Annotated in this window: 37 protein-coding genes and 1 pseudogene; 12 read left to right on the forward strand and 26 right to left on the reverse strand. The window is 72.3% G+C overall.

The annotated features are described in order from the left end of the window. Positions 1 to 610: 610 nt before the first annotated feature. The 3 genes from ACFXDJ_RS11140 to thyX all read right to left on the reverse strand — a co-directional run bounded on the left by ACFXDJ_RS11140 (position 611) and on the right by thyX (position 4,251). Positions 611 to 2,296: a ribonuclease J gene (locus ACFXDJ_RS11140; protein WP_384652784.1), complete on the reverse strand. Its 1,686-nt coding sequence runs from the start codon at positions 2,294 to 2,296 to the stop codon at positions 611 to 613. Positions 2,297 to 2,410: 114 nt separating this feature from the next. Beyond that, the gene (gene dapA, locus ACFXDJ_RS11145; RefSeq protein WP_371618185.1) at positions 2,411 to 3,310 is read right to left on the reverse strand and encodes a 4-hydroxy-tetrahydrodipicolinate synthase; all 900 of its coding nucleotides are present in this window, start codon (positions 3,308 to 3,310) and stop codon (positions 2,411 to 2,413) included. Positions 3,311 to 3,510: 200 nt separating this feature from the next. After that, entirely contained in the window at positions 3,511 to 4,251 is a 741-nt protein-coding gene (thyX, locus tag ACFXDJ_RS11150; RefSeq protein ID WP_384652786.1) for an FAD-dependent thymidylate synthase, read from the reverse strand. A 220-nt stretch (positions 4,252 to 4,471) separates the two neighbouring features. Between thyX and ACFXDJ_RS11155 the strand changes: the two genes are divergently transcribed. Beyond that, a complete protein-coding gene (locus tag ACFXDJ_RS11155; protein ID WP_384652788.1) occupies positions 4,472 to 4,708 on the forward strand; it encodes a hypothetical protein in 237 nt (78 codons plus the stop codon). Between the two features lie 48 nt (positions 4,709 to 4,756). Then, positions 4,757 to 5,317, forward strand: a complete 561-nt coding sequence (locus ACFXDJ_RS11160; RefSeq protein WP_384652790.1) for a PH domain-containing protein — start codon at positions 4,757 to 4,759, stop codon at positions 5,315 to 5,317. Positions 5,318 to 5,413: 96 nt separating this feature from the next. Here ACFXDJ_RS11160 and ACFXDJ_RS11165 read toward each other — a convergent pair whose 3' ends face one another. From ACFXDJ_RS11165 to eccD, 6 genes are all read right to left on the reverse strand, one after another. Continuing rightward, the gene (locus tag ACFXDJ_RS11165; protein WP_384652792.1) at positions 5,414 to 5,863 is read right to left on the reverse strand and encodes a hypothetical protein; all 450 of its coding nucleotides are present in this window, start codon (positions 5,861 to 5,863) and stop codon (positions 5,414 to 5,416) included. Positions 5,864 to 5,886: 23 nt separating this feature from the next. Further along, positions 5,887 to 6,639: a 4-hydroxy-tetrahydrodipicolinate reductase gene (gene dapB, locus ACFXDJ_RS11170; RefSeq protein WP_384652794.1), complete on the reverse strand. Its 753-nt coding sequence runs from the start codon at positions 6,637 to 6,639 to the stop codon at positions 5,887 to 5,889. A 60-nt stretch (positions 6,640 to 6,699) separates the two neighbouring features. After that, a complete protein-coding gene (locus ACFXDJ_RS11175) occupies positions 6,700 to 8,079 on the reverse strand; it encodes a M16 family metallopeptidase (RefSeq protein ID WP_384652797.1) in 1,380 nt (459 codons plus the stop codon). Next, a complete protein-coding gene (locus ACFXDJ_RS11180; RefSeq protein WP_384652822.1) occupies positions 8,076 to 10,298 on the reverse strand; it encodes a polyribonucleotide nucleotidyltransferase in 2,223 nt (740 codons plus the stop codon). The genes ACFXDJ_RS11175 and ACFXDJ_RS11180 overlap by 4 nt, the downstream gene beginning before the upstream one ends. A gap of 297 nt (positions 10,299 to 10,595) precedes the next feature. After that, positions 10,596 to 10,883: a 30S ribosomal protein S15 gene (gene rpsO, locus ACFXDJ_RS11185; protein WP_384652798.1), complete on the reverse strand. Its 288-nt coding sequence runs from the start codon at positions 10,881 to 10,883 to the stop codon at positions 10,596 to 10,598. Between the two features lie 172 nt (positions 10,884 to 11,055). Then, entirely contained in the window at positions 11,056 to 12,561 is a 1,506-nt protein-coding gene (gene eccD / locus ACFXDJ_RS11190; RefSeq protein WP_384652800.1) for a type VII secretion integral membrane protein EccD, read from the reverse strand. 267 nt (positions 12,562 to 12,828) lie between these two features. Here eccD and eccCa point away from each other — a divergent pair, with 267 nt between their 5' ends. Then, positions 12,829 to 16,809: a type VII secretion protein EccCa gene (gene eccCa, locus ACFXDJ_RS11195; protein WP_384652802.1), complete on the forward strand. Its 3,981-nt coding sequence runs from the start codon at positions 12,829 to 12,831 to the stop codon at positions 16,807 to 16,809. Positions 16,810 to 16,888: 79 nt separating this feature from the next. Beyond that, positions 16,889 to 17,137: a DUF397 domain-containing protein gene (locus tag ACFXDJ_RS11200; RefSeq protein ID WP_384652803.1), complete on the forward strand. Its 249-nt coding sequence runs from the start codon at positions 16,889 to 16,891 to the stop codon at positions 17,135 to 17,137. A gap of 91 nt (positions 17,138 to 17,228) precedes the next feature. Here the strand turns inward: ACFXDJ_RS11200 and ACFXDJ_RS11205 are convergent, their stop codons facing one another. From ACFXDJ_RS11205 to eccB, 4 genes are all read right to left on the reverse strand, one after another. Next, a complete protein-coding gene (locus ACFXDJ_RS11205; protein WP_384652805.1) occupies positions 17,229 to 17,537 on the reverse strand; it encodes a WXG100 family type VII secretion target in 309 nt (102 codons plus the stop codon). Between the two features lie 46 nt (positions 17,538 to 17,583). After that, entirely contained in the window at positions 17,584 to 17,928 is a 345-nt protein-coding gene (locus tag ACFXDJ_RS11210; protein WP_384652807.1) for a WXG100 family type VII secretion target, read from the reverse strand. 216 nt (positions 17,929 to 18,144) lie between these two features. Beyond that, a complete protein-coding gene (mycP, locus tag ACFXDJ_RS11215) occupies positions 18,145 to 19,401 on the reverse strand; it encodes a type VII secretion-associated serine protease mycosin (protein ID WP_384848891.1) in 1,257 nt (418 codons plus the stop codon). Then, complete coding sequence (gene eccB, locus ACFXDJ_RS11220; protein ID WP_384652811.1) at positions 19,401 to 21,029, reverse strand: type VII secretion protein EccB; 1,629 nt, start codon at positions 21,027 to 21,029, stop codon at positions 19,401 to 19,403. Before eccB ends, mycP begins: the two co-directional genes overlap by 1 nt. A gap of 261 nt (positions 21,030 to 21,290) precedes the next feature. Between eccB and eccE the strand changes: the two genes are divergently transcribed. The 3 genes and pseudogenes from eccE to ACFXDJ_RS11235 all read left to right on the forward strand — a co-directional run. Beyond that, positions 21,291 to 22,580: a type VII secretion protein EccE gene (gene eccE, locus ACFXDJ_RS11225; RefSeq protein ID WP_384848894.1), complete on the forward strand. Its 1,290-nt coding sequence runs from the start codon at positions 21,291 to 21,293 to the stop codon at positions 22,578 to 22,580. Further along, the gene (locus ACFXDJ_RS11230; RefSeq protein ID WP_384652815.1) at positions 22,577 to 23,392 is read left to right on the forward strand and encodes a hypothetical protein; all 816 of its coding nucleotides are present in this window, start codon (positions 22,577 to 22,579) and stop codon (positions 23,390 to 23,392) included. Before eccE ends, ACFXDJ_RS11230 begins: the two co-directional genes overlap by 4 nt. A 354-nt stretch (positions 23,393 to 23,746) precedes the next feature. Further along, positions 23,747 to 23,824 (forward strand): annotated as a pseudogene (locus ACFXDJ_RS11235) (hypothetical protein); the annotation flags it as partial. Positions 23,825 to 23,847: 23 nt separating this feature from the next. Here ACFXDJ_RS11235 and ACFXDJ_RS11240 read toward each other — a convergent pair. After that, positions 23,848 to 23,973, reverse strand: a complete 126-nt coding sequence (locus tag ACFXDJ_RS11240; RefSeq protein ID WP_384652827.1) for a hypothetical protein — start codon at positions 23,971 to 23,973, stop codon at positions 23,848 to 23,850. Positions 23,974 to 25,108: 1,135 nt separating this feature from the next. Between ACFXDJ_RS11240 and ACFXDJ_RS11245 the strand changes: the two genes are divergently transcribed. Beyond that, positions 25,109 to 26,902 (forward strand): MinD/ParA family protein, encoded by a 1,794-nt coding sequence (locus ACFXDJ_RS11245; protein ID WP_384848949.1) that lies wholly within the window; start codon positions 25,109 to 25,111, stop codon positions 26,900 to 26,902. 82 nt (positions 26,903 to 26,984) lie between these two features. On the opposite strand, the gene ACFXDJ_RS11250 is transcribed toward ACFXDJ_RS11245, so the two are convergent. The 9 genes from ACFXDJ_RS11250 to rimP form a co-directional block, all read right to left on the reverse strand. Beyond that, positions 26,985 to 27,941 carry a bifunctional riboflavin kinase/FAD synthetase gene (locus ACFXDJ_RS11250; protein WP_384652817.1) on the reverse strand — a complete coding sequence of 319 codons (957 nt, stop codon included), beginning with the start codon at positions 27,939 to 27,941 and terminating at the stop codon, positions 26,985 to 26,987. 56 nt (positions 27,942 to 27,997) lie between these two features. Further along, positions 27,998 to 31,546 carry a serine protease gene (locus ACFXDJ_RS11255; protein WP_384652820.1) on the reverse strand — a complete coding sequence of 1,183 codons (3,549 nt, stop codon included), beginning with the start codon at positions 31,544 to 31,546 and terminating at the stop codon, positions 27,998 to 28,000. A 271-nt stretch (positions 31,547 to 31,817) separates the two neighbouring features. Then, positions 31,818 to 32,726 carry a tRNA pseudouridine(55) synthase TruB gene (gene truB / locus ACFXDJ_RS11260; RefSeq protein ID WP_384663748.1) on the reverse strand — a complete coding sequence of 303 codons (909 nt, stop codon included), beginning with the start codon at positions 32,724 to 32,726 and terminating at the stop codon, positions 31,818 to 31,820. Continuing rightward, positions 32,723 to 33,178, reverse strand: coding sequence for a 30S ribosome-binding factor RbfA (rbfA, locus tag ACFXDJ_RS11265; protein WP_384663750.1), 456 nt, complete (start codon positions 33,176 to 33,178; stop codon positions 32,723 to 32,725). The genes truB and rbfA overlap by 4 nt, the downstream gene beginning before the upstream one ends. Before the next feature lie 28 nt (positions 33,179 to 33,206). Next, positions 33,207 to 33,500 carry a DUF503 domain-containing protein gene (locus ACFXDJ_RS11270; RefSeq protein ID WP_330298868.1) on the reverse strand — a complete coding sequence of 98 codons (294 nt, stop codon included), beginning with the start codon at positions 33,498 to 33,500 and terminating at the stop codon, positions 33,207 to 33,209. A gap of 159 nt (positions 33,501 to 33,659) precedes the next feature. After that, positions 33,660 to 36,821: a translation initiation factor IF-2 gene (gene infB, locus ACFXDJ_RS11275; protein ID WP_384848897.1), complete on the reverse strand. Its 3,162-nt coding sequence runs from the start codon at positions 36,819 to 36,821 to the stop codon at positions 33,660 to 33,662. A 154-nt stretch (positions 36,822 to 36,975) separates the two neighbouring features. After that, positions 36,976 to 37,263: a YlxR family protein gene (locus ACFXDJ_RS11280; RefSeq protein ID WP_384663186.1), complete on the reverse strand. Its 288-nt coding sequence runs from the start codon at positions 37,261 to 37,263 to the stop codon at positions 36,976 to 36,978. Between the two features lie 103 nt (positions 37,264 to 37,366). Next, on the reverse strand, positions 37,367 to 38,434 hold the full coding sequence (gene nusA / locus ACFXDJ_RS11285) for a transcription termination factor NusA (RefSeq protein ID WP_384663184.1): 1,068 nt from the start codon (positions 38,432 to 38,434) through the stop codon (positions 37,367 to 37,369). Positions 38,435 to 38,436: 2 nt separating this feature from the next. Beyond that, entirely contained in the window at positions 38,437 to 38,934 is a 498-nt protein-coding gene (rimP, locus tag ACFXDJ_RS11290) for a ribosome maturation factor RimP (RefSeq protein ID WP_384663182.1), read from the reverse strand. 166 nt (positions 38,935 to 39,100) lie between these two features. On the opposite strand from rimP, the gene ACFXDJ_RS11295 reads away from it, so the two are divergent. The 4 genes from ACFXDJ_RS11295 to ACFXDJ_RS11310 are packed head-to-tail and all read left to right on the forward strand — an operon-like array spanning position 39,101 to position 41,992. Further along, positions 39,101 to 39,661, forward strand: a complete 561-nt coding sequence (locus tag ACFXDJ_RS11295) for a hypothetical protein (protein ID WP_384663180.1) — start codon at positions 39,101 to 39,103, stop codon at positions 39,659 to 39,661. Next, entirely contained in the window at positions 39,658 to 40,113 is a 456-nt protein-coding gene (locus tag ACFXDJ_RS11300; RefSeq protein WP_384663178.1) for a ferritin-like domain-containing protein, read from the forward strand. The genes ACFXDJ_RS11295 and ACFXDJ_RS11300 overlap by 4 nt, the downstream gene beginning before the upstream one ends. A 52-nt stretch (positions 40,114 to 40,165) precedes the next feature. Further along, complete coding sequence (locus ACFXDJ_RS11305; RefSeq protein WP_384663176.1) at positions 40,166 to 41,068, forward strand: aminoglycoside phosphotransferase family protein; 903 nt, start codon at positions 40,166 to 40,168, stop codon at positions 41,066 to 41,068. A 42-nt stretch (positions 41,069 to 41,110) separates the two neighbouring features. Then, positions 41,111 to 41,992 (forward strand): slipin family protein, encoded by an 882-nt coding sequence (locus ACFXDJ_RS11310; RefSeq protein ID WP_384663174.1) that lies wholly within the window; start codon positions 41,111 to 41,113, stop codon positions 41,990 to 41,992. A 193-nt stretch (positions 41,993 to 42,185) separates the two neighbouring features. Here the strand turns inward: ACFXDJ_RS11310 and ACFXDJ_RS11315 are convergent, their stop codons facing one another. The 3 genes from ACFXDJ_RS11315 to ACFXDJ_RS11325 are packed head-to-tail and all read right to left on the reverse strand — an operon-like array spanning position 42,186 to position 45,382. Then, a complete protein-coding gene (locus ACFXDJ_RS11315; protein ID WP_384662018.1) occupies positions 42,186 to 43,880 on the reverse strand; it encodes a proline--tRNA ligase in 1,695 nt (564 codons plus the stop codon). A 42-nt stretch (positions 43,881 to 43,922) separates the two neighbouring features. Further along, positions 43,923 to 44,495 (reverse strand): GNAT family N-acetyltransferase, encoded by a 573-nt coding sequence (locus tag ACFXDJ_RS11320; protein WP_384662021.1) that lies wholly within the window; start codon positions 44,493 to 44,495, stop codon positions 43,923 to 43,925. 41 nt (positions 44,496 to 44,536) lie between these two features. Beyond that, complete coding sequence (locus ACFXDJ_RS11325; protein ID WP_384662024.1) at positions 44,537 to 45,382, reverse strand: GNAT family N-acetyltransferase; 846 nt, start codon at positions 45,380 to 45,382, stop codon at positions 44,537 to 44,539. Between the last annotated feature and the right edge of the window lie 187 nt (positions 45,383 to 45,569).

The raw sequence follows: 45,569 nt of genomic DNA on the forward strand, positions 1-45,569 counted from the left end.
TGCACACGCACTTAGAGCGGGACAGTCATGTCGGAATAAGACCGACCGTCCACTGCGTCCTCGCTGTGTAATTGCCTGCAAGCATCACAGCCGAAACTGCGACCTCACAGGTCTTTTTCAAAGGAACCTCATCCACCGAAGTGAACGGGGTATCAACTTTTGGCGTTGATTTTTGGCACGCTGTTGAGTTCTCAAGGAACGGACGCTTCCTTTGTACTCACCCTCGCGGGCTTTCCTCCGGGCGCTTCCTTCGTTCTTGTGTCTCCGACTCTATCAGACTCTTTCGTGTCCGATTCCCAGTCAGCGGGTTTCGCTTTCCAGTTCTTCGCTTTCGCGTTTCCCTTTCCGGCGATTCCAACTCTACCAGATCATTTCCGCGCCGCTATCGCGACTGGATTTGAATTGGACGGCCATTGGAGAGCCATTCCCTTTCGGGCGAGCCAGAGTTTATCAGGTTTCCCTGGTCCGGATTCCCACCCGCCCGCGTCGACATGGCCGGACACACGTGTGTGCCGGGGTGTCGTGCGGGGTGGAGACGTAAACGTACTGGAGCGGGGCCCCCGGATGCAAATCCGGTTGCCCCGCTCCAGTGACGTCGCTACGGCGAGGGTCAGACCTCGACGACGACCGGGAGGATCATCGGGCGGCGGCGGTAGCCGTCCGAGACCCACTTGCCCATCGTGCGGCGGATGAGCTGCTGGATCTGGTGCGGCTCGGCGACGCCGTCGGCCGCGGCGCGGGCGATGGCTTCCTCGATCTTCGGCAGGACCGCGTTGAAGGCGGAGTCCTCGATGCCGGAGCCGCGGGCCTGGATGTTCGGGCCGCTGACGACCTTGCCCGTGGTGCTGTCGACCACGACGTAGACCGAGATGATGCCCTCGTCGCCGAGGATCCTGCGGTCCTTGAGCGAGGCTTCGGTGACGTCGCCGACCGAGAGGCCGTCCACGTAGACGTAGCCGGCCTGGACCTTGCCGGAGATCCGCGCCTTGCCGTCGATGAGGTCGACGACGACGCCGTCCTCGGCGATGACGATGCGGTCCTTCGGTACGCCCGTCAGGGCGCCGAGCTCGGCGTTGGCGCGCAGGTGGCGCCATTCGCCGTGGACCGGCATGAGGTTCCGCGGCTTGCAGATGTTGTAGAAGTACAGCAGCTCGCCGGCGGAGGCGTGGCCGGAGACGTGCACCTTGGCGTTGCCCTTGTGCACGACGTTGGCGCCCCAGCGGGTCAGGCCGTTGATCACGCGGTAGACCGCGTTCTCGTTGCCCGGGATGAGGGACGACGCCAGGATGACCGTGTCGCCGGGGACGATCCGGATCTGGTGGTCGCGGTTCGCCATGCGGGACAGGGCCGCCATCGGCTCGCCCTGGGAACCCGTGCAGACCAGGACGACCTCGTGGGGCGGCAGGTCGTCGAGGGTCTTGACGTCCACGACGAGGCCGGCCGGGACCTTCAGGTAGCCCAGGTCACGGGCGATGCCCATGTTGCGGACCATCGAGCGGCCGACGAAGGCGACCCTGCGGCCGTACTCGTGGGCGGCGTCGAGGATCTGCTGGATCCGGTGCACGTGGCTGGCGAAGCTCGCCACGATGATCCGGTTGTTGGCGTTGGCGAAAACCGTGCGCAGGACGTTGGAGATCTCGCGCTCGGGCGGGACGAAGCCCGGGACCTCGGCGTTCGTGGAGTCCGAGAGGAGGAGGTCGATGCCCTCTTCGCTCAGGCGCGCGAAGGCGTGGAGGTCGGTGAGGCGGTTGTCCAGCGGCAGCTGGTCCATCTTGAAGTCGCCGGTGCAGACGACCATGCCCGCGCCGGTGCGGATGGCCACGGCCAGCGCGTCCGGGATGGAGTGGTTGACCGCGATGAACTCGCAGTCGAAGGGGCCCAGGTTCTCGCGCTCGCCCTCCTTCACCTCAAGGGTGTAGGGGCGGATGCGGTGCTCCTGGAGCTTCGCCTCGATGAGGGCCAGCGTCAGCTTGGAGCCGATCAGCGGGATGTCCGGCTTCTCCCGGAGGAGGTAGGGGACGGCGCCGATGTGGTCCTCGTGGCCGTGCGTGAGGACGATGCCCTCGATGTCGTCGAGGCGATCCCGGATGGACGAGAAGTCCGGCAGGATCAGGTCGATGCCCGGCTGCTCCTCTTCGGGGAAGAGGACGCCGCAGTCGACGATCAGCAGACGGCCGTCGAACTCGAAGACGGTCATGTTGCGGCCGATCTCACCGAGACCACCCAGAGGGGTGACCCGGAGGCCGCCCTTGGGGAGCTTCGGCGGCGGACCGAGTTCAGGATGCGGATGGCTCAAAAGGTTCTCCTTCACCACGCCCGCCACGTACCCCTCAGGGACGTGGCGAGCGTGTCATTCGTGCACTTGCTGTTGTCTTGTGTGGTGCCGCTTATTCAGTTGTGAAGTCTGATGTCAGAGCTGTACCCCGCCGGCGGCAAGATCGATCTTGAGCTGCGCCGTCTCTTCGGCGGTCAGCTCGACCAGCGGGAGCCTCAGCGGGCCCGCGGGCAGACCTTGCAGGTTCAGCGCGCCCTTGGTGGTGATCACACCCTGGGTGCGGAACATGCCGGTGAAAACGGGGAGCAGCTTCTGGTGGATCTCGGTGGCCTTCTGGACGTCGCCGCCCAGGTACGCCTCGAGCATCGTGCGGAGCTCGGGGCTGACCACGTGGCCGACCACGGAGACGAAGCCGACCGCGCCGACCGACAGGAGCGGCAGGTTCAGCATGTCGTCGCCCGAGTACCAGGCCAGGCCGCTCTGGGCGATGGCCCAGCTGGCGCGGCCGAGGTCGCCCTTGGCGTCCTTGTTGGCCACGATACGGGGATGCTCGGCCAGCCGGACCAGGGTCTCGGTGTTGATCGGGACACCGCTGCGGCCGGGGATGTCGTAGAGCATGACCGGCAGCTCGGTGGCGTCGGCGATCGCGGTGAAGTGCCGGAAGAGGCCCTCCTGCGGCGGCTTGCTGTAGTACGGGGTGACCGCGAGCAGGCCGTGTGCGCCGGTGCGCTCGGCCTGGCGGGCGAGCTCGAGCGTGTGGCGGGTGTCGTTCGTGCCGATGCCGGCGACCACGTGGGCCCGGTCACCGACCGCTTCGAGTACGGCTCGTACGAGGTCGTTTTTCTCCGCGTCGGTGGTGGTCGGAGACTCACCGGTGGTGCCGTTGATGATCAGGCCGTCGTTGCCTGCGTCCACCAAGTGGACGGCGAGACGCTGCGCGCCGTCGAGGTCAAGTGCGCCATCCGCCGTAAACGGCGTGATCATGGCGGTGAGGACCCGCCCGAAGGGGGTCTGCGGAGTCGAGATCGGAGCCATGGGTAACACGCTACTCGCTGCCACGCTCGCGGTGTCCCCTCGGGGGACGTGATGAGGGTGTTGGAGCCCGGCACTGCCTGCTCGGGGGTTCAAGCAGTGCCGGGTCCGTTTGATCAGCCTAGATGAACTTTACCAAACGCCGCAATACGGACACTTCGGACTTGATCCGCACATCTGTACGGACGGGGCCCGATCCGGCCTTACGGGGCAACGCGGCCGTTGGCGTTGAAGGCCGCGTACGTGAGCGGCATGAGGGCCGCCCAGTGCTGCTCCATCTTCTCGCCGACCATCTCGATCTCCCGCTGCGGGAAGGACGGGACCGCCGCCAGCTCGTGCTGGGTGCGCAGGCCGAGGAAGTGCATGAGCGAGCGCGCGTTGCAGGTGGCGTACATCGAGGAGAAGAGGCCGACCGGCAGGACCGCACGGGCGACCTCGCGGGCCACGCCCGCCGCCAGCATCTCCTGGTAGGCCTCGTAGGCCTGGACGTACGAGTCCTCCATGACCCGGCCCGTCAGCTCCTGCTGGGCCTGGGTGCCTTCGACGAAGACGTACTTGCCGGGACGGCCCTCCTGGACCAGCTTGCGCTCGGCGTCGGGAACGTAGAAGACCGGCTCCAGCTCCCTGTAGCGGCCCGATTCCTCGTTGTAGGACCAGCCCACGCGGTGCCGCATGAACTCGCGGAACACGAAGATCGGGGCGCTGATGAAGAAGGTCATCGAGTTGTGCTCGAAGGGGCTGCCGTGGCGGTCCCGCATCAGGTAGTTGATGAGGCCCTTGGAGCGCTCCGGGTCCTTCTGCAGCTCTTCCAGGGACTGCTCGCCCGCCGTGGAGACGCGGGCCGCCCACAGCACGTCGGAGTCGGCGGCGGAGTGCTTCACCAGCTCCACCGTCACATCGCTGCGGTAGCTGGGTTTCAGATCTGAAGCGGCGGTCTCGCTCACCGGGGGTCCTTCCGAACGGGTCTCACTTGGGGCCGCGACCACTCTACGGCGGTCCGCCGGACGTTCCGCGCAGAGCCGGGCGGCCCGGAGCTGCGGCTGCCCGATCTGACGCAGTGCCATAAAATTTGGTTAATGTCCCGAAATCCGGCACCGATCGGGGCTCTTGTGCGTCCTACGTAGGAGAACGCGCAAGCCATCCCCATCGTGAGGAGACCGCCCCATGTTCCGCCGGCGCGAACCCGTCCCGTTCGCCTTCGTCGCCGAGGCCGACCGATTCCGCAGCAACGTCACTCCGCCGCCGCGCGAGAGTCTGAGCAAGACCCAGCTCGCCGCTCGTAGTCTGGTCGGACTGACCGTGGTGGCAGGGCTCGTCGGTGCGCTGCTCTTCGGCATGCCCGCACTCCAGCCGGTCACCCCGGCGAAGTCGCAGCAGTCGGAGGCGGCCGAGGGGCGGTAGCCTCACGGGCACAGCCCAACCGAACGTGCATGTGAGTGAGGTCCTGCCGTGCCCCTGCCCTTCCTGACGGCCGACGGCGCATTCGACGCGCACGACAGCGGGGAGACGCTCCCCTACGAGGACCCCGACCGCTGGCACCGCCCCTACCGCCCGGGGCCCTGGCGGGTGGCCATCGCCGCGCTGCTGCTCCTGCTGGGATCGTTCATGCTGCTCGCCACGGTGATCATCGCCGCCGCGGGCACCTGGGGCGGCACCCTGGGCGCCCTGCTCGCCTCGCTCGCCGTGATCGGCTCCGCCCTGCGGCTGCTGCGCACGGGGGTCTGGGTCAGCCCCAAGGGGCTGCGCCGGGTGGGGTTCTTCGCGACCCGCTCGGTGCCGTGGAGCCAGGTCGGCGAAGTGCGCACGGTGCAGCAGCCCGTGCGGTGGCTGGGACTGCCGAGGACCGTCCAGGGCCAGGCCCTGACGGCGGCCCCGCGCGGTGGCGCGCCGCTGCCGGTGCTGCTTACCGACCACAGCGCCGACTTCCTGTCGCGCACCGAGGCCTTCGACCGGGCCGCCGGCTCGGTCGAGGCCTGGGCCGAGGAGTACCGAACGGCCGTACCCGCCTGAGCGGCGCCGGCCCGCGCGGCAGTGCCCGTACACAGGACTGTGCCCGTACAGGATTCGTTCCCGTACGGGCACAGTCGTGTTTTCACGGGCACCGCCCTATGAGCGCTGCCGTCCGTCGTGCAGGGCGATGGCCCGCTGCATGGCCTGGCGGGCCCGCGGGGTGTCGCGGGCGTCGCGGTAGGCCACGGCGAGGCGGAACCAGTTGCGCCAGTCCCCCGGCGCGTCCTCGGTCTCGGCCCTGCGGCGGGCGAAGACCTCGTCGGCCGAGTCCCGCTTGATCCGGCCGTACGTGTCCCGTTCCAGCTCGTCCACGGGGAGTCCGCCCTCGGCCTCCAGCTCGGTCGCGAGCCGGTTGGCCTTGGTGACGAACTGGGTGTTCTTCCAGAGGAACCAGACGCCGATGACCGGCAGGATCAGCACCGCCAGCCCGAAGGTGACGGTGAGCCAGGTCCCGTGCCGGATCAGCATCAGGCCCCGGCTGCCGGCCAGGACGAAGTACACGACCAGGACGGCGGCCGTGATGAAGTAAGCGATCTTCGCGCGCATGGTTCCGCTGTCTGCTCTGCTCGTCAGCCGAGTTCGAGGAAGTTTTCCAGGCCGAACGTGAGGCCCGGGGTCTGCGTCACGCGGCGCGCGCCGAGCAGGATGCCCGGCATGAAGCTGCTGTGGTGCAGGGAGTCGTGACGGATGGTCAGGGTCTCGCCCTCGCCGCCCAGGAGGACCTCCTGGTGGGCCAGCAGGCCCCGGAGCCGGATCGCGTGCACCGGGACGCCGTCGACGTCCGCGCCGCGCGCGCCGTCGAGGGCGGTGGCGGTGGCGTCGGGCTGCGCGCCGAGGCCGGCCTCGGCGCGGGCGGCCGCGATGAGCTGCGCCGTACGGGTCGCCGTGCCGGAGGGGGCGTCGACCTTGTTCGGGTGGTGCAGCTCGACGACCTCGACGGATTCGAAGTACCGGGCGGCCTGGGCGGCGAACTTCATCGTGAGGACGGCGCCGATGGAGAAGTTCGGTGCGATGAGCACACCGGTCGTCGGCGAACCGGCGAGCCAGGTGTTCAGCTGGGCGAGGCGGTCCTCGGTCCAGCCGGTGGTGCCGACCACTCCGTGGATGCCGTGGCGGATGAGGAAGTCGAGGTTCCCCATCACCGAGGCGGGGGTGGTCAGCTCGACGGCGACCTGGGCGCCGGCCTCGGCCAGCGTCTCCAGTTTGTCCCCGCGGCCGAGGGCGGCCACCAGCTCCATGTCTTCGGCGGCCTCGACGGCCTTGACCGCTTCGGAACCGATGCGCCCCTGGGCGCCGAGGACTGCCACGCGCAGCTTGCTCATGATTACTACGTCCCTCGATGAAATGCGGACTCGCGTCCTGATGGAACTCTGCCGGTGGAACTAGGCGACGGCCTCGTCGAGACGGGCCGCCTGCTTCTCCTTCAGCGGGCCGATCACCGCGAGCGACGGACGCTGGGCCAGTACGTCCCGGGCGACCGACCGCACGTCGTCCGGGGTGACCGCCGCGATCCGGGCCAGCATGTCGTCGACCGACATCTGGTCGCCCCAGCACAGCTCGCTCTTGCCGATGCGGTTCATGATCGCACCGGTGTCCTCCAGGCCGAGGACGGTGGAGCCGGACAGCTGGCCGATGGCCCGCCGGATCTCCTCGTCGGTGAGCCCGTCGGCGGCGACCTTGTCGAGCTCGTCCCGGCAGATCCGCAGTACGTCGTGGACCTGGCTGGGGCGGCAGCCCGCGTAGACGCCGAAGAGGCCGGTGTCGGCGAAGCCCGAGGTGTACGAGTACACGCTGTAGGCCAGGCCGCGCTTCTCGCGGACCTCCTGGAAGAGGCGGGAGGACATGCCTCCGCCGAGTGCGGTGTTCAGCACGCCCAGCGCCCAGCGGCGCTCGTCGGTGCGGGCCAGGCCCGGCATGCCGAGGACCACGTGGGCCTGCTCCGTCTTGCGGTTGACCAGCTCGACGCGGCCGGAGGTGCGGATCCGCTTGGTGCCGGAGCGCGGGCCGATCGGCTCGGCGTCGGTCCGGGTCAGGGATCCGGCCTTCTCGAAGGCCGCGCGGACCTGCCGTACGACCTTGTTGTGGTCCACGTTGCCCGCGGCGGCCACGACCAGGTGGGTGGGGTCGTAGTGCTTCTTGTAGAAGCGGCGGATCCGGTCGGCCGTGAGCGCGTTGATCGTGTCGACGCTGCCGAGGACGGGGCGCCCGAGCGGGGTGTCCCCGTACATCGTCTGGGCGAACAGGTCGTGGACCATGTCGCCCGGGTCGTCCTCGGTCATCGCGATCTCTTCGAGGATGACGCCGCGCTCGGCGTCGACATCGGATTCGAGGATCAGCGAGCCGGTGAGCATGTCGCACACGATGTCGATGGCCAGCGGCAGGTCTGTGTCGAGCACCCGCGCGTAATAGCAGGTGTACTCCTTCGCCGTGAAGGCGTTCATCTCGCCGCCGACCGCGTCGATCGCGGAGGAGATGTCGAGGGCGCTGCGCTTCTCGGTGCCCTTGAAGAGGAGGTGCTCCAGGTAGTGCGTGGCGCCGTTCAGCGAAGGCGTCTCGTCCCGGGAGCCGACGTGGGCCCAGATGCCGAAGGTGGCGGACCGGACGGACGGCAGGGTTTCCGTGACGACGCGCAGTCCGCCGGGGAGGACGGTGCGCCGGACGGTGCCGATGCCGTTGGTGCCCTTGAGCACTGTTTGGGTACGGGCGACGGCCCGCCCCTCGGAGGAGGGGCGGGCCGTCACACGGGAACTACGCGACGTCACTTGTCGGAGTCGTCCTTGTCGGCGTCGTCGCCGGCGGCTTCGCCGTCGATCACGGGGACCAGGGAGAGCTTGCCGCGGGAGTCGATCTCGGCGATCTCGACCTGCACCTTGGTGCCGACCGCGAGCACGTCCTCGACGTTCTCCACGCGCTTGCCACCGGCGAGCTTGCGGATCTGCGAGATGTGCAGCAGGCCGTCCTTGCCGGGCATGAGGGAGACGAAGGCACCGAAGGTGGTGGTCTTGACGACCGTACCCAGGTAGCGCTCGCCGACCTCCGGCATGGTCGGGTTGGCGATCTGGTTGATCGTGGCGCGGGCGGCCTCGGCGGCCGGGCCGTCGGAGGCACCGATGTAGATGGTGCCGTCGTCCTCGATCGTGATCTCGGCGCCGGTGTCCTCCTGGATCTGGTTGATCATCTTGCCCTTGGGGCCGATGACCTCACCGATCTTGTCCACCGGGATCTTGACGGTGATGATCCGGGGGGCGAAGGGGGACATCTCGTCCGGCGTGTCGATCGCTTCCATCATCACGTCGAGGATGTGGAGGCGGGCGTCGCGGGCCTGCTTGAGGGCGGCGGCCAGAACGGAGGCCGGGATGCCGTCGAGCTTGGTGTCCAGCTGGAGCGCGGTGACGAACTCCTTGGTGCCGGCGACCTTGAAGTCCATGTCGCCGAAGGCGTCCTCCGCACCGAGGATGTCGGTGAGGGCGACGTAGTGGGTCTTGCCGTCGATCTCCTGGGAGATCAGACCCATGGCGATGCCGGCGACGGGGGCCTTGAGGGGCACACCGGCGTTCAGCAGCGACATGGTGGAGGCGCAGACCGAGCCCATGGACGTCGAGCCGTTGGAGCCGAGAGCCTCGGACACCTGGCGGATCGCGTAGGGGAACTCCTCGCGCGTCGGCAGGACCGGCACGATCGCGCGCTCGGCGAGCGCGCCGTGGCCGATCTCGCGGCGCTTCGGCGAACCGACGCGGCCGGTCTCGCCGACCGAGTACGGCGGGAAGTTGTAGTTGTGCATGTAGCGCTTGCGGGTCACCGGGGAGAGGGTGTCCAGCTGCTGCTCCATGCGGAGCATGTTCAGGGTGGTGACGCCCAGGATCTGGGTCTCGCCACGCTCGAACAGCGCCGAACCGTGCACGCGCGGGATGGCCTCGACCTCGGCGGCGAGGGTACGGATGTCCGTGATCCCGCGGCCGTCGATGCGGACCTTGTCCTTGATGACGCGCTCGCGGACCAGGGCCTTGGTCAGGCTGCGGTACGCGGCGGAGATCTCCTTCTCGCGGCCTTCGAAGGCCGGGAGGAGCTTCTCGGCGGCGATCTCCTTGACGCGGTCCAGCTCGGCCTCGCGGTCCTGCTTGCCCGCGATGGTCAGCGCCTGGGAGAGCTCGCCCTTGACGGCGGCCGCGAGGGCCTCGTACACGTCGTCCTGGTAGTCCAGGAAGACCGGGAACTCGCCCTCGGGCTTGGCGGCCTTGGCGGCCAGGTCGGCCTGGGCCTTGCACAGGGCCTTGATGAACGGCTTCGCGGCTTCGAGGCCCGCGGCCACGACCTCTTCGGTCGGCGCCTCGGCGCCGCCCTTGACGAGGGCGATGGTCTTCTCAGTGGCCTCGGCCTCGACCATCATGATCGCGACGTCGCCGTCTTCGAGCGCACGGCCCGCGACGACCATGTCGAAGACGGCGTCCTCGAGCTCGGTGTGCGTCGGGAAGGCGACCCACTGGCCGCGGATCAGCGCGACGCGGACGCCGCCGATCGGGCCGGAGAAGGGCAGGCCGGCCAGCTGGGTGGACGCGGACGCGGCGTTGATCGCGATGACGTCGTACAGGTGGTCCGGGTTGAGCGCCATGATCGTGGCGACGACCTGGATCTCGTTGCGCAGGCCCTTCTTGAAGGACGGGCGCAGCGGGCGGTCGATCAGGCGGCAGGTGAGGATCGCGTCCTCGGAGGGGCGGCCCTCGCGGCGGAAGAAGGAGCCGGGGATCTTGCCGGCCGCGTACTGCCGCTCCTCGACGTCCACCGTCAGGGGGAAGAAGTCGAGCTGGTCCTTGGGCTTCTTCGACGCGGTGGTGGCGGAAAGCACCATCGTGTCGTCGTCCAGGTAGGCAACGGCGGAGCCGGCGGCCTGGCGGGCCAGACGGCCCGTCTCGAAGCGGATGGTGCGGGTGCCGAAGGAACCGTTGTCAATGACGGCCTCGGCGTAGTGGGTCTCGTTCTCCACTAGCGTTTTCTCCATTTTCGTCGTCTCCGTCCGCCACCCGTGTGGTGGCCGACGGTTGCGGAGAAGCGCTCCTGGCGTGCGGGCCGGTCTTCGATCGAAGCATCCGGGCTCAAGCCCCTGGGGCTTTCCGGATGCCACTACCGAGGACCGGCGGCGTAGGGAGGGCGCTCCTCCTCTTCAGTTGTGCGCGTCTGGGGACGTCACGCTTTCCAGACTACAAAGCGTCCGTCCGCGGCGCGCACGTACAGCAAAGGGAGCGGCCCCCTCAGCGCGGGTGCCGCTCCCTCCACAGCGTTCTTACTTGGCGCCGGCCGCACCGCGGCGGATGCCGAGGCGCTCGACCAGAACGCGGAAGCGCTGGATGTCCTTCTTGGCCAGGTACTGCAGCAGGCGGCGACGCTGGCCGACCAGGATCAGCAGACCACGACGGGAGTGGTGGTCGTGCTTGTGGGACTTCAGGTGCTCGGTCAGGTCCGAGATGCGGCGGGACAGCATGGCGACCTGGACCTCGGGGGAGCCGGTGTCGCCCTCCTTGGCACCAAACTCTGCGATGAGCTGCTTCTTTACTGCGGCGTCGAGCGGCACGCGTACTCCTCGTAATAGGTCTTCGTTGCCACCGAGTGCCCCAGGTCGAATTCTCTGGGGATCTTCCGTGACTCGGGAGGCGGGGTCCGCTGAGCGCAGCCTCCAGAGGGATCCGGGGGCGCGTACACAAACGGCCGTCACACAGCGTACCAGGCTGCCGCTCCGCCCCGTCTCAGCTGGTGAGAGACCGGACCCGGGCGTAGACGTCGAGCACGGCCAGGGTCAGCGGGACCAGGCTGAGCAGGACCGCCGCCTCGGTGAGGTCGAGCAGCCGCCCCCAGAAGGGTGACAGACCCTTGCGGGGAATGACCAGCGCAATTCCGGCGAGGAGGGCCGCGCCGGCGGTCACGGCCGCGGAGAGCCAGATCGTACGGAGTTCCAGGCCGCTGTGGTCTCCGTACAGCGCGAGCGCCTTCAGCAGGGCCTGCGGCGGGTGCATCGCGAGGCCCAGGACGAGCAGGCCGATGGCGGCGAAGCCGGCCACGAGGGTGCAGGCGACCTGGGAGGTGTAGCGGAAGAGGCGGGCGCGCAGCAGCATGGCCAGCCCGGTGGTCAGGGCCAGGAGCCGGGCCCAGGTGTTGTCGGAGAAGCCGAGGACGGCGGCGGAGCCCACGGCGACCGCGGAGCAGCCGCCGACGAGGCCGAGGAGCATCTCGTGGCCCCGGCGGGCCTGGGCGGCGATGGCCTCGGCGTCGAGGGGGGCCCCGGAGTCGTGCTGGTCGGGGCCGGTGCGCTCACCGTGGGGCTCGGTCTCGTAGCGGTCCGGGGTCTCGTACTCGGCCACGGCGCTCTGCGGGGCCGCGTAGCCGATGGGGAGCCGGGCGAAGCGGGCGGAGAGGCCGGGGAGGAAGGCGACGAGGCCGACGGCCACGGGGGCGCAGACGGCCGCGGCGGAGGTCGCGCCGGCGTCGGCGGTGATGGCGGCGAAGGTGGCCAGGGTCCCGGTGGCGGCGAGGAAGGTGGCCGCGACGAAGGGGGCGTCGCCGTCGGGGGTGAGCGCGACGAGGGCGACGGAGGCGACGAGCACGCACACGCAGCCGAGGAGGAACTGGAGCCGGCCGGGTCCCTGGCCGGCGGCGGGGGCGATGATGCCGACCCCGGCGATCAGCAGGTGGGGGACGGCCGCGAGGCCCAGCGCGACGGCGGAGCCGCGGTCCCGGTAGACCCGGGCCCGGACTCCGGCGGCCGCGGTCAGGAGCACGCCGACGGAGCCGGCGATGATGCCGGGCAGCCCGTGCATGTCGTGGCGGGCCGGCTCGGCGTACCAGAGGACGAAGCCGAGGAGCACGAAGAGCAGGGCGGCGCCGGCCAGGCCCGCGCCGCGCAGCATGTCGTCGCTCCAGCGGTGGCGATCGCGGACCACGGCGGAGGCGACGGCGTCGGAGACGTCGTCGAAGACGGCGGGCGGCAGGGACTCGGCGAAGGGGCGCAGGCTGAGCACCTCACCGTCGAGGACCTGCTGGGCCGCGAGGGTGCGGGCGCCGTCGAGGACGGTGCCGGAGCGCAGGACCAGGTGGAAGCCGGTGGGGGCGCCGACGGGCTGGGTCTGGCCGGTGAGGCGCAGCAGCTCGGGGTAGATGTCGGCGACGGCGATGTCCTCGGGGAGGGCTACGTCGATGCGGCTGTCGGGGGCCACGACGGTGACCCTGCGGAAGCCGGTCGCCTCGGCGGTGTTCACCTGGTGTCCCCCGGTTGCTGTGTGCGTCGGTGTCTGGTGGTGCCTGCTGCTGGTGCCTGCCGGTGTTGCATCGGCGTGGCGTTGCGTCGGCGTGCACCGGTGCGCGGCCGATTCGCGGATGCGCATGCTGCGCGCGCCACCCTACCGGGAGTGCGGATGACTGTCGGCAAGTAGGATCACCTCTCTGCGGAGGAGACCCCCTTCGCGCCCGGGACTTGAGGGCGCCGGTTGCGACGTCCCGTCTGTTTTCAAGGGATTGATGCTCCGGTGAGCCAGATCGTCGTCAAACGTCCGCCCCGGTCCCTGCCGCCCGAAGTTCCTTCGGACGAACTGCGGCTGGAGTCTCCGCCGGAGCTTCCGCGGGGGCAGCAGGAGGGCGTGCTGATGCAGCTCCTCCCGATGCTCGGGATGGGCTCGTCCGCCGTCTTCTTCTTCATGCCGGGCGCCGCTCCCGTGATGCGCATCATGGGCGTGCTGATGATGGTGTCGACGGTGGGCATGCTCGTCGCCCAGCTGGTGCGCCACCGGCGCGGTACGCAAGGGCAAATGGCCGATACGCGGCGGGACTACCTCAAATACCTGGCGCAGACCCGTCGTCAGGTCCGCAGGACCGCGCGGGCGCAGCGCGACGCGCAGTTGTATCTGCACCCGTCGCCCGAGCAGTTGTGGTCGGTGGTGGCCGAGGGTTCGCGCTTGTGGGAGCGGCGGGTCGGCGACGCGGACTTCGGGCAGGTGCGGCTGGGGCTGGGCGCGCAGCGCCTCGCGACCCCGCTGGTGGCGCCGGACACGGCTCCGGTGGACGAGCTGGAGCCGCTGACGGCGGGCGCGATGCAGCGTTTCCTGAAGGTGCACTCCTCGCTGGACGGGCTGCCGGTGGCGGTGTCGCTGCGGGCCTTCTACCACGTGACGGTGTCCGGGGAGCCGGAGTCGGCGCGGGGTACCGCGCGGGCGCTGGTGGCGCAGCTGGCGACGCTGCACTCCCCCGAGGACCTGGTGGTGGCGGTGGTGGCCGCGCCGGGCTCGGTTCCGGAGTGGGACTGGGTGAAGTGGCTGCCGCACACCCAGCTGCCGGGCCAGATCGACGGGGCCGGTACGAAGCGGCTGTTCTGCGACGACCTGGTGGAGCTGGAGGGGCTGCTGGGCTCCCGGCTGGAGGGGCGGCCCCGGTTCAGCCGGGAGGCGTCCCCGGTGATGGACCAGCCCCACGTGATCCTCGTACTGGACTCCGGTTCCCGGGGCGGTCTGGTGCCGCCGGACTCGGTGTTCGCGGCGGCCGAGGGGTTGCAGGGCGTCACCGTGGTCGAGGTGGTGGCGGGCGATCTGGACGAGGCGCGCGGCGGCCTGTCGGTCGTGGTGCGGCCGGGCCGGCTGCGGCTGGAGTCGGGCGCGGGCGTGGCCTACGAGGGTGTGCCCGACGTCCTGTCGCTGCCGGCGGCCGAGGCGCTGGCCCGGCAGCTGGCGCCGCTGCGCACGGGCGGCGGGGACGACGACGAACCGCTGCTGGCCAATCTGGACTTCACGGACCTGCTGAACCTGGGCGACGCCGCGGCCGTGGACGTGGCCCGGACCTGGCGGCCGCGTTCGGCCGGTGAGCGGCTGCGCGTGCCGATCGGGGTCGGCGAGGACGGCTCCCCGGTGATGCTGGACCTGAAGGAGGCCGCGCAGGAGGGCATGGGCCCGCACGGGCTGTGCGTGGGCGCGACCGGTTCGGGCAAGTCGGAGCTGCTGCGCACCCTGGTGCTGGGGCTGGCGGTCACGCACACCTCGGAGACGCTGAACTTCGTACTGGCGGACTTCAAGGGTGGTGCGACCTTCACCGGGATGGGGCAGATGCCGCACGTCGCGGCGGTCATCACCAACCTGGCGGACGACCTCACGCTCGTGGACCGCATGGGCGATTCGATCCGCGGCGAACTGCAGCGCCGCCAGGAGCTGCTGCGCTCGGCGGGCAACTACGCGAACATCCACGACTACGAGAAGGCCCGTGCGGCCGGCGCCCCCCTGGAGCCGCTGGCCTCGCTGGTGCTGGTCATCGACGAGTTCTCCGAACTGCTGACGGCCAAGCCGGACTTCATCGACATGTTCATCCAGATCGGCCGCATCGGCCGGTCGCTGGGCGTGCACCTGCTGCTGGCCTCGCAGCGGCTGGAGGAGGGCAAGCTGCGCGGTCTGGACACGTACCTGTCGTACCGGATCGGTCTGCGGACCTTCTCGGCGGCGGAGTCGCGGACCGCGATCGGGGTGCCGGACGCCTATCACCTGCCGTCGGTGCCCGGTTCGGGCTATCTGAAGTTCGGTACGGACGAGATGACGCGCTTCAAGGCGGCGTACGTCTCGGGCACCTACCGGGTGGGCGGGCCCGACCTGTCGGTCGGGATGTTCCCGGTGGAGCGGCGCCCGGTGCTGTTCACGGCGGCTCCGGTGCCGGTGGTGTACGCGGCCCCGGACCCGGCGTACCTGACGGCGCGGGCGGAGGAGGCCGCGCGGGGCGGGCAGGACGACGCGCTGGCGGACACGGTGCTGGACGTGATCGTGGGACGGCTGGAGGGGCAGGGGGTGCCGGCGCACCAGGTGTGGCTGCCGCCGCTCGACCAGGCTCCGCCGCTGGACCAGCTGCTGCCGGCGCTGGCGCCTTCGGCGGAGCGCGGGCTGCACGCGGAGGGGTACACCAGGCCGGGCGGGCTCGTCGTACCGCTCGGGCTCATCGACAAGCCGTTCGAGCAGCGGCGCGAGGTGCTGTACCGGGACTTCTCGGGTGCGGCGGGCCACATGATGGTGGTGGGCGGTCCGCAGTCGGGCAAGTCCACGCTGATGCGGACGCTGATCACCTCGTTCGCGCTGACGCACACCCCGCGCGAGGTGCAGTTCTACGGGCTGGACTTCGGCGGTGGCGGCCTGTCCTCCGTCGCGGACCTGCCGCACGTGGGCGGGATCGCCTCCCGGCTGGACCCGGAGCGGGTGCGGCGCACGGTCGCCGAGGTCAGCGGCGTGCTGCGGCGGCGCGAGGAGTTCTTCCGTGCGAACGGCATCGACTCCATCGGCACCTACCGGCGCCGGCGGGCGGCGGGCGAGCTGCCCGGCGAGGCCTGGGGCGACGTCTTCCTGGTGATCGACGGCTGGGGCGGCTTCCGCAATGAGTACGAGGCCCTGGACCAGATCGTCACGGACATCGCGGCCCGGGGTCTGGGATACGGCATCCACGTCGTGATCACGGTCTCGCGGTACATGGAGGTCCGGGCCGCGCTGAAGGACCAGATGCTCAGCCGGCTGGAGCTGCGCCTCGGTGACGTCATGGACTCGGAGTTCGACCGCAAGGTCGCGGCGAACGTCCCGACGGGGATGCCGGGCCGCGGCCAGGTCGCGGAGAAGCTGCACTTCCTGAGCGCGCTGCCGCGGATCGACGGCTCGCACTCGGCGGAGGACCTCTCGGAGGCCACGGCCGCCTTCGTGGCGGCCGTCAAGCAGAACTGGGCGGGCCAGGCGGCCCCCGGCGTACGGCTGCTGCCGCGGCTGCTCCACGCCGACCAGCTGCCCAAGGGCGGGGAGTACCCGGAGCGCGGGATCGCGATCGGCATCGACGAGACCGAGCTGGAGCCGGTGTTCGTCGACTTCGAGACCGACCCGTTCCTGCTCGTGTTCGGCGAGAGCGAGTCGGGCAAGACGAACCTGCTGCGGCTCATCGCCCAGCGGATCTCTGAGCGCTACAGCCCGGACCGGGCCCGGCTCGTGGTCGGCGACTACCGGCGCAGCCTGCTCGGGGCACTGCCGGAGTCGCACATGCTGGAGTACGCGCCGATGGCGAGCTCCCTCCAGATGCACATGGAGGCGCTGGGCGGGGTGTTCGCCCGGCGCCAGCCCCCGCAGGACGTCACCCCGCAGCAGCTCCGCGACCGGAGCTGGTGGACGGGCCCGGACGTGTTCATCATCATCGACGACTTCGACCTGGTGGCCACGAGCCAGGGCAACCCGCTGGCCCCGCTGGTGGAGTTCCTGCCGTTCGCCCGGGACACGGGCGTCCGCTTCATCATCGCGCGCAGCTCGGCGGGCGCCTCGCGCGCGCTGTACGAGCCGTTCATGCAGCGGATCAAGGAGCTGGGCGCGCAGGGCGTGGTGCTGTCCGGAGATCCCTCCGAGGGCGACCTGGTCGGCAATGCCCGGCCGCGTCCGATGCCGCCGGGCCGGGCCTCGTTCGTCTCGCGCAAGCGCGGGACCTCGCTGGTCCAGCTCGGACGGACGCAGGGGATGTAGCTTCCGTCAAAGCCTCCCGCGCGCGGCGGACGGGCGCTGATAATCGGCAGGGACCGCACCACCGAAGGAGAGGCCGCACATGGGCACTCAGCAGGAGAAGGACGAGCTCTACGCGCTCGACATCAGCGGTGTCGAGTGGGAGGGCCCGCCCGGGACCGATCCGGACGAGGAGCGCGTCGAGATCGCCCGGCTGCCCGAGGGGGCGGTGGCGATGCGGTCCTCGCTGGACCGGGACACCGTGCTGCGCTACACCAAGGCCGAGTGGGACGCGTTCGTACTCGGCGCCAGGGACGGGGAGTTCGACCTCGACCGGGGTCCGCGCGAGTAACCCGTAGCACTCCCCGCGCACGAGGAAGGGGCGCGCCCGCAGTGGGCGCGCCCCTTCCTCGTGCCACGTACCGCGTGGCGTACCGCCGGGCTCAGTAGGCCTCGGTGAACAGGCGCGAGGCCTTCACGTCGGTGGCGCGGTAGTCGTTCTTGCCGCGCTCGATGAGGTCGGCGACCTGGCGCAGCGTGGCGCGCATGTGGTCGGCCTTGCCGTTGTACTTGCGCTGCAGCTCGATGTACTGCTGGTGCGCCTCGCCGTCCCAGGTGTCGGTGACGACCGTCAGGGCCGCACCCATCTCGTCGAGGTCCTTCTTGATGTTGTCCGAGACGATGCGGATGCGGTCCGCCATCACCTGGACGCTCTCGTACCGGACCTTGGTGTGCCCGTCGTTCGCAGTCATGTTCTTCTCCTTCGCACGGGGCGGGGCAGGTGGTTAGAGGAAACGGTCAGATTCCGTTGAGGGCCGAGGTGTTGCCACCGCCGCCGCTGGCGGCCTTGACCGCCTGGAACGCCGAGACCACGTCGTCGTCCTGCGCGTTGCTCAGGTTCTTGGTCTGCGAGACGGCGTTGTACAGGACGCCGAGCAGCCGGCGGATCTCGTCGTGGTCCTCGTTGACGACCGTCTGCGCGGAGGTGAACCCCGACGCACCCGTACCGGTCCAGCCGGCGCTGACGGTGGCGAGGATGTCGGCCAGCTCTCGGGACTGCCGGGTGACGCTGTCGCCCGTCTCCGAGATCTTGTTCATCGCTTGCTTGACCGGGTCATCAGCGAGTCCGAAATTATTGGTCATCCGAAGCTCCTCAATTCTCAATTCACCAGACAGAACCGGCGGATCGCACGGCGGAGCGGCAGCTCGGAGGTACGGTTTTCAGCCACGTACCCCCGGAGTCCCCCTCCGCTTCACGCCACATCCCCGATCACAGTCGTGAAGCCTGCGATCACTTTAGTCAGTTCACCGGCCCTACCCAACACCGCTCTTCGGGATCGGTAGCAGAACCGTGACTGTTCACTGCAAACGGCGCCTTCGGTTCCGGGCATCCCGGACCACCGTCGCCGCCCCCGCGATCACCGCGATGAACACGCCGCCGATTCCCAGAGCGTAGGTCCCGAGGCGCTCGTCGCGCTCCTGGGCCGTCTCGCTCGTCCGCATCGCGGCCGGTTCCGGGGCCGCCGCCGGGGGCGGACCCGCGTCCGGGACGGGCGCCTTGGGCGTCTCGTGGTCCTGGCTCAGCGCGCGGACCGGGTCGACCACGCCCCAGCCCACGTAGTCGTCGTGGCCGTTGACGGAGCGCTCGGCGGTGTTCTGGAGCTGCCAGATCACCTCCTGGGCCGACCACTGCGGGTGCTTGGCGCGCACCAGGGCCGCGACCCCGGCGACGTAGGGCGCGGAGAAACTGGTGCCGTTGTCCACGCACTGGCCGAAGCCGGGGACGGTGGAGACCATGTCCACGCCGGGGGCCGCGATCCCGATGAAGGAGCCGGGCTGGGAGAAGGCGGCCCGCTCGTTGTTGCGGTCCGAGGAGCCGACCGCCAGGACGCCGGGGAAGGCCGCCGGGTAGGTGGGGCGCTTCTGGCCGCTCAGGCCGTCGTTGCCCGCCGAGGCGATGACGACGACGTTCGCCTCGACCGCCTTCTTGATCTCCTGGCCGAGGGCGGAGTCCTGGCTGAGCGGTACGTCGGTGTCCTGCGAGATGTTGATGATCTGCGCACCCTTGCCCACCGCGTGCTTGACCGCCTCGGCGAGGGTCCCGGCGTTGCCGGCGCCCTGCCCGTCGTTCTGCCGGACCGGGATGATCGTGGCCTCGGGGGCGATGCCGACGAAGCCGGTACCGGGCTTCGCGCGGCCCGCGATCAGCCCGGCGACCTTGGTGCCGTGCCCGACGGTGTCGGTGGTGCCGTCGCCCTTGGGATCGAGGAAGTCCCGGCCTGCGCCGATGTCGAGGGCATCGCTGAGCTGCGGGTTCACCCGGTCGACCCCGGTGTCGATGACGGCGACGCGCACGCTCTTGCCGTCCTTGGTCCGGCCCTTGGTATCCGCCCAGAGCTCGTCGAGCAGCAGCCGCTGGAGCGCCCAGGGGCGGTCCTCGATCTGCTTCTTCATGGGGAAGGTGCACTCACCGGCGCCCGCCAGGCGCAGCGGGTACGGGGCCTCGCGCCCGCCCTCGTACGAGGACTGCGGCGGCGCGGCGGCCAGCGCGAGGGCGGCGGCCGCGAGCAGGGCGAGGGCGGCGGGCTTCGGTGCCCGCTTCGTGGCGCCGCCCATCAGGAGCCCTGCGGCTGGCGGGCGGCGTTGCTGTCGAGGCGCGGCCCCTTGGACAGGAACTCCGACCACGCGATGGGCACCGTCACCGGGACCACGCCCCCGTAGCCGAGCCGGGCCTGGGCCTGGCTGGGCGCGGGGCGGCCGTCGGAGGTGGTCTGCCCGGTCGTGCCGGGGGCGGCGGATGCGCTGGGTGACCCGCTCGGCCCGCTCGCTCCGGGCGAAGGCTGGGCGGCGTCGCTGTCGCCGTTGGCCTGGACCGCGTACCGCAGTCCGGTGTCGGTGACGAGGAAGAGGGCGCCGCCCGCGGTGGTCTGGCGGCCCTGCGCCTGGGTGTAGAGCAGGCCCGTGCCCGGGGTGACGTAGGCGCTCGTACCGCTGGCGGTGATGTCGACGGGGAAGCCGGTGCCCGCCCAGGTGCTCAGCGTCTGGTTGCCCTGGCCGTCGACCGAGCGCAGGACGCTGCACACCGTGTCGCGGGCGTCGTCGGCGCCGGTGGTGGAGGTGGCTCCGGCGGCGCGGACCTCGTTGATCCGGTCGGTCTTCTTCTGCGGCCACTTCGCGTCGCCCTTGAAGAAGACGGGATCCGGGTTGATGGACTGGAGGTCCACCTCGTGGGGCTTGCCGTGCATGGCGAGCCCCTCGGTCGCGGGCGAGGAGATCATCAGCCAGGCGACGAAGTCGGAGACGGGCACCACCTTGCCGGGCACCACCAGGTAGTGCTGCGTGCCGGAGCCGGTCACGGCCTTGAGCACCATGCCGACCTTGTCGTCCGCGCTGGACAGGCCCTTGACCCCGGCGGGGGTACCGGACTTGCCGCTGGGCAGCGGCGGGAAGGAGAGGTCGTCGCCGGAGTTGAGGGTGGCCAGCCACTCGTCGGTGACCGGCTGCGGGAGGGCGCTGCCTCCGACCAGGGCGTTGGTCATGGTGTTCGCGTCCGGGGTGCCCTCGGGGAACTTGTACTTCGTGCCCGCCGCGTCGACCAGGAACCGGGCCTTGCCCGGGCCGCTGCTCTGGACGTACAGCGCCTGGGTGTCGGAGAGCCGGCGTTCGTCGTCCATCAGCTTCGCCTCGCGGTCGGCGAGGACGAAGGTGGCGGTCTGCACGCCCCGGCCGTTGCCGCCCGGCTGCTGGCAGACCGCCCAGCGCTTGGCCTTGCCGGCTTCCTCGGGGGCGGGCAGCCGGTCGGGGGCGTAGGGGATGCCGATGATGGGGCCGCGCGGCAGCTTGCCCGCGTCCAGCACCTTGTCGTCGACCTGGACGACCTTGTTCTTGACCTTGCCGGGGTCGAGCAGCAGCCGGGCGGACGCGAGGTTCAGGACGGGGTGCAGCCGGACCTGGTCCTTGCCGTCGATCTTGGTCGTCAGGACGACGTACCGGGTCGTCGACTGCGTGCCGACGATCACCTGGGCTCCGGGGGTGTCCCAGCCCTTGGGGGCCGTCGGCTTGAACATGCCCCAGGCGCCGAAGGCCGCGAGGACGACCGCCGCCGTCACCACACCGGGCAGGACGGCGCGCAGCGGCCGCGGCGCGCCCTCTTCGGTGCCGGTGGCGGAAGGCTGAAGGAACGCGGCCACCGTGCGTCGCTTCGCAAAGGTGTACGCGTTGAGCTCGTCACGTCGTGATGCCATGGCCGCCTGCTTCTCCCCGCACGGCCCGGTCGGTGGATACGGTCTCCGGGCCTCGATTGTCCGACCGGCCACCTACTATGCCTCTTGACGGAGGGTAGGCAGGGGCCGGGTAGGCTGAGGCAGCCGCTCCACGCCTTCCGCACCGGGGGAAACAAGGGGTGTTGGGGCGGATTGGGGAGATTCCGGGGTCAAGCGGCCGGCTGTCGCGCATGACGCCCGGACTCAGGGGTCCGAGCCCTCGAAAGGGGAGGTGCGCGAGTGATGGCCACTGCTGTGAGGCCGCGGGCCGGGGCGCCCGCACCCGCGCGCGCCGGGGTGACTCCGTATCCGGAGTCCAGCCCGGGACGGTTCGGACCGTTCCGATTGCAACAACTCGTACTCCTCCAAGTCGCCGCGGCCGTACTGCTGGTGGCCTGGGTGGTGGAACCGCTGCTGCTGGTTCCCGCCGGTGTGCTCGCACTGGTCCTCGTGGTCCTCGCGGTCGTACGCAGGCACCGGCGCTCGCTGCCCGAGTGGATCGGCGGCGCCCTCGCCCTGCGCGCGCGCCGCCGACGGGCCGACGCCACCGCCGTGCCGGCGGGCACCGAGCCGGGGCTGGCCCCGCTCGTCGAGGCCGATCCGGCGCTGCGGACCCTCACGTTCAGCGAGCGCGAGCGGGAGCGCGGCCGGGACCGGCGGCCCGTCGGCATGGTCGGCGACGGCACCTTCCTGACCGCGGTCGTCCAGGTGGACATGGACTCCACCGCACTGCGGCCCGACCGGGCTGCGCGGCCGCTGCCGCTGGCCCTCGTACGGGACGTGCTCGAAGTGGACGGCATCCGGCTGGAGTCGGCGCAGCTGGTGCAGCACACGCAGCCCGCGCCGGCCCCGCACCTGCCGGCCCAGTCGATGGCCACGCGCAACTACGCGCCGCTCCAGGCCATGACGGGAAGCCCGGCGGTGCGGATCACGTGGATCGCGCTCAAGCTGGACCCGGAGCTGTGCCCCGAGGCGGTCACCGCACGCGGTGGCGGGCTGATCGGCGCGCAGCGGTGCCTGGTCCGGGCGGCGGACCAGCTGGCGAGCCGGCTGGCGGGCGCCGGATTCACGGCGACCGTGCTGACGGAGCAGGAGCTGACGGGCGCGCTGGCCACCTCCTCGTGCGCGAACCCGATGGCGATCACCCAGGCGGGCCGGTCGGCGGCCACGGGCCGGCGCACCGAGGAGACCGCGCGGACCTGGCGCTGCGACGACCGCCGCCACACCACCTACTGGATCAGCCGCTGGCCGCAACTGGGCGGCTCCGGCGCGGGACTTCCGCAGTTCGTGGCGCTGCTGACCTCGCTGCCGGCGCTGGCGACGAACTTCAGCCTGACGATGACCCCGGCCGCGCGGCACGAGGTGACGCTGACCGGGCACGTCCGGGTCACTGGGCGCAGCGACGAGGAACTGGTCACCGCCCGGCGCGGATTGGAACAGACGGCCCGGGGCGTGAAGGCCGGGCTGGTGCGGCTGGACCGGGAACAGGTGCCGGGGCTGCTGGCCTCGCTGCCGCTGGGAGGAGCACGATGAGGGGCTCTGGCGGATCTACGAGGCGCAGGGCGCGGGGCTCGGCGGAGCCTTCCGCCGAGCGCCGGGCCGAACGCCCGGCGCGGGCCTCGGCGGAGGTCGCGGCGCGGGTGTCGACCCGGGGCGGCTTCGGCCTGGTGGGCCCGCGCAGGGAGCGGCACGTGGTCGCCGCGGCGGACCTGGAGGCGCTGGCGCTGCCGGTCGGGGACGACGGGGTCGTCATCGGCGTGGACGCGCAGGGCCGGCCGGCGGTCCTCGGGATCAACCGGCCGGTGCCGTACGAGGTGACGCTGGTCGGCGGCCTGTGGACGGCGCAGGTCCTGGCGCTGCGGGCGGCGGCCACGGGCGCGCGGGTGGCGGTGGAGACCGGCCGCGGCCAGGTCTGGTCGGGCCTCGCCCAGGCGGCGGGCGGCGGTCAGCAGTGCGTGACCCTGCACGACGTGGGGCGGGTACCGCCCCAGGGCGCCTCGGCGGGCAGCCCGGTGCTGGTGATCCGCGACTGCGGGATGCGTCCGCCGCGCGGGCGGGTGGCGGCGGGCCCCTGGCAGTCCGTGCTGACCCTGCTCCCGTACCTGAGCCCGACGGCCCCGCGGCTGCTGCGGAACTCCTCCCTGGTGGGCGTCCAGCGGGTCTCCCCCGACGAGGCGGAGCAGATCGGCCGGCTGATGCGGCTGCCTTCCGGGGCGGTGGAATCGCTGCCGACGCTGGGCGACGGGGTGACGCTGTGGTGCAACGCGCTGGACCGGCAGTTCGTGATGACCCAGCCGACGGACACGGAGACGGGGCTGCTGGGTCCGGCGCGCCGGATCGACTGAGACCGTCTGATCCCGTCTGAGCCGTCTGCGGCCGTTGCCCTGGCCGGGTCGTGGGACGGGGCCGTGCTCCCCGGCTCCCCGGGCTGGGCTGAGATTCAGCCTCACGGGGGACGGTGCACCACGGGCGGGCCGTGAACAGGTGGAACGGCTCCGGCCCGGGTGGGGCGGTGCGTGGGGCGACCGCCCGGTGCGACTGCCGCCGGGCCGGCAGGATGGAAGCGGCCCACGTCCCGTGGTCTCCCTCGCGGAACGGGCCGACGGGGGCGGATACCGGCTGCGCGGCGCGATTAGGCTGAGCGTCGGCGTGGCGTGGTGGTAGGCGCCGGACCAGCGTTCGATAGACCAGGAGGACCAGTGAGCGGCGATCGGCACGAGAGGCACGGCGGGACGTGGGACGTCCCGACGGACGATCAGTCCGACGCGGAGTCCGAGCTGACGGGCGAGTTCACCATCGACTACACGCCGCCGGCCTGGTACACCCAGGGCGCCGCGGCTCCGGCCGCCACGGCGGTCCCGGGCCTGCCCGAGGGCAGCGGCTTCGAGCCCCACCGGCCGTCGGACCAGGCCGCTCCACCGACCATGCGCGTCGCTCCGCCGGCCCCCCGCACCCCGTCGGACCCCCCGGCGCCCCACCTGAACACCCCGCACCCCACCACCCCGGCCTACGCACCCGCACAGCCGGCGCCGACCCACTCGGCGCCGCCGTACGGAGCCCCGAGCACGGGCACCGCGGCCCCTGCTCCCGCCGCCCCTGCTCCGCACGCGGGCCAGACCCCGGCGACCGCAGCGCCCTACCAGGGCCAGGCCCAGGCCGACGCGATGCCGCACCCGGGCGCAGCCCAGGCCGACGCGGTGCCCCACCCCGGCGTGACCCCGGCGCACCCGGGCGCAGCCTCGGCCGACGCGGCCTCGCACCCGGTCCAGGCCCCGGCCGACGCGGTGCCGTACCCCGGCGCGACCCCGGCGCAACCGGGTGCAGCCCCGGCCGACGCGACACCCCTCGCGGGCCAGACCTCGGCGAACGCAGCGCCGTACCCGGGCTCAGCCCCCGCTGACGCGGCCTCCCACCCGGGCCAGACCCCGGCAGACGTGGCCTCCCACCCGGGCCAGACCCCGGCAGACGTGGCCTCCCACCCGGGCCAAGCCCCGGCCGACGCCGCACCCCACGCGGGCCAGGACTCGGCAAACGCAGCGCCCTACACGGGCACGACCCCGGCGAACGCAGCGCCGTACCCGGGTTCGCCCCCCGTCGACGCGGTGCCGTACCCGAACCAGGCCCCGGCCGACGCGACACCCCACGCGGGCCAGGCCCCGGCGAATGCAGCGTCCTACCCGAGCGCCGCCCCGGCCGACTCCGCCTCGTACCCGAGCCAGGCCCCGGCCGACTCGGTGCCGTACCTGGGCGCCACCCCTGCCGACGCCGCACCCCACGCGGGCCAGGCCCCGGCGAATGCGGCGCCGCACCCCGGCGCAGCCCCCGCCGACGCGGCCTCGGTCCCGGGCCAGGCCCCGGCCGACGCGGCGCCTTCCCACCAGGGCGGGTCCCTGCCCGATGCCACGGCTGCGGCCGGTCCGGCTCAGGGCGCACCCGTAGCTACGTACCCGGCGGCGGCGCCGCAGGGCGGTCCGGCCGACGCGGTCGGTCCGGCGTACCCGGGTGGCCCCTCGGCCGATTCCGCGGCCGGGGCCTTCCCCGGGCAGGCTCCGGTCGGGGCCGTGCCCGAAGCCGCCGCCCCGGCGACCGGCGCGCCCTGGCCCGTGCGGACGCCTACTCCCGCCCAGGGGACGGTCGTTCCGACCTCCTTGGCGGAGAACCCGTTCGGGGGATCCGCCCCGGTGCAGGACTCCCCCGCCGGGGTCCTCCCGGAGCCCCGGGACGCGGTGCCCGGCCCCGGACTGCCGACGCTGCCGCCGGAGTTCCCGGCCTCCACCGCGCCGCAGCCCGCCGGCTACGGGTTCCCGCCCGCCCCGCAGCAGACGCAGCCGCCGCAGGCACCGCAGGACGGCTACGGGTTCCCGCCCCCGGCTCCGCAGCAGCCCGCCGGGTACGGGTTCCCCCCGCCCGCGCAGCAGCCGCATGCCGTGCAGGCGCCTCAGGACGGCTACGGGTTCCCGCCCGCGCAGCCGCAGCCGTACGCCCCCCAGTCGCCCGAGGTGGCCCCGGCGCACGCGTACCAGCCCCAGCCCCAGCCCCAGCCCCAGCCGCCGGAGGCACCCGCACCCGCCCCGGCCCCGTACACCGACCCCCGCACCGGCGCCCAGTGGCCGCACGGCCCGCAGGGTCCCCAGCCGGGTCACGACCCCCGCTACACCGCCGCCCAGCCCGCCGGAGGCAACGGCGGCGCCCCGCTCGGCTACACCGCCGCCGTCGAGCTGTCCTCCGACCGCCTGCTCCGCGGCAAGCAGAAGCCGAAGAGCGGCAACAACGCGGCCGGCGGCGGCCTGTTCCGATTCGGCGGCAAGGCGGCCGAAGCCGAGCGGCGGCGCAAGCTGGAGCTGATCCGGACCCCGGTCACCTCCTGCTACCGCATCGCCGTCATCAGCCTCAAGGGCGGCGTCGGCAAGACCACGACCACCACCGCCCTCGGCGCCACCCTCGCCACCGAGCGCCAGGACAAGATCCTGGCCATCGACGCGAACCCCGACGCCGGAACCCTCGGCCGCCGCGTGCGCCGTGAGACCGGCGCCACGATCCGGGACCTGGTCCAGGCGATCCCGTACCTCAACTCGTACATGGACATCCGGCGGTACACCTCCCAGGCCCCCTCGGGCCTGGAGATCATCGCCAACGACGTCGACCCGGCCGTGTCCACGACCTTCAACGACGAGGACTACCGCCGCGTCATAGAGACGCTCGGCCGCCAGTACCCGATCATCCTCACCGACTCGGGCACCGGCCTCCTCTACTCCGCGATGCGCGGGGTCCTGGACCTGGCCGATCAGCTGATCATCATCTCCACCCCGTCCGTGGACGGGGCGAGCAGCGCCAGCACCACCCTGGACTGGCTCTCCGCGCACGGGTACGCGGATCTCGTCTCGCGCTCCCTCACGGTGATCTCCGGGGTCCGCGAGACCGCCAAGATGATCAAGGTTGAGGACATCGTCCGGCACTTCGAGACCCGCTGCCGCGGTGTCGTCGTGGTCCCCTTCGACGACCACCTCGCGGCCGGCGCGGAGGTCGACCTCGACCTCCTGCGGCCCAAGACGCGCGAGGCGTACTTCAACCTCTCCGCCCTGGTCGCCGAGGACTTCGTCCGCGCGCAGCAGCAGGCACCCCACCAGAACCACTGGGCCCAGCCGCAGCAAGCACAGCCGCAGCCGGGACAACCCCAGCAGCCTCAGCAGCCCCAGCCCGGCGGTCCCTACGCCCAGCCCCCGCAGCCGCCCCAGCCGTACGCCCAGCAGCAGCCCTACCCGACCCCCGGCCAGCCCTGGCCCCAGCAGGCCCCGCAGCAGCCGGGTCAGCCGGGTCAGCCGGGTCAGCCGCCGCGCGATCCCCGGCTCGGCTGACCGCGGCCCGGACACGCACGAGGGCCCGTACCGTCCCCGGAATCCCGGGGACGATACGGGCCCTCACCCGTTCACCCGCTCGTCAGAGCTCCGCGTCGTACGAATCCGTCAGCACCCGCGAGCGCTTCACGTCGTCCGCGATCGCTTCCAACAGCCCGTCCAGCGACTCGAACTTCGCCATCCCCCGCACGTAGGCGAGGAAGTCGACGGTCACGTGCATGCCGTACAGGTCCAGGCCGACCCGGTCGATCGCGTACGCCTCGACGGTCCGCTCGGTGGCGTCGAACTGCAGGTTCGTGCCCACCGAGATCGCCGCCGGCATCCGCTCGCCGCCCGCCGTCAGCCAGCCCGCGTACACCCCGTCCGCCGGGATCGCGGTGTGCGGCTGGGTCTCGACGTTCGCCGTCGGGTAGCCGAGCTCGCGCCCGCGCTGCGCGCCGCGCACCACCACGCCCTCGACCCGGTGCGGCCGGCCCAGGATCTCGGCCGCGCCCTCCATGTCGCCCTGGGCCACGAGCTTGCGGGCGAGCGTGGAGGAGAACGGCACTCCGCCGCCCGCCACGCCGCGCTCCACCAGGTCGACGACCTCGACCTCGTAGTCGTAGGTGGCGCCCAGCTCGCGCAAGAACTCGACGTTGCCCGCGGCCTTGTGGCCGAAGCGGAAGTTGGGGCCCTCGATGACGGCGCGCGCGTTCAGCTTGTCGACGAGCACCTTCACGATGAAGTCGGCCGGGGACAGCTGCGAGAACTCCGCCGTGAAGGGCAGGATCAGCAGCGCGTCCACGCCCAGCCCGGCCATCAGTTCGGCGCGCCGGTCGTAGGGGGCCAGGATCGGCGGGTGGCTGCCCGGGCGGACGACCTCGCTCGGGTGCGGGCTGAAGGTCACGACGACGGAGGGAACGCCCAGCTCGCGCGCCTTGGCCACGGCCCGTCCGATGATCAGCTGATGACCCCGGTGCACGCCGTCGTAGGAGCCGATGGTGACGACGCTGCGTCCCCAGTCCTGGGGGATGTCCTCCAAGCCACGCCAGCGCTGCACTGTGACCGCTCCTCGCCCGAACCGTTTAGGCCCTGTCCTGGTTGCCGATTGCAGGTCTAAGACTGCCATGCCGGTGGCCGGGGCCCATCATCGGCTTCGGCCTGCCGCGACGTGCTGTGACCGAGGGTCTCCACGGTCCGGCGCGCACCCGGCCCGAGCAGCGCCGCCGCCTCGGCCGGAGCCTCGGCCAGCCAGCGGGCGGCCAGCGAGCCGAAGGCCGGTTCGGCCCGCGCCAGCTCCACCGTGCGCAGCTCGAACACGGCCGGCCCGCCGGGCACGTACAGCAGCCGCCGTCCGGTGCGGCGCAGCAGCTCCCGGGTGCGTCCCCGCGGGCGTTCGGCGGCCCCCGCCGCCAGCGCGCCCAGGAACGCGTCGAGCACCGCCGGGTCGCACTCCTCGCGGAGCAGTACGTCGGCCAGCTCGCCCCGGAGCGTGTACGAGGCCTCCGTCCCCGGCGCGGCCAGTACGGCGGCCAGCGCGGCCCGCACCCCCGGCGGGCCGGTGCGCAGCAGCTCCAGCACGAGCGGGCGGAGCACGGGGGCGGCGGCCAGGCCCTGTTCGAGCCGCCGGTGCACGAACTCGGCGGCGTGCGCGGCGTCCTGCGGGTGCCGGGCCAGGTGGTCCCGTACGAGGTCACCCGCGCGGCGCGCGAGACCAGGCGTCGTCAGCGCGGCCAGCGCGCGCACCACCTCCCCGTCGGCCCGGTCCCGCAGGGCCGCGAACACCGCGTCCGGGTCGGGCAGCACGGGCAGCGCGGCGACGAGCGCGGCGGCGGGCAGCCGCGTACGGCGCTCGGGGTCGCGGAAGCAGGCGAGGGCGTCGGGCAGGTGGCGGGCCCGCGCCCCGGGGTCGCGGAGCAGGATCCCGAGGGCGCTCCCGTGCAGGGTGGCGTCGTCGGGGCGGGCGAGCAGCGCCTCGGCGGCGTAGCGCAGCAGCTCGCGGTCGGCGGGGGTGCGCACGTGCGGGGCGGTGAGCAGCCCGTAGGCGGCGGCCGCGACCCGGCGGCCGGGCCGGTCGTCGTGGGCCCAGCGGTCCACGGCCCGGCAGAGCGCGGAGGGCTCGTCCTCGGCGAGCACGGCGAGCAGTTCGTCGGCGCGGGGGTGCGCGGCGGCGACGAGCGCCTCGGCGAGATCGTCGACGGCGAGCTGCCGGTGGGTGTGCAGGAGGGCCTGCGCGGCGGTGGCTACGGTGGCCCCGGGCCGCCCGCGCAGCCGCCGCGCATCGGCGAACCAGCCGCAGAGCAGCGGCTGTACGAGCCGTGGCGCCCGGACGAGCCGCCGGGCGGCGGCGTCGAGGTACCGGTGATCGCGGGCCGTCAGCCGCCGCAACAGCTCGAACCGGTCCGCTTCGGCCAGCCGCAGCCGGTTCCAGAACCACCCGCCGAAGTCCTCCTGCTCCCGCGCCTCGGTCACGTGCTCGGCGAGGGCGTGCAGGACGGCGAGGTGCGGGGTGGCGTCGGGGGCGCGGAGCAGGATCTCGCGCACCAGCCGGCCCGCCCACCACCGGATCTCGGGATCGGTGGCGCCGCCGAGTACGGCCACGAGCCGCGCGAGCGCCGCCCCGGCCTCGTCCCGCGGAAGCCGGAGCAGGGCTTCCAACACGGGGCCGACGCGGTGGCGGGGGACGCCCCGGCCGAGGGTGTCCAAGGTGTCGAGGGCGGCGGGGAGGTCCAGGTGCCCCGATTGCAGCCAGTCGGAGAGTTCCTCGTGCGCGAAGCGGTAGCCCTCGCCGGCGGGCACCAGCAGCCCCTCGGTGAGCACGGCGGAGGCCCAGCCGGTGCGCCACGGGAAGAGCTCTTCGAAGGCGGCCCGGTCCAGCTGCCCCTGTCCCGGGCCCAGGCACCGCCGCGCGGCCTCGTGCACCCGGCCGGCCACCCGCGCGGCCAGCCTCCCCACCCCGGGCCCGTACACCCCGGCCCCCTCCCCCGCCGCCGGGAGGGCGGCGCAGATGCGGACGGCGATCCGCAGGCACAGCAGGTCCAGGTGGGCTGCGAAGACCTCGTCGCGGGCCGGGCGTCCGGTGGTGACCCCGGCGGCGCGGACGTCCGCGAGCAGGCGCAGCGTGAGCGGGTGCCGGGCGTCGGCGGCGTCCACCGCGTCGGCCGGGATGCCCAGCCGGGTCCGGGCCAGTGCGGCCTCGTCCGGGGTGAGATCGCCGATCGGGAGCGCGGGCGGCATCCGCCGGGCCGGCCGGGCCGGGACGTGCAGCAGCTGCTGCGGGTACAGCGCCCCGGCCGACTCCCAGTGCTCGGGCCGCGCGGCGAGGACCAGCCTGACCCCGGCCTCCCGGAGCCAGCCGGCGGTGGCCTCGGTCCACGGCCCGAGCCCGTGCGCGAGCCTCGGCGGCATCTCCTCGGGCGAATCCAGCACGACGAGCAGCCCCCGCCCGGCCACCGCCGCCACCGCGGCAACCGCACCGGCAACGGCACCGGCAACGGCACCGGCCGAAGCCCCCGTCGGCGCAGCCGGAACCGTCGCCGACGCGGGCCCCGTGGCCTCCTCCGGAGTCGCCGAAGGACCGGTCGGGCCGACCGGCTGAGCGGGCTGCGGAGTCGCCGTCGTGGGCGTTCTGGGTGTCGCCGAGGGCGCGGCCCAGGCTGCCGCGGGGGGAGCCGGGGCCGTCGCCCAGGGCGCCGGTTCGGGGCTCGGGACCGACAGGATGCGGCCCGCCTCCGTCAGGGCGCGGGCCACCGCGTCGGCCAGGGAGGTGTCGCCGGTCCGCAGGTCGGCGCCGCGCAGCCAGAGGGTGGGGGCCGGGTGGGGGCCGCGGGTGCGGCGCAGGGCCAGGGCCGACAGGGCCGTGGTGCGGCCGGTGCCGGGGAGGCCGACCAGGGCCAGGACCAGGCGGTCCCCGGTGGCGAAGGCGTCCAGTTCGGCGGCGGTGTCCGGGCGGTCCACCAGCTCCGGGCCCCGTGCCGCGAAGGCCGCACCCAGGGTGGTTCCGGTGAGCTGGAGGACCCCGGCGAGGTTCAGGTCGGCTCCGTGGCCCGGCACGGTGGCGGCGTTGCGCCGCAGCAGTGCGGCGAGCGGCCCGCCGGGATCCGCGGCCGCGGCAGCCGCGAGCGGCACCGCGAACCCGCCGGAGCGGTGCTCCGATCGCAGAGCGGTGGCCAGAACCGCGAGCACCGCTCCGGTTCCGGCATCGAGCACGGGACCCCCGCAAGCCTCCCCGCCCAGTCTCAGCGCGTCCTGCCCGTCGGTCCCGATGGCCAGCTCAAGGGCCGCCGGCAACACGTGGCACCCGGCCGTATGCGCGGCCACGGCCACGCCCAGCACCCGCGCCTGCCGCCATCCCCGCGCGCACAGCCGTACGTAGGTCCCGGGGGCGATCTCCGCGCGCAGCGCCACCGGCAGCGGCCGTACCCCGAGCCCGTCGCTCCGTACGAGCGCCAGCCCGAGCTCCGGCAGGGCCGTCACATCCGAGGCCCCCGCCAGCCACGTCCGCTCCGCCGCCCCGGGATCGGGATCGGCCGCGCACAGGAGCAGCCGGGAGAGTCCGTCCACGGCCTCGTGGCTGGTCACCACCGTCCCGCAGTCGTCGGCGACGAAGCCGCTGCCCCGCGGCCGCCCGGCGAGATCGCAGATCCTGATCAGTTCCGCCGTCACCGCACCACTCCCCGCCGCGAGCGCCCCGTAGTGACGACCGTAGGCAGGTGAAGATCAGCGGGAAAAGCACGCGAGGCGAAAGCGCCCCCTTACGCTCCCTCCATTCACTCCGAGCGCCTGCTCGGACGGGTGAATAAAGGGGTCCGGGTGGATAGAGACCTACCCGAGGGGGGTCGTGGAGCGGTGAGCAGCAGTCCATGTGCGCTCACCGCTCCACGTCAACACCAACGTCAACACCAGTCGGCGTCACCACCGACACCGGCGCCCGTCCTCAGACGAAGACCGCCAGCGACTTCGCCTTGCCGCCCTTGCTCTCCACGAGCCCGAGCAGTTCCCCGCCCGGCCCGTAGACCGCGATCGCCTTGCCGGACTCGTACTCCTCCGGCATGTCCAGCCGCACGCCGTTCGCCAGCAGCGACGCCCGCCGGGCGTCCAGGTCCCAGCGCGGGAACGCCGCGGCCGCCGCCTCGCCGATCGGCATGACGGTCAGCTCCTCCTGGAGCTGGTCCAGCGTGCGCGCCCGGTCGATCTTGTACGGGCCCACCCGCGTGCGTCGCAGCGCCGTGAGGTGCCCGCCGACGCCGAGGTCGGCGCCGAGGTCACGGGCGAGTGCGCGGATGTACGTACCGCTGGAGCAGACGACGGAGACGATCAGGTCGACGACCTTGGTGCCGTCCTCGGCCTCCGCCTCGCGCATGTCGTACACCTGGAACGAGGAGACGGTCACCGGACGGGCCGGGATCTCGAAGTCCTCGCCGTCGCGTGCGCGCTTGTAGGAGCGCACGCCCTTGATCTTGATGGCGCTGACCTTGGACGGGACCTGCATGATCTCGCCGGTCAGCTTGGCGACCCCCGCGTCCACGGCCTCCCGGGTGACCCCGGTGGCATCGGCCGAGGAGAGGATCTCGCCTTCGGCGTCGTCCGTGAGGGTGTTCTGGCCCAGCCGGATGGTGCCGAGGTACTCCTTCTCCGTGAGCGCGAGGTGGCCCAGGAGCTTGGTGGCCTTCTCGACGCCCAGGACGAGGACGCCCGTGGCCATCGGGTCGAGCGTGCCGGCGTGGCCGACGCGGCGGGTCTTGGCGATCCCGCGCATCTTGGCGACCACGTCGTGCGAAGTGAAGCCGGACGGCTTGTCTACGATGACCAGGCCGTCCGGAGTCTTCCCTGCGTTGGTGCTCATTCGGCGACTGCGTCCCCGTCTTCTTCGTCCTCTTCGGGCTTCTTGTACGGGTCGGCGTCGCCGGCGTACTTCGCACCCGAGGACACCTCGCGCACCTGGGCGTCGGAGGTCCGCGCCTTTTCGAGGAGTTCCTCGATGCTCTTGGCGGTCTCCGGGAGTGCGTCCGCCACGAAGGTCAGGGTCGGCGTGAACTTGGTCTGTGCCGCCCGGCCGACCGCGGAGCGCAGTACGCCCTTGGCGCTCTCCAGGCCCGCTGCCGCACTGACCCGCGCCTCGTCGTCCCCGTAGACCGTGTAGAAGACCGTGGCCTCCCGCAGATCGCCGGTGACCCGGGTGTCCGTGATGGTCACGTGCGTACCGAGGCGGGGGTCCTTGACGCCGCGCTGCAGCTTCTCGGCCACCACCTCCCGGATGAGGTCCGCCAGCTTCTTCGCCCGCGCATTGTCGGCCACTGGTCCGTCTCCTTCTTATGTCTTGCAGTCAGTCTTCATCACCGTGCAGCCGCCGTCGTACCGACAGCAGCTCCACTTCCGGACGTGCCGCGACCAGCCGCTCGCAGCGGTCCAGTACATCCGAGAGGAACCCCGTGTCCCCACTCACCAGAGCGACCCCTATGAGGGCCCTGCGGTGCAGGTCCTGGTCGCCCACTTCGGCCGCGCTCACAGAGAACTTGCGCTGGAGCTCGGCCACGATGGGCCGGACGACGGAGCGTTTTTCCTTCAGCGAGTGAACGTCGCCGAGGAGCAGATCGAAGGACAGAGTCCCCACATACATGCAGTTCCGGATATCCCGCCGGTGCGGGTTCGGTGGCCTGCCGGCGTCGCGCGGCAGGGTCACCAGAACCGTACACGCAACGGCCGGGGCCGATCGACGGATATTCCGCCGACCGGCCCCGGTGTTACGCGTTACGACACGGTGCGAACCGCCTCGCGCTTACGCGCGCGGCTTCTCGCGCATCTCGTACGTCGCGATGACGTCGTCGATCTTGATGTCGTTGTAGGAACCGAGGTTGATACCACCCTCGAAGCCTTCGCGGATCTCGGTGACGTCGTCCTTGAAGCGGCGCAGACCGGAGATGGTGAGGCTCTCGGCGATGACCTTGCCATCGCGCAGGAGCCGCGCCTTGGTGTTGCGCTTGACCTCGCCGGAGCGGATGAGAACACCCGCGATGTTGCCCAGCTTGGACGAGCGGAAGACCTCGCGGACCTCCGCCGTACCGAGCTCGACCTCTTCGTACTCCGGCTTGAGCAGACCCTTGAGGGCCGCCTCGATCTCCTCGATGGCCTGGTAGATCACCGAGTAGTAGCGGACGTCGACACCCTCGCGGTCCGCCATCTGCGCGGCACGGCCGGCCGCACGGACGTTGTAACCGATGACGATGGCGTCGGAGCCCATCGCCAGCGAGATGTCGGACTCGGTGACCGCACCCACACCGCGGTGCAGGACGCGGATGTCGACCTCTTCGCCGACGTCGAGCTGGAGCAGCGAGGACTCAAGGGCCTCGACCGCACCGGACGCGTCGCCCTTGATGATGAGGTTGAGTTCCTGGACGAGACCGGCCTTGAGGACCGAGTCGAGGTCTTCCAGGGACACCCGGCGGACGCGCTTGGCGAAGTTGGCGTTGCGCTCACGCGCAGCACGCTTCTCGGCGATCTGACGGGCGGTGCGGTCCTCGTCGACGACGAGGAAGTTGTCGCCGGCGCCGGGGACGTTGGTGAGACCCAGGACCAGGACGGGGGTCGACGGACCCGCTTCCTCGACGTTGTTGCCCTTGTCGTCGAGCATGGCGCGCACTCGGCCGTAGGCGTCGCCCACGACCATCGTGTCGCCGACGCGGAGGGTACCGCGCTGGACGAGGACGGTGGCGACGGCACCGCGGCCGCGGTCGAGGTGGGACTCGATCGCAATACCCTGAGCGTCCTGCTCCGGGTTGGCGCGCAGGTCGAGCGAGGCGTCGGCGGTGAGGACGACGGCCTCCAGCAGGGAGTCGATGTGCAGACCCTGCTTGGCGGAGATGTCGACGAACATCGTGTCGCCGCCGTACTCCTCGGCGACCAGACCGAACTCGGTGAGCTGACCGCGCACCTTGACCGGGTCGGCACCCTCGACGTCGATCTTGTTGACCGCGACGACGATCGGAACGCCGGCGGCCTTGGCGTGGTTGAGCGCCTCGATCGTCTGCGGCATCACGCCGTCGTTGGCCGCGACCACGAGGATCGCGATGTCGGTCGACTTGGCACCACGGGCACGCATGGCGGTGAACGCCTCGTGACCCGGGGTGTCGATGAAGGTGATCTTGCGCTCTTCACCGTTGACCTCGGTACCGACCTGGTACGCACCGATGTGCTGCGTGATGCCACCGGCCTCACCCGCAACGACGTTCGTCTTGCGGATGGCGTCGAGCAGTCGGGTCTTACCGTGGTCGACGTGACCCATGACGGTCACGACCGGCGGACGCGGCATGAGGAATTCCTCGCCGCCCTCGTCCTCGCCGAACTCGATGTCGAAGCCCTCGAGGAGCTCGCGGTCCTCTTCCTCCGGGCTGACGATCTGAACGACGTAGTTCATCTCGCCGGCCAGCATTTCGAGGGTCTCGTCGGAGACGGACTGCGTGGCAGTGACCATCTCGCCGAGGTTCATCATCACGGCGACGAGCGACGCCGGGTTGGCGTTGATCTTCTCCGCGAAGTCGGTGAGCGAGGCACCGCGCGACAGGCGAACGGTCTCACCGTGGCCGCGGGGCAGCATCACGCCGCCGACGGACGGGGCCTGCATGGCCTCGTACTCCTGGCGACGCTGGCGCTTGGACTTGCGACCACGACGGGCCGGACCACCGGGACGGCCGAAGGCACCCTGCGTGCCACCACGGGCACCGGGACCACCGGGACGCCCGCCGAAGCCGGGACGACCGCCGCCGCCGGCACCAGCCGGACCGCCGCCGAAGCCGCCACCACCGGGACGGGGACCGCCGAAGCCGCCACCGCCGCCGGGACGCGAGCCCGGACCGGCCGGACGACCGGCGAAGCCGCCGCCCGCGGGACGACCCGCGCCACCGGCACCGCCGGGACGGGGACCACCGGCACCGGGACCACGGCCACCGGGGCCGCCACCGGGACGGGGACCGGGACCACCGGCAGCGGGACGCTGCGGCATCATGCCCGGGTTGGGACGGTTACCGCCGGGGGCACCGCCGGGACGCGGGGCGCCGCCCTGCGGACGGGGCATGCCGCCCGGGGTCGGACGACCAGCGCCCTGGCCCTGCGGACGCGGGGCGCCGCCGGGGCCGCCCTGCGGACGGGGAGCACCCTGGCCGCCGCCGGCGCCGGGGGCACCGGGACGGGGAGCGCCGGCCGGACGGGGCGCCTGCGGGCGCGCCATGCCGGTGGAGCCACCAGAGGTGAACGGGTTGTTGCCCGGACGGGGACCGGCCGGACGGGCACCCTGCGGACGCGGAGCCTGGGCACCGGGACCGGCGGGACGCTCGGCACGCGCCGGAGCGGCACCGGCCGGACGCGGGGCGCCGGGACGGGCGCCGGCCTGGCCACCCTGGGCCGCCGGACGCTCGGGGCGCTGCTGCGCCGGACGCGGGCCGGGGGTCGCGCCGGGACCGGCGGGACGCTCGGTGCGAGCCGGAGCCGCGGCGGCCGGAGCCGCCGGAGGCGCGGAGAACTCGGTCGCCACGGGAGCCGCCGGAGCGGGCTTCGGGGCGGCCGGAGCCTTGGGACCGGGACGCGGGCCGCCTGCGGCGGGGGCCGGGGTCACCGGGGCGGGCGCTGCGGCGGCCGGGGCCTCCGCGACGACCGGCTTGGGGGCCGGGGCGCCGGGCTTCGGCGCCGCGGGACGTGCAACGGCACCCGGGGTGGGAACCCCGGGCTTCGCGGGGGCGGCCTTGCGGGGCTCGCCCGGCTTCGCAGCGGACTTGCCGGCGCTGCCGCCGGGCCCCTGCAATGCATCGGTCAACTTGCGTACAACCGGCGCCTCGATCGTCGAGGACGCCGAACGGACGAACTCACCGAGTTCCTGGAGCTTGGCCATGACGACCTTGCTCTCAACTCCGAACTCCTTGGCGAGTTCGTATACCCGGACCTTAGCCACTTCGCTCCTTTTAGGTCCGGGTTACGCCGGACCGTCTCTACTTCATGCTCGTACTCATCGCGTACTCATCGAGGGGTGCTCATCGCAATCTCGACCTACTTCCAACTCGCGAGGTACCTGACCGCACAGTGATCCGTGCCGTACTACGTTCTTCTTACGGTGTCGCCTCGGCCTCGGCGGCCATGGCATTGCGCAGACCTGCCGTGTCGAGCGCTCCCGTGGACCGAAGGGCCCGGGGGAATGCTCTGCGGCGGACCGCCTGATCGAGGCAGACCAGGGCGGGGTGCACGTAGGCACCCCGGCCGGGCAGCGTACCGCGTGGATCGGAGACGCATTCGTCACCGACCGCCACGATGCGCAGCAGATCGCTCTTGGCCGCTCGCTCCCGGCACCCGACACAGGTACGTTCGGGGCATGCGCGGGCTTGCGTCCGGCCAGACACGATTAAGTCTACCTCCCCGTACCGACCTCACCCCTTCGGGCGAAAAATCGAACGGACGTTGTGGTCCTGTCTACCGCCCGGACAGCTCCGGGCGGTACCTGTTTTATTCCCCGCGACGGTCGTCGCGGCGGTCGCCGCCACGGTCACGGTCGCCACCGCGGTCCCCGCCACGGTCACGGCCGTCCTCGTCCGAGGGCTGCTCCGTGTCCGGGCGGATGTCGATCCGCCAGCCGGTCAGGCGGGCGGCGAGGCGGGCGTTCTGGCCCTCCTTGCCGATGGCCAGCGACAGCTGGTAGTCGGGCACGGTCACCCGCGCGGAGCGGGTGTCCCAGTCGACGACCTCGACCTTGCTCACCCGGGCGGGTGACAGGGCGTTGGCGACCATCTCCGCCGGGTCGTCCGACCAGTCGACGATGTCGATCTTCTCGCCGTGCAGCTCGGCCATGACGTTGCGCACACGGCTGCCCATCGGGCCGATGCAGGCGCCCTTCGGGTTGAGGCCGGAGCGGTTGGCCCGGACGGCGATCTTGGTGCGGTGACCGGCCTCACGGGCGATCGCGCAGATCTCGACGCTGCCGTCGGCGATCTCCGGGACCTCCAGCGCGAACAGCTTCTTCACCAGGTTCGGGTGGGTGCGCGACAGGGTCACGGACGGACCGCGGACACCCTTCGCCACCCGCACGACGTACGCCTTGATGCGCAGGCCGTGGGTGTACTCCTCACCGGGCACCTGCTCCTGCACCGGCAGGATGGCTTCCAGCTTGCCGATGTCGATGAGGACGTTCTTCGGGTCCTTGCCCTGCTGGACGACGCCGGTGATGACGTCGCCCTCACGGCCCAGGAACTCGCCGAAGGTCAGGTCGTCCTCGGCGTCGCGCAGACGCTGGAGGATCACCTGCTTGGCGGTCGTCGCGGCGATGCGGCCGAAGTCCGACGGGGTGTCGTCGAACTCCTTGGCCTCCTGGCCCTCTTCCAGGTCCCTCGGGTCCTCGGTCGCCCACACGATCACGTGACCGTTGGTGCGGTCGAGCACGACGCGTGCGCGCCGGAAGCTTCCCTCGGTGCGGTGGTACGCGATGAGGAGGGCCGACTCGATAGCCTCGACGAGCAGGTCGAAGGAGATCTCCTTCTCCCGGACCAGACCCCGCAGGGCACTCATGTCGATGTCCACGGCTACGCCTCCTCTTCCTTCTTGTCCTTGCGGTTGAACTCGATCTCGACACGCGCCTTGGCGATGTCGGTGAATGCGATGCGCCGGGCGGTCGCCTTGCGGCCCTTCACGCCCGGGACTTCGAGGTCCATGCCCTCGTCGTCCACGTCGAGAATGCGGGCGATCAATTCCCCGCCGTCCGTCGTCTGGAACTTCACGAGACGGCCGGTCGCCCGGATGTAGTGACGGTGCTCGGTCAGCGGGCGGTCAGCGCCCGGCGAGCTCACTTCGAGGACGTACTCGTCCTCACCCATCGCGTCGGTCTCGTCCAGCAGGTCCGAGACCTCGCGGCTCAGCTCGGCACACGCGTCCAGCTCCACGCCTTCGTCGGAATCCACGATGATGCGCAGCATCCGGCGCTTGCCGGCCTTCGACGTCTCGATCTCTTCGAGGTCCAGGCCCTTGGCGGCGACGAGCGGCTCCAGCAATCCGCGCAGCCTGTCGCTCTGGGTGGTGCTCATCCGGGTGACTCCTCGGCCGCGTGTGCTGTTGTGGTTTCCGTCGTGTGTCAGGTCAAAGGGTATCCGGTCGCGGAGGGTGTTGCCGTCCGCCCTGTGGACAGGGCCCCGGGTACCGTGATCACACCCGCCCCGCCCCCACCCCAGCGAACACCCGGAGGACGTCCCCGTGCCCTCGATCACGCCTTCGCGAAGAAGCCTGCTCGCGGGCGCCGCGGGCATCACCGGCGCCGTGCTGCTCAGCGGTTGCTCCGACGTCGGCCCACCCGGGGCGGAGCCCGAGATTCCACTCGAACGGCGGATGCGTGAGACGGCCGTACGTGACAGCGCGCGGCTGCTGGAACGTTACGACGCCACGAGCGCGGCCCATCCGGCGCTGGCCGAGCGGCTCGCTCCGTTGCGCGCCTCGGTGGCCGCGCACGCGGCGGCCCTCGCCGCGGATCCGACGGCGTCCCCCTCGCCGACGCGGTCCGGGGGCTCCGCGTCCTCCCGGTCCCCCTCCTCCTCCCCGTCACCCTCGCCCTCCGCATCCGGCGCCGATCCGGTGCCCGCGAAGCCCGCCGAGGCGCTGACCGACCTCGCGGACGCCGAGCGGAGCCTGGCCGAGGCGCGGACGATCTCGCTGACCGGGGCGCCCGGGGAGCTGGCCCGGATGCTGGCCTCCCTGGCCGCGTGCGGCCGCGTACACGCGTACCTGCTGACCTCGACCCCGCCGGGAGCCGCATCGTGAACGCCGAACCCACCCCCGCCGGGCAGGTCCTGGAGGCCGCACAGGCCGCGCTCGCCGCGGAGCACGCGGCCGCGTACGGCTACGGGGTGATCGGCGCCCGGGCCTCGGCTGCCCGCGCTGCCGAGGCCCGCGAGGCGTACGGCGGCCACCTCGCGCGCCGCGACGCGCTCGCCCGCACCGTGCGCGGGCTGGGCGGTTCCCCCCGGCCGGCGGAGGCCGCGTACACGCTGCCGTTCGCGGTGCGGACGCCCGCCGACGCCGAGCGGCTGGCCGCCGGGATAGAGGACCGGGTGGCCGGCGCGTACTCCGATCTGGTGCGGGCCGCGGAGGGCCCGTTGCGCCGCGAGGCGGCCGACGCGCTGAGCGCCGCGGCCGTGCGCGCGGCACGCTGGCGCGGTCTCGGCGTAGCCTTCCCTGGGCTCACGGAACGCGCTGACGCAGCGCAGAGGTAGCGCGCAAGCATGCGCGACGAGCCCGAGCACAGCTGAAAGGGACCACGCACGCATGGCTTTCGAACCGCCGCAGCGGCTTGTACGGGCGCTCGGCGAGCTGCCGGAAACGGCGCAGGCCGCGGACTGGCTGGGGCGGTTGCCCGGGCTGGCGCAGACCGCTCTGACCCGGCGGGGGATGGAGGCGCAGCGGGTGCAGGCCCCCGGCGGCCGCGGCAGCCTGGTCCTCCTCGTCCGGTACGCCGACGGGACTCCGGCCGCGCTGAAGCTGGCTCCGCCGGCCCTGCGGCCCGACCGGGAACTGGCCGCGCTGGCGCACTGGGGCGGATTCGGGGCGGTACGGGTCCTCGACTCGCGCCACCACGAGGAGGACGGGGCGCTGCTCCTGGAGCGGCTCCACCCCGAGGTTTCCCTCCGCTCGCTCCCGGAGGCCAAGGCGCTGCTGGAGGCCTGCGGCACGCTGCGCAGGCTGTGGGTGGCCCCGGCGGCGGGGCACGGCTGGGAGACGGTGGCGGAGCGCACGGCGGCACAGGCCGAGGTCCTGCGCAAGGCTCCGCCGGAGGCGGCCGAGCTGGCCACCGCGGCGCTGGCGGCCCGCGAGGAGCTGCTGGCCGGCCCGGCCGAGGAACTGCTGCTGCACGGGAACTTCCGGCAGGGCAAGGTCCTCGCCGGCGAGCGGGCGCCGTGGCTGGCGGTGGGCCCGGACCCGATGGTCGGCGAGCGCGCGTACGACCTGGCCCGGCTGGTACGGGACCGGCTGGAGGACCAGGTGGCCTCCTCGGCGGGGGCCGCGGGCGCCCGGCGCCGGGTCAACAAGCTGGCCGACGCGCTGGAGGTGGACCGGGACCGGCTGCGCGGATGGACGCTCTTCCGGGCCGTCGAGTCGGGCAACCGGGCGCTGGCCGCCGGGCGGCGGCAGGACGCGGAGCTGCTGCTGGAGTTCGCGGGCTGGTTGTAGGGCATACCGTGAAGAGGTAGGTGTGTCCGGCAGGAGGCCGTCATGGTCCAGGAACTGCTGACAGCGGGAATCGCCGCGGCCACGGGCATCGCGGTGTGCATGGGCGCCGCGGCCCGGGTGGTCAAACAGTACGAGCGGGGTCTGGTCTTCCGCTTCGGCAGGCTGCGCGAGGGCATCCGCGGCCCCGGCTTCACGATGATCGTCCCGGGCGTCGACCGGCTCCGCAAAGTGAACATGCAGATCGTGACGATGCCGGTGCCGGCCCAGGACGGCATCACGCGGGACAACGTCACGGTGCGGGTGGACGCGGTCGTGTACTTCAAGGTGGTCGATCCCGGGAACGCGATCGTGGCGGTGGAGGACTACCGCTTCGCCGTTTCGCAGATGGCGCAGACCTCGCTGCGCTCGATCATCGGCAAGTCGGCCCTGGACGATCTGCTGTCCAACCGGGAGCAGCTCAACCAGGGCCTGGAGCTGATGATCGACAGCCCGGCGGTGGGATGGGGCGTCCAGATCGACCGGGTCGAGATCAAGGACGTGTCCCTGCCCGAGACCATGAAGCGGTCGATGGCCCGGCAGGCGGAGGCCGACCGTGAGCGGCGGGCGCGGGTCATCAACGCGGACGCGGAGCTCCAGGCCTCGCACAAGCTGGCCGAGGCGGCGGCGGTCATGGCGGACCAGCCCGCCGCGCTTCAGCTGCGCCTGCTCCAGACGGTCGTGGCGGTCGCCGCGGAGAAGAACTCCACGCTGGTCCTCCCGTTCCCGGTGGAACTGCTGCGCTTCCTGGAACGCGCGGCCCCGACGCCGCCGGCGCCCGTCCCCCCGGGCGAAGCCGAGGCCGTCACCGCCCCGCAGCCCCCGGCCCCGACCCCGACCATCAGCCCGGCCCTGGACGGGTCGCCGCCGGACGAGCCTCCGGAGTAGCCGCTGCGCGGGGCTAGGTCCCCGACCCGCCCTTCGCCCGTTACCTGGGGCTCCGCCCCAGACCCCGCGCCTCAAACGCCGGCGAGGCTGGAAAATCCAGCCCGTCCGGCGCTTGAGGACCGGGTCCGGGCAGAGCCCGGGGAACGGTGGAAGGGCGGGTAGGGGACACGCCCCGCAGGGCACCGCGCCCGGGCTACGTCAGGCGGGCCAGGGCTTCGGCCAGCGGGAGCTCCTCACGAACACCCGTCGCACGGTCCTGGAGCTCGACCACCCCGTCGGCGGACCGCCGCCCCGCCACCAGGATCCACGGAACCCCGATCAGCTCCGCGTCGGTGAGCTTCACACCGGGCGAGAGCCCGGCCCGGTCGTCCAGCAGGACCCGCCGCCCCGCCCCGGCCAGGGCCTCGGCCGCCGACTCCGCGAGGGCCAGCGGCACCGCCTTGCCCGCCGCCACCACGTGCACGTCCGCCGGGGCCACCGCCGCCGGCCAGCACAGGCCCCGCTCGTCGGCCGTCTGCTCGGCCAGCGCGGCCACCGCCCGCGAGACGCCGATCCCGTACGAGCCCATCGTGACCCGGACCGGCTTGCCCTCGCGGCCCAGCACGTCCAGGCCGAAGGCGTCCGCGTACTTGCGACCCAGCTGGAAGATGTGCCCGATCTCGATCGCCCGGTCCAGCCGCAGCCCGGCCCCGCAGGACGGGCAGGGGTCGCCGGGTTCGACGACGACCACGTCCAGGTAGCGGTCCACCTCGAAGTCCCGGCCGCAGACCACGTTCCGGGCGTGCGTGTCGGGCTTGTTGGCCCCCGTCACCCAGGAGGTGCCCGGCGCCACGCGCGGGTCGGCCAGGTAGGGGACCTTGTCCAGGCCCTGCGGGCCCACGTAGCCCCGTACCAGGTCGGGCCGGTCGGCGAAGTCCTCCGCCGTCACCAGCTCCACGACGGCCGGCGCCAGGTGCTCGCCGAGCTTGCCGAGGTCGACCTCCCGGTCCCCGGGCACGCCGACGGCGGTGATCTCGCCGTCCACCTTGACGAGGAGGTTCTTGAGCGTGGCCGACGCGGGGACGCCGAGCAGCGCCGCCAGGGACTCGATGGTCGGGGTGTCGGGGGTGTCGAGCTCCTCCACCGGCCCGTGCTCCCCGTCGACGGCCTTCAGCGCGAAGGTCACCGCCTCCGTGTTCGCCGCGTACGCGCACTCCGGGCAGTCCGCGAAGGTGTCCTCGCCCGCCTCCGCGGGGGCCAGGAACTCCTCCGAGGCCGAGCCGCCCATCGCGCCGGACACCGCCGACACGATCCGGTGGTCGAGGCCGAGCCGCTCGAAGATCCGCTGGTAGGCCGCGCGGTGGAGGGCGTAGGACTCCGCCAGGCCCTCGTCGGACACGTCGAAGGAGTACGAGTCCTTCATCTGGAACTCGCGGCCGCGCAGCACGCCCGACCGGGGCCGCGCCTCGTCCCGGTACTTGGTCTGGATCTGGTAGAGCATGACCGGCAGGTCCTTGTAGGACGTGCACTGGTCCTTCACCAGCAGGGTGAAGATCTCCTCGTGGGTGGGGCCGAGCAGGTAGTCCGCGCCCTTGCGGTCCTTGAGCCGGAACAGCAGGTCCCCGTACTCCGACCAGCGCCCGCTGACCTCGTACGGCTCCTTCGGCAGCAGCGCCGGGAGCAGCACCTCCTGGGCGCCGATCGCGTCCATCTCCTCGCGGACGATCCGCGAGACGTTGTCCAGGACCCGCTTGCCGAGCGGCAGCCAGGTCCACACGCCGGCGGAGCTGCGCCGGACGTAACCGGCCCGGACGAGGAGGCGGTGGCTGAGGGTCTCGGCGTCGGCCGGGTCCTCGCGGAGGGTCTTGGCCATGAGGCGGGACATGCGCTGTACGTGTTGCGTTGACATGACGGGAGGCTACCGGCCCGCCCGCAGGGGCCGGAAACGGTTTCAGCGCCTGCGCAGGGGCAGCGGGGCACCCATGACGGCGTACGGGAGGCTCGCGCTCGGGAACCGGACGCGGCGGGCGAGGTCCGTGTAGCCGAGGGCCCGGTAGAGCCCCCGGGCGGGGCTCTCGGTGTCGATCGCGGAGAGGATCGAGCGCGGCTCGGCGGCGGTGTCGGTGATCCCGGTGATGAGGGCGCGCCCGACTCCGTGGCCCTGGAAGCCGGGGTGCACGTGCAGCTCGGTGATCACGAAGGATTCGTCGAGCCAGTCTTCGTGGCCCCCGGCCCGCAGATACGGTTCGACGACCCCGGACCACCAGTGCGAGCGGTCGTTGGGCATGCCGTAGACGAACCCGGCGAGCACCCCGTCCTCGGTGAACGCGCCGAGCGCGCGGGCGCCGCGGCAGGTCATGTGGCGCTGGACGATGTAGCGCCGGATGCCGACCTCCTCGTCGCTGAGCCCGAAGGCCACAGCCTGCACGCGCAGGGCCTCGTCCACCTGGGCGACGAGGTCGAGGGGCCGGATCCGTAGTCCGGCGGGCCGGTCGGGGTCTTCTCCCCCGGGGGTTGGCAGCATGCGGTGACCTTACTGCGCCGCCCCGGCCTGCGGGTATGCCCTCAGAACAGGACGCTCATGAACTCGCCGACCTCGCGGAAGCCGACGCGGCGGTAGGAGGCGCGGGCGGCGGTGTTGAAGTCGTTGACGTAGAGGCTGACCACGGGGGCCACGTCCCTGAGCGCGTAGGCGACCACGGCGGCCATCCCGGTCTCGGAGTGCCCGCGGCCGCGGAACTCCGGGGCCACCCACACGCCCTGGATCTGGCAGGCGCGGGGGGTCGCCGCGCCGACCTCGGCCTTGAAGACGACCTTGCCGTCCTCGATGCGGGCGAAGGAGCGGCCGGTGGCCACCAGCTCGGCGACCCTGGCCTGGTAGAGCAGGCCGCCGTCCCCGGCCATCGGGGAGATCCCGACCTCCTCGGTGAACATGGCCACGCAGGCGGGCATGATCAGGTCCATCTCGTCCCGGCGGATCCGGCGGACCAGCGGGTCGGCCACGACCTCGGTGGACCGCTGCTCGGTGACCATGAGGGGCTGATGGGAGCGGATGTCGCGGGCCGGGCCCCAGCTGGGCTCCAGCAGCTGCCACAGCAGCCGGGTGGCCTCGGCGGGACCCACGATGGAGGAGCAGCGGCGGCCGGTGCGGCGGGCCCGGTCGGCGAAGGCCCGTACGGCGTCCGGTCCGGCGCAGACGGGGACGAGGTTGGCGCCGGCGTAGCAGAGCGAGCGGAGCTCGCCGCCCGCGTACCAGCCCCACATCTCGCCGCCCAGGCGCCACGGATCCAGTCCGGCCACCTGGACCCGGGAGGTGACGAAGGCGTTCTCGACCGGATCGCGTCCCAGGATTTCGAGCGCGGCGTCAAGATCACTGGGCTCTAGGACCCGGGTGGTGGTCTGCGTCAACACTGGGGCCTCACCATGCAAGTCTGCTGATCTCCGCACTGTACCCGGCGCGGCTCGCGGATGCCGCGTGGGCCCCGGGGGGGCCCGCCCCCCCCCCGGGCCCCCCGGGGGGGGGGCCGCCCGCGGGGGGGGGGGGGGGCCCCGCCCCCGCCCGCGCGCGGGGGGGGGGGGGAGGTCGGGACAGCGCGAG

Origin of the sequence: Streptomyces sp. NPDC059443 (genome assembly GCF_042750105.1) — a bacterium.
In the GTDB taxonomy this organism is placed as follows: domain Bacteria; phylum Actinomycetota; class Actinomycetes; order Streptomycetales; family Streptomycetaceae; genus Streptomyces.

Excerpts from the sequence above, each read along its gene's own strand:
- ACFXDJ_RS11315 (WP_384662018.1), bottom strand. The coding sequence starts at position 43,880 with ATGTCAACGCAACACGTACAGCGCATGTCCCGCCTCATGGCCAAGACC.
- eccE (WP_384848894.1), top strand. The coding sequence starts at position 21,291 with ATGGCCACTGCTGTGAGGCCGCGGGCCGGGGCGCCCGCACCCGCGCGC.
- ACFXDJ_RS11205 (WP_384652805.1), bottom strand. The coding sequence starts at position 17,537 with ATGACTGCGAACGACGGGCACACCAAGGTCCGGTACGAGAGCGTCCAG.
- ACFXDJ_RS11305 (WP_384663176.1), top strand. The coding sequence starts at position 40,166 with ATGGCTTTCGAACCGCCGCAGCGGCTTGTACGGGCGCTCGGCGAGCTG.
- rimP (WP_384663182.1), bottom strand. The coding sequence starts at position 38,934 with ATGAGCACCACCCAGAGCGACAGGCTGCGCGGATTGCTGGAGCCGCTC.
- ACFXDJ_RS11155 (WP_384652788.1), top strand. The coding sequence starts at position 4,472 with ATGTTCCGCCGGCGCGAACCCGTCCCGTTCGCCTTCGTCGCCGAGGCC.
- dapA (WP_371618185.1), bottom strand. The coding sequence starts at position 3,310 with ATGGCTCCGATCTCGACTCCGCAGACCCCCTTCGGGCGGGTCCTCACC.
- eccB (WP_384652811.1), bottom strand. The coding sequence starts at position 21,029 with ATGGCATCACGACGTGACGAGCTCAACGCGTACACCTTTGCGAAGCGA.
- ACFXDJ_RS11240 (WP_384652827.1), bottom strand. The coding sequence starts at position 23,973 with ATGGTCGGTGGAGCGGCCTGGTCCGACGGCCGGTGGGGCTCGAAGCCG.
- ACFXDJ_RS11210 (WP_384652807.1), bottom strand. The coding sequence starts at position 17,928 with ATGACCAATAATTTCGGACTCGCTGATGACCCGGTCAAGCAAGCGATG.
- ACFXDJ_RS11270 (WP_330298868.1), bottom strand. The coding sequence starts at position 33,500 with ATGTATGTGGGGACTCTGTCCTTCGATCTGCTCCTCGGCGACGTTCAC.
- dapB (WP_384652794.1), bottom strand. The coding sequence starts at position 6,639 with ATGAGCAAGCTGCGCGTGGCAGTCCTCGGCGCCCAGGGGCGCATCGGT.
- ACFXDJ_RS11165 (WP_384652792.1), bottom strand. The coding sequence starts at position 5,863 with ATGCGCGCGAAGATCGCTTACTTCATCACGGCCGCCGTCCTGGTCGTG.
- mycP (WP_384848891.1), bottom strand. The coding sequence starts at position 19,401 with ATGGGCGGCGCCACGAAGCGGGCACCGAAGCCCGCCGCCCTCGCCCTG.
- ACFXDJ_RS11200 (WP_384652803.1), top strand. The coding sequence starts at position 16,889 with ATGGGCACTCAGCAGGAGAAGGACGAGCTCTACGCGCTCGACATCAGC.
- ACFXDJ_RS11310 (WP_384663174.1), top strand. The coding sequence starts at position 41,111 with ATGGTCCAGGAACTGCTGACAGCGGGAATCGCCGCGGCCACGGGCATC.
- ACFXDJ_RS11230 (WP_384652815.1), top strand. The coding sequence starts at position 22,577 with ATGAGGGGCTCTGGCGGATCTACGAGGCGCAGGGCGCGGGGCTCGGCG.
- truB (WP_384663748.1), bottom strand. The coding sequence starts at position 32,726 with ATGAGCACCAACGCAGGGAAGACTCCGGACGGCCTGGTCATCGTAGAC.
- ACFXDJ_RS11320 (WP_384662021.1), bottom strand. The coding sequence starts at position 44,495 with ATGCTGCCAACCCCCGGGGGAGAAGACCCCGACCGGCCCGCCGGACTA.